We start from the raw sequence: 56,390 nt of genomic DNA on the forward strand, positions 1-56,390 counted from the left end.
TTTTTTCAACTTCTACTGCAACATACTCATAGTCCGTACGGGATTCGAACCCGTGTTACCGCCGTGAAAAGGCGGTGTCTTAACCCCTTGACCAACGGACCTCGAGCTTTTCAACTCTTTCTATTATACCTACTTTTTCTGCCTTGTCAAGAACTTGAGATAAATTTTTCTTATTTTTTGTTTTTTACAAAGAAAAAAAGCCCACTGTTGTAGGCTTTCTGTATCATATGCCTTAAAATTAAAGCATCTTGTTATAGAATTCAACGACAAGGGCTTCGTTGATTTCTGGGTTGATTTCATCACGTTCTGGCAAACGAGTCAATGAACCTTCCAATTTTTCAGCGTCGAATGATACGAATGCTGGACGTCCAAGAGTTGCTTCTACTGCTTCAAGGATTGCTGGAACTTTCAATGATTTCTCACGAACTGAGATCACTTGACCTGGAGTTACGCGGTATGATGGGATATCAACACGTTTTCCGTCAACAAGGATGTGACCGTGGTTTACGAATTGACGAGCTTGACGACGTGTAGTCGCAAGACCAAGACGGTAAACAACGTTATCCAAACGACGTTCCAAAAGAAGCATGAAGTTAAAACCAAGGATTCCTTCCTTGATCTTAGTAGCTTGTACGAACAAGTTACGGAATTGTTTCTCACCTACTCCGTAAGTGAAACGAAGTTTTTGTTTTTCAGCTAATTGCAAACCGTATTCTGACAATTTAGAACGGTTGTTTGGTCCGTGTTGTCCTGGTACGTAGTTACGGCGTGCCAATTCTTTACCTGTACCTGTAAGTGAAAGGCCCAGGCGACGAGCTTGTTTCCAAGATGGTCCTGTATAACGTGACATGTGAATGTCCTCCTGATATAAATAATATTTCGGTGGAAATAGTCACTTAGAAAGCCCTGATTCGTGCAGATGCCCTTCGCCTAAACAGCCAAGGTTACTTATTATAAGACACCTGTTGACGAGCTTCATGCTTTCCCGCTGATATTTCACACAAACTCTATTCTACCATGAATGGCTGGATTTGTAAAGGGAAATTAAGATTTATTTTCACTAGCAGAAAGGTTGAGAAGGAGGGTAAAGGTGCTTCCTAGGCCGTACTGGCTGGTAACTGTGATTTCTCCACCCAATTGATGGGCCAATTCACGCGCAATCGCAAGACCTAAGCCATGACCACCTGTTTTCATATTGCGCGAAGTCTCGACACGATAAAGGCGTTTGAAAATATTCTTTAAATCCTCTGGGGCAATGCCCTGTCCCTCATCGGTCACACTGATTGAAAGCTGGTTACTCTCCAGCTTAGCCACCACTTCCAGTTTGGTTCCTGGTGCTGAGTATTTAAAAGCATTATTGACCAGATTCACCAAGATACGAGAAAGTTTGGCATGATCTCCTTCAATCCGGGCAGACTCTGGGATTACCTGCAAATGGACATCTCGCTCTTCCTGCTCAATCAAGAACTGAAATTCACTCATGCACTCAATCAAGAGCTGGTCCAGAAAAATACTGTCCTTGCTGGTCGTTTCCACCTGATTTCTAGCTGTATTTAGAGTCAAAAAATTCAACTCTTCAACCAGTTTATTGAGTCTTTCCGTCTGACGCCCAATGGTTGCTAGATAATGGTCCTGTTCTCCTTCCTTGATAACCCCATCCAAAATCCCTTCTACCGTTGCTTGGATCGAAGTGATGGGGGTCTTGATATCATGCGAAAGTTGAGCAATCATCAAGCCCTTTTCTCGTTCGCTTTCTTCCAAGGAATCAAAGGTGGCCTGCAAATCATGGGACATTTCATTGAAAGCTTGGCCTAATTGTTGAAATTCTACAGGGCCTTGAACCTTCAGATTTGAAGGAAAATCCTTGTCCGCTACCCGCTTGGCATGTTCCTTGAGTTTACCCAATGAAGTAAAGACCGGCGATAGGAGAAAGAGACTAATCCCAGCACCGATAAAACTAGCCACGAGAGTCATACCCACTAGGAAATAAATTTCTCTTTCTTCAATTAGCATTCGCTGGATGGCCCAAAAAACCACGATAATCGTTAGGAGTGTTGAAATCACATATCCCACTAAAATATAACTTTTTAACTTCATTAACTACCTCGTGCTTTCTCAATTTTGTAGCCCAAACCCCAAACGGTTTTGATGGTTGGTGTTTCTGCACTGGCATGTTTAGCCAACTCCTGTCGAAGAGCATGAATATGAACATTCAAGGTATTAGAGTCATCCACATAGTCTTCCTGCCAGACCTTTTCATAGAGGTCTGTCTTAGAGAAAACCCGCTCTGGATTGCTGGCTAAAAGCCATAGAAGTTCGAAGGATTTGACGGTCAAATCAAGCGCCACATCTCCGACTTGGACCTCATGGCTACCGTGATTCATCCGTAAATCCCCGAGAGTGACGACTTCTGTCTCACCTCCACGATGAAGGCGATGTAAGATATTGTGGACACGTAAAACCAGTTCACGAGGGCTAAAGGGCTTGGCAATAAAATCATCTGCCCCCAGGCTTAGGCCGTAAATCTTATCCTGCTCACTGGTCTTAGCCGTGATAAAGAGAAAAGGCTGATCTGGAGATTGATACTGAACCTCACTAATCAAATCATAACCATCCATCTGGGGCATCATGATATCTGTAATAATCAAATCAATCGCTTTTCGCTTGAAGATTTCCAAGGCCTCTACTCCATCATGAGCCACCAAAACCTGATATCCTGCCTGAACCAGATAACGTTGGTGAATATCTGTGATTTCTACCTCGTCGTCAACGAGTAAAATGGTCTTTCCCATCTGTCTCTCCTTTGAAAAAAACAGTGCTATACCACAATAGTATAACACTATTTTAATCTCTTTACGAACATTCTAAACGATATCTGGATTTTTCATATCCTAGATAGAAAGTCTGTAACTAGACTAGTCACTTCCCTCTTTTTTAGCTTTCAAACCGAGTCCACCTAGAAGTCCGGCCAAAGCTAATCCAAAGAATCCAAGAGTAGCCATTGATGTTTGGGCTTCACCAGTGTATGGAAGCATGTCTTTTTGGTCTTTCATTTGATCAGCCATCATTGGACTTGATACCTTATTATTAGATGCCATCTTGCCTTCATCAGACATTTTGCTTGAGGCTGCTTGATCTTGTTTCATGCCTGGTGTTGCCATAGGCTGGCTAGCATTCATGATTTTGTCCTGCTCTTTGTTAGGCATCATCTTATCCTGACTAGCAGCTGGCATTTTAGATTTCAAATCATCTTGATTGGCACTAGGCATTTGAGCGTTCATCTTAGACTCATCTCGATGACTATTCATCATTGGAGCCGGAATAGCTGAATCATTAGAAGATGGGACGAAACCTGACTGCATCGGAATCAGAGACTGATGTCCATTCAAGTTCACTGTCAAATCCTTAGTCGCTACGAGATTGCTCAAATCCGCCTTGCCGTCTTTCGCACCGTACACTTTAATAGTAGCTTTATAACTTTGAGTACCATTTTGTTTCAAGAGGTCTAGAAGCTCTTTGTCAGATTTTCCTTGTGTATCTGCCAAGTCTACTTCGTAGAAGTAAAGGCCTTTGCCCAATTTTTCTACTGGTGGAAGAGCAGGATTTTTAGCCGAACCATTGTCTGACCATGGAGCCTTGTCGGATGCTTTCAAGATAAGGCGGGTTAACATACCGTCACCGGCGAAGAACTCGTACGGGATAACTTGATTGACACCAGCTGTAAATGGTCCTGGGAAATTAGCTCTATCCAAGTAAGAAGCTGGGACATCTACTGTGTCTTTAGTATTGTCTGCCACACCTTTTTGAACTTCAGCTGGTGTTGTTAAGCCGTTCAAGTTGACATCCAAATCCTTAGTCGCTACGAGGTTGCTCAAATCGGCCTTGCCGTCCTTCGCACCGTACACTTTGATAGTAGCTTTATAGCTTTGAGTGCCGTTTTGTTTTAAAAGGTCAAGTAGCTCTTTGTCAGATTTGCCTTGGGTACCTGCCAAATCCACTTCATAGAAGTAAAGACCTTTGCCCAATTTCTCTACTGGTGAGAGAGCAGGATTTTTAGCTGAGCCGTTGTCTGACCACGGAGCCTTATCAGATGCTTTCAAGATAAGGCGAGTCAACATGCCGTCCCCAGCGAAGAATTCATATGGAATGACTTGATTGACACCGGCTGTGAACGGACCTGGGTAATTGGCCTTGTCCAAGTAAGTAGCTGGGACGTCCACTGTATCTTTAGTATTGTCAGCCACGCCTTTTTGGACTTCAGCTGGAGTAGTCGCTGGTTGCGCTTCACTAGCTTCACGGTCTTGTCCAGAAACTGTAGACTCAGAACCTTCCACAGGTTTAACTGCATCTTCTGTTTGTTTCTTAGAGTCAGGTTGTGCTTGCACATCTTCTTTTGGTGCTACTACTGGCTCTTTATCAGCATCATCTAATTTTTCTGAAGAGCTTGTAGTATCCACACTTGCTTGAGGTGTTGGAATAGACTGTTCTGAAGAAAGATCTACATCTACTGCTTTATTTAGAACCTCTGATGATAGATTGCCCTTTTCACTTACTGAGGCGTCGTTTGACACGACTTGGGCAGGAGTCGGATTGACGACATCAGCACGTGCAGAACTTGGTTGACCGACTAGGACAAAGAAGCCACTAGCCACAACAACTGAAGCAACACCTACACTGAGGCGGCGAATAGACCAACGAGTATATCTCTGATTTGGATTGAATTTCATAGGATTCTCCTTAGAGTTTTCTTTTTTTGATGACTCTAGTATAATCTCCTAAAATTAAAAAGGATTAAGAAAAAGTTAAAATTTTTCTTAAATCCTTCTTATAAAATACTTATATTGACTCAGTAGTCACTAGAAAAAGAATAGTCATTTCTCTTTTAATCATTGAGGTGTGCTAGATTATCCAAATATTGGTTATTGATTACTGCCATCATATAGCCATCAGCTTTCAATTGATCATTCGGCCCAAATTGAACATCCAAAGGAGCATTTTCATAGTCACGAAAACCAAGAATATTGAGATTGTATTGTCCTCGAAGATCAAGTTGACTTAGACTCTTGCCTGACCACGATTGTGGAATTTTCATCTCGACTATCGAGACATTTTTGTCCAACTGAAAAACATCAACACTGTTATTAAATAAAATAGTCTGCGCCAACGAACGACCCATCTCATATTCTGGGGAAATAACTGAATCCGCACCAATTTTTTCAAGGACTTTTTTTGCTGTATGGCTTTTAACCTTAGCAATAACAGTTGGTACTCCTAGACTCTTGCAATGCATGACTGCAAGCACACTAGACTCTAGATTTTCACCTGTTGCGACAACTACGGTATCGCAGGTATCAATCCCTGCTGAGAGCAAGAGTTCTTCATCTGTGATATCTCCAACAACTCCATGTACCAAGACTGGTTCAAATTGATTGATTCGTTCTTCATGGTCGTCAATGGCGATTATATTTATATCATGCTGAGCGAGAGCGGTGAGCACACTACTCCCAAAAATACCCAAACCTAAAATTCCAATTGTTCGATCTGACATAGCATTTCCTTTCTTATCCTATGGTAATATCAGCTTTCATATAATGAATCATGTCTTTCTTATCTGGTTGATATTCAGCCAAACTGACTAATAGTGTGAGTGGTCCGATGCGTCCTATAAACATCAGTAGCATGATAATGCTAAGAGCTAATTTGCCTAATTCTGGTGTCAGATTGGCAGTTACTCCGACCGTAGCAAGAGCTGAAATTGTCTCGAACATGATGTAGATAAAGCGCGGATTCCCTTCTGCTGTTATTCCTACTAAGATTAAGCCCAATAAAAAAGTTATCAAGAAGATGATGAAAACACTGAAAGATTTCTGGACTGTTCGTGGTTCGATCGTTCTTCGAGCTATATTAGCATGTGGCAAGCCTAAAAGCTCACTGCGTGCAAAGACCAATAAGACAAAGAAGGTTGTGATTTTAAGTCCCCCTGCAGTTCCGCCAGGAGCCCCACCGAGAAACATTTGTAAGATATAAATCAGCAAAGTAACAGGCCGAGCCTGGGTGTAATCAATAGAAGCAAAACCTGCTGTTCTCATGCTAACTGTTTGGAAAAAACTGACTAGCAATTTATCAGGAATGCTGAGATTTCCAATCGTTCCCGGATTGTTCCACTCTATCAAGAGGGTTGAAACTGTTCCAGTAAATAAAATTCCAGCTGTCAAGAAGAGAACCAATTTGGTATGGAAGCGAAGCCGACGTTTTTTCTTCTTTCCTAACTGGGTAGCTAGATCAAACCAGACCATGAAACCTAGACCACCTGTGATGATCAAAGCAGCAAGCACTAGATTAATCAAAGGATCAGTTTGAAAAGCTACTATACTTGTACTTCCAAAATTATCAAAACCAGCATTACAGAAAGCTGAAATAGCTACGAAAATAGAGGTGAAAATTCCTCGGCCCCAACCAAATTCCGGAACAAAACGAAAACTTAACAGGAAGGCTCCGAGTCCTTCAACGATAAAAGTCGTCAAGAAAATCGAACGTATGAAAACCATTAAAGACTGAGTTTCTCCATAACTAAAGCTCTCCAGAATTGTTTCACGGCTACGAAGACTTAGCTTTTGCTTACTTTGAATATAAAAGACCCCTATAAAGGTCATGAGACCCAAACCACCAATCTGGATCAAAAACATACAGATTAACTGACCCCAGATGTTATATGTTGCAGCTACTGGTTGAGTAAAGAGTCCTGTCACACAGACCATGGATACTGCTGTAAAGAGATGATCGAAATAGGTAGCTTGGGAGCTTGTTGCTTGCACAAATGGCAGACTCAAAAGGAGAGAGCCTGCGAAAATAACCAAAGCAAAACTTAAAAAAATTCGACGAGCCGGTGATAAACGCCCCAAGGTCGTGTTTGTTTTTTCCGAAAATGATTTGAATAACATAGTTACATTGTACCATAAAACAGTTAAAGCAGTCACATATGACTAACAATTTCAAGACAGAGTTCTAAGGCCTTATCAAAAGCTTCTGCGCCCCAATCGCGACTATCATAATTTTCTAAATCCGCTAGAGAGTCGGCTGTAAATAGAAGTTGTCCCCAAACAATTCCACTAAGCTGGGCAACTGCTGCAAGAGCTGCACACTCCATCTCCACAACTGCACAGCCTTCTTCCTTACGATAGGCAACTTTTTCAGCTGTTTCTCGGTAAAAACCATCTGTCGACCAGGTCATGACTTCCTCATAAGGAATACCTCTTTGTTCCAAAATTTGCTCAATAGCAGAGACAGCCTCAATCTGCATCTCCATATAACGAGAAGGGGGCGCATAATGGTAACTAGTTCCTTCATCACGCAGGGCTCGAACTGGAACCAGAAAGGCATTTTCTTCTATATTCGCTAACACGCCACAAGTGCCAGTAGAGATGATTTTCTCCACACCGTAGCCGATCAACCAATCCATAAACTGGGCGGCCGAGGCAGAACCGACAGGAGCTTGGGCTAGACACACTTTTTCACCTTTGTGGTCCATGACATAAACCGGGTAGGTCTTAGTGGCAGAAACGAACTCACCAACACAGTCCGCCCCTACTTCCTGAGCATAGCGGTCAATCTCCTCCTCCAAAAATGCATAGATGCACTTCTTTGGTAACTGTAAATCCAAGTCTTCGTGATTTGGCATAATGACTGCCTGAGGATTATCATCAAACTCTAAAATAGGAATGGTGTGCTTTTGAATCATGGTATACCTCCTCTAAATTTGTACTATTATAACAAAAGCAAAACGAAAGTCAAGGCGAGAACCTAAGTCAAATCAGAAAAATATATTTTAAATAGAAAACATCAATTAAATGCTTTTTTCGTCATAATAAAATTGCTATATCTTAGGAATTAGTTTATAATAGATTGAATTTGAAAAAGGGAGAAATCTTATGAAATTCTATTCATATGACTATGTGCTCAGTCAGATTAGTCAACAGAATTGGACCATGATGATTGTGTCGACATTCTTAGTGATTGTGACTGGATTCTTTGCATATAAGGCTTTCAAAGATAAGAAAGGAACCAAGTTCCGTGAATTATCGATCATTTCTATTTTGACTTTAATTGCTTTTGTATTGATTAGCATTACGAATTTCCAAACTAGCCAATCCAGTGATAATCAATTTCGTAGTTCCTTACATTTCATCGAAATTGTATCAAAAGAGTTAGGTGTTGATAAAAAAGATGTTTATGTCAATACTTCAGCTACAACTGATGGAGCTATTATTAAGGTTGGCAACAATTTTTATCGTGCGATTAGCGGGACTGATCAAGATAGCTATTTATTAGAAAAAATGGAACTGTATAAATCAGACGTTGAACTCGTGGAGGTTGAAAAATGATAAGCTTTTTTGCTACAATTGCGATTAAATTAGCCTTGGGGCTACTTTCTCTTGTTTTTGTTATTAACGTAACAGGGAAAGGAAATCTAGCACCAAGTTCTGCAGTAGACCAAATACAGAACTTTGTTCTCGGGGGTATTATCGGCGGGATCATCTACAATAGTTCAATCACCATCATCCAATACATTGTTATCCTCATTATTTGGACTATTCTTATCTTACTCCTTAAATGGTTGAATACCAATGTTTCCTTTTTCAAACACTTAATTGACGGGAAACCAACTATTATCATTAAAAATGGTAAGTTAGATCCTGAAGCCTGTCGCTCAAAAGGTCTTGCAGCTGCAGATGTAGCTCTTAAATTGCGCTCTCAAGGAATCTTCCAACTGAAGGATGTCAAGAGAGCTGTGATTGAGCAAAATGGGCAACTGATTGTCGTAAGAATGGGTGACGAAAATCCTAAGTATCCAATCATCACAGATGGTGTTGTCCAAGTTGAAATCTTAGAAACCATTGGCAAATCCGAGGAGTGGCTAACTGAGAAATTGAAAGAAGAAGGTTTCGAAGAAGTCTCTAATATCTTTATCGCTGAATATGATAAAGGTCAATTGAATGTTGTAACCTATTAATTTCACGTTTTCTGCACCAAAAACACCTTACACTTGTAGGGTGTTTTTCATATTCGAGTAAATTTTTATCAATAAAAGAGGCAAACTAGCATGTATAAGAAATAGATGTGGGTTAGATATAAGATAGAGTAGAAACTTTTGTCTCCTCTTCCTTTTTCTATAACATAAAAATCTCCCTTCTCTTTCGAGAAAGGGGATTTTCTTTTATGGTCGTCTACCAGGGGCACTACCGCCAGGTCCACCATTCCCTTGAGGTCCACCTCCACCAGGCATAGAATTGACAATCTCAGTTTGTTTTTCACCATTGAGATAGATGTCTCCGCCTGTATAAGTCGCTGTTCCATCAAAGTCAAAACCAGTTTGACCAGTCATTTTGATGGTTCCTCCATTAACTGTAATGTTCCCGTTTGAGTCAATTGGATCCGTGTCCCCTTGACCAACTTCAACGGTCAAATTCCCACCATTCATAGTAAAGAAGATTTCACTTTGTTGGGCGTTTTTGTTGGCCGCATTGACACCATCATCTGTTGAGTATATGTTGATGTCTCCGCCGTTGATAGTAATTGACTTCCCTTCTAATCCTTCGGTAGATTTCTTAACGGTATAGGTACCACTATCAATAACTAAATCACCTGATGCATGGATACCATCGTCCCCTGCAGTAACAGTGATGGTATTATCAGAGAGATACATGGTTCCTACAGATGTGTCCTCATCATTGTCAACCTTGACTCCGTCTTCCTTGGCATCGATGGTCATGGTTGTGCCAGTAATGTTGAGTTCATCATTGACATTAAAGGCATCTCCAACTGCTGTTATATAGTAGGTTCCACCTGTGATGTGAAGTGTATCGTTGGCCTTAATACCATTGTTTTTCTTGCCATCTACATTGAGAGTTCCCTTACCATTGATGGTCAAGTCCACTTTAGAGAAGAGGGCTGCATCAGCTTTTTCATCACTATTAGAAGCAGAATCTGATAGGCTATTGCTTGTACCATCTGCTAGAGTTAGGTAAACATGACCAGCTGATGTTGCAGAAATAGCTGCATTGGCATTGGTCATTGTTACACCATTTAGAACGATGTGTACGTCATCTGAACTTCCAGCTTCGATCTTGATTTGAACACCTTCGGATTGACCAGAAATCACATAGGTACCTGACTGAGAGATTGTAACGGTAGATCCTGATACGGCCACTCCGTCACCTGATACCGTCGCCGTTGATCCTGACAAAGTTACAGTTGCTGCTGTCTTTTCATCATAGGAAGTATCATAGTCCTTGTCTGTAAAATAGCTAGTTTTCTTAGCATCTGTAGTGGATGTTGTCGTTGTTGTAGTATTGCTAGCTGTTGTATTTGAAATTGACTGGGTACAAGCTGTCACCAGTGCTAGAGTTGCTATACTCGTTAATAAGAATGTCCATTTTTTTGCTTTCATGCTCGTTTCCTCGTCTTTCTTTTTGCTTGCTCTTAGTCTACGGGACTTTCCTAAAAGAAGCCTAAACTTTTTCTGAAACTTTTCTTAAGTTTAGTTTCAATTAAGTTAAATTTAACAATAGTTTTAGATAAACTCTTTAAAATTTTATACAAGCAAGTTCATCCTTGTTTAAAAATAGTATAAGCTAAGATTAGAGGAGAAAGACTTATGAAACCAATCGAAACAACTTTTAAACGGATTGAAACCAAATATATTGTCTCCAAAGAAATATTAGACAAACTGATTCAAGATTTAAAGGAATATTTAGTAGAAGACGACTATCCAATTTCAACAATATCAAATATCTACTTTGATACGGAAGACTTTGATGTTCTCCTAGATGATGATTTTGGAGATAAGCGAAAAGAAAAGGTACGGATGCGGACCTATCTCAGCCAACCTAAAATAGATAGTCAAGTTTTTTTAGAAATCAAAACAAAGGACCAAGAAGGGGTTGGCCGCAAATACCGACTACTCTCAACTCCTATTTCTATCCTTAACTTTATGACCAAAGGGCACTTGGATTCTAGCATTACTGATACAGTCGTCATTAAAAAAGTGAAAAAACTTCGCAGAGATTACAAGCTAGCCATCAAACCTCGAATGTATATCTACTACGATCGTTATTCATTAAAAGAGAAAAAATACATCGAAGGCTACGACTATAACAAAATTCGTATCACAATTGACAAAAATCTAGTCTATAGAGATGAAAATGTCAGTCTCTTCTCAGGAAATCAAGGGACCCCTCTATTGGATGATAAGACTGTAATTATGGAAATTAAAGCTCCAGGAAACAAGCCCCAGTGGTTGCAGGATATCCTAGACAAGTATGGTTTGATGGAGCAAAAATTTTCAAAATACAGTTGTGCTTACCACAAATCTCAAGGGCTTCCTTATGCACCACGTCCCAGTATAGAAAGCGCAGGTACCGCTTATGCTTAATCTATTTAATTCCATTTTCAACAACGCCACCGCCAGTGCAAATCCCTTCCAACTACTGCTGGCTCTACTTGTCAGTCTAACTCTTGGTTTAGCTCTCACTTGGACCTACAAATATCGGACCCTCTACACCAGAGAATTTGCTATCAGCTTGACTCTGCTTCCCTGCCTCATGACCTTAGTTATTTTTCTAGTCAATGGAAGCTTGGGTACTTCAATCGCTGTAGCCGGAACCTTTAGTTTGATTCGTTTCCGTTCTGCAACTAGTGGTTCAAGAGAACTGATTGCGATTTTCCTTGCCATGATTATCGGTTTAGCTTGTGGAACAGGCTATCTCTTCCTAGCAATTTTGTTCACCCTATTTATCTTAGGTGTTTGGTTCCTTTTGGAACATCAACAGATTAAAACTGACAATCAACGTCGTAGACTTTTGACAATCACGGTAGCCAATCAAGAGGAGGTTCAGGAATCTATCCAAACCACTCTTGACCAATTCTGCTCAGAAGTTGATATGATTACAATCAATAGTAGCAATGCAGGTGAAAATTTAAGCATCGTCTACGAAGTTGAGTTAAAAGCAGATGCCGATGACTTCCAAGTTGCTAGCTATCTGACACGGAACATTGGTAAATGCGATGTGGCTCTAACTAAAAAAGCTAAAAAGAGAAAAAATCTCTAGCAAAAAAGAACAGCATGTTGCTGTTCTTTTAATTTTCTTTGACTGGAATTTTTTTGATGATCCGTGCTGGATTTCCTGCTAAGACAACATTGTCTCCAAAGGACTTGGTAATGACTGCCCCCGCTCCTGCAACAACATTATCACCTAGTGTAACACCTGGAAGGACAATAACACCACCACCCGCCCAGAAGTTCTTGCCAATTGCAATTGGTTTCCCAAATTCTAAACCTGAATTTCGTTCATCTGGATCCAGTGGATGAAGGGGTGTTAAAAATTGGCAGTTAGGACCAATCATAGCATTGTCGCCAATGGTAATAGGACAAACATCTAACATGGTCAGATTCCAATTGGAATAGAAATTTTCTCCCAAATGAATATTGACACCATAATCCACCACCAAACGAGTATTGACATAGAGATTTTTACCAGTTGAACCAAACCATCTTTTGATGATTTCCATACCTTTTACTGGGTCGACCTCTTCATTAAAGGAGGCTTGCTTTTGTCGTGCTGTTTGTGCTAGAGCACGAAGTTCTGGATCGAACGGACGATAGGGTTCTCCCGCAATCATTTTTTGGTATTCACTTTTCATATCTTGAAATCCTTGTTTATTTTACAAGATTGTAGCATAGTTCTATCCTTAAAACAAGCAGCAAAGAGATAAAAAAACTAGTGCATCTATCGATGCACTAGTTTTTAATTAGAAAGTTGACTTTTCCACTACTTTACAGAGTTGATTAGTCTTCTTTCTTTTTACGAGCGATAAGTCCAAATCCACTCAAGACACCTACTAAACCAAGAGCTGCAAGGCTAGCATGATCTTCAGTACCAGTATTTGGCAATTGGTCAGTTACCCAAACTACCTCTTCAGCTACTGGAGCTGGTTTTTCTTGAACTGGTGTTGGCACTGGATCTGGCGTTGGCACTGGATCTGGTGTTGGCACTGGATCTGGTGTTGGCACTGGATCTGGTGTTGGCACTGGATCTGGTGTTGGCACTGGATCTGGTGTTGGCACTGGATCTGGCGTTGGCACTGGAGCTGGCGTTGGCACTGGAGCTGGTGTCACCACTTTCTTGTAAATGTGTTGTGTATTACCATTTTCATCAACAATCGTCTTGACAAATTCATAACCTGGAATATCTTTCTTAGGTTGCTCACCATCTTCTGTTGGGTAACCAGGGATTTCTTTTCCTTCCTCATCAACGTGAGTAGTTACTAATTTTTCATAGACGTGTTGGGTATCACCATTAGGCAATTTCTTAGTTTCAACGAAACGGTAACCTGGAATCTCAGATTTAGGTTGTTCTCCATCCACTGTTGGGTATCCTGGAATTTCTTTACCTTCTTTGTCTACAAATGTAGTCACAGGTGTTACTGTTGGTGTATATGTCGCAGAAGCTTTTGTTCCGTTCATATCTTCACGAACAACTGTCACTGATGGAGCCGTTCCAGTAAATTCTGGTTCTGGTTTAAAGGTTACTGTTCCATCTGGTGCTACCGTATAAGTACCAACTCCTTCAATTGTCTTAGTTGTTGAGCCATCTTCGAATGTTGCTGGAACATTGTCATTCATAGGAACACGACTATCGCCTTCCTTGAAGACTGGTTTACCAGATTGCTCTTGACCTTTTGGACCAATTGTTGTTGCTGGTTCACCTGTAGGAGTTACTGGTGTTACTGTTGGGGTGTACTTAGCTGTTACTGGTGTACCATTCTTATCGACACGTTTAACAGTTACGCCAGTTCCTGTTCCGATGAATGATTTTTCTGGAACGAAAGTAACTGTTCCATCTGGAGCTACTGTGTATGTACCTTCACCTGGAATTGTCTTAGTTGTTGAACCATCTTCGAATGTTGCTGGAACATCATCATCCATTGGTACACTTGGGTTACCTTCTGTAAAGTTAGGTTTACCTGTTTGTTCTTGACCTTGGATATCAGTTGATGTTGCTGGTTCAGCTGTTGGTGTTACTGGTGTTACTGTTGGTGTGTATGTCGCAGAAGCTTTTGTTCCGTTCATATCTTCACGCACAACTGTTACAGCAGGTGCTGTACCAACAAATGATTTTTCTGGGATGAAAGTAACTGTTCCATCTGGTGCTACTGTATAGGTACCAACTCCTTCAACTGTCTTAGTTGTTGAACCATCTTCGAATGTTGCTGGAACATTGTCATTCATAGGAACATTTGGATTGCCTTCTGTGAAGTTTGGCTTACCTGTTTGTGTTGCACCTTGAACATCAGTTGATGTTGCTGGTTCAGCTGTTGGTGTTACTGGTGTGACTGTTGGTGTGTACTTAGCTGTTACTGGTGTACCATTCTTATCGACACGTTTAACAGTTACGCCTGTTCCTTTACCTGTGAATGATTTTTCTGGAACGAAAGTAACTGTTCCATCTGGTGCTACTGTGTATGTACCTTCACCTGGAATTGTCTTAGTTGTTGAACCATCTTCGAATGTTGCTGGCGTATCATCATCCATTGGTACACTTGGATTACCTTCTGTAAAGTTAGGTTTACCTGTTTGTGTTTTACCTTGGATATCAGTAGATGTTGTTGGATCAGCTGTTGGAACAACTGGAGTAATCTTAGGTGTGTATGTTGTTTCAGCTGGAGTGCCGTTGGCATCCTTAGCTTGAACTTTAACTGGAACTACATCACCTGAGTATGACTTATCAGTTGGTGTAAAGGTTACAACACCTGTTTCTTTATCAACTGTGAAAGTACCAATAACTTCACCACTTGGAGATTTAGCATCTACAGAAGCAGCCGGTTGACCATTTTCGTCAAGAAGAGTAATCGTATCCTTGTCGATTGGTGCAACTGGGTCACCTTCTGTGAAGGTTACAGTACCAGTTTGAACCACACCTTGAGGTGCAACTGATTCAGCTGGTGTTGCAGTTGGTGTTACTGGAGTTACAGTTGGTGTGTACTTAGCTGTTACTGGTGTACCGTTCTTATCCACACGTTTAACAGTTACGCCTGTTCCTTTACCTGTGAATGATTTTTCTGGGACAAATGTTACTGTTCCATCTGGTGCTACTGTGTATGTACCTTCACCTGGAATTGTCTTAGTTGTTGAACCATCTTCGAATGTTGCTGGAACATCATCATCCATTGGTACGCTTGGGTTACCTTCTGTAAAGTTAGGTTTACCTGTTTGTTCTTGACCTTGTTTGTCAGTTGATGTTGCATCTTCAGCTGTTGGTGTCACTGGCGTTACAGTTGGTGTGTATGTCGCAGAGGCTTTTGTTCCATTCTTATCTTCGCGGACAACTGTTACTGCTGGGGCAGTTCCAACGAATGATTTTTCTGGAACGAATGTTACTGTTCCATCTGGTGCTACTGTGTATGTACCAACTCCTTCTACTGTCTTAGTTGTTGATCCATCGTCAAATGTTGCTGGAACATCTTCGTTGATTGGAACACGGCTATCACCCTCAGTAAATTCAGGTTTACCTGTTTGGGTTGCACCTTGAATATCTTTTGTTTCTGCTGGTGTTGCAGTTGGTTTAACAGGAGTTACTGTTGGTGTGTATGTCGCAGAAGCTTTTGTTCCGTTCTTATCTTCACGGACAACTGTCACTGCTGGGGCAGTTCCAACGAATGATTTTTCTGGAACGAATGTTACTGTTCCATCTGGCGCTACTGTGTATGTACCAACTCCTTCTACTGTCTTAGTTGTTGATCCATCATCAAACGTTGCTGGAACATCTTCGTTGATTGGAACAGTCTTTTCAACACCGTTAACTTCAACTGTACCACCCTTGAATTCAGGCTTACCTGTTTGAGTTGCACCTTGAATATCTGTTGTTTCTGCTGGTGTTGCGGTTGGGGTTACTCCTACAACTGTTGGTGTGTATGTCGCAGAAGCTTTTGTTCCGTTCTTATCTTCGCGGACAACTGTTACCGCTGGGGCAGTTCCTACAAAGTTTGGTTCTGGAACGAATGTTACTGTACCATCTGCTGCAACTGTAAATTTACCAACACCTTCAACAGTCTTAGTTGTTGATCCATCGTCAAATGTTGCTGGAACATCTTCGTTGATTTCAACAGTCTTCTCAACACCGTTAACTTCAACTGTACCACCCTTGAATTCAGGTTTACCTGTTTGAGTAGCACCTTGGATGTCTTTTGTTTCTGCTGGTGTTGCGGTTGGGGTTACTCCTACAACTGTTGGTGTGTATGTCGCAGAAGCTTTTGTTCCGTTCTTATCTTCGCGGACAACTGTTACCGCTGGGGCAGTTCCTACAAAGTTTGGTTCTGGAACGAATGTTACTGTTCCATCTGCTGCAACTGTAAATTTACCAACACCTTCAACAGTCTTAGTTGTTGATCCATCGTCAAATGTTGCTGGAACATCTTCGTTGATTGGAACAGTCTTCTCAACACCGTTAACTTCAACTGTACCACCCTTGAATTCAGGTTTACCTGTTTGAGTAGCACCTTGGATGTCTTTTGTTTCTGCTGGTGTTGCGGTTGGGGTTACTCCTACTACAGTTGGTGTGTATGTCGCAGAAGCTTTTGTTCCGTTCTTATCTTCACGGACAACTGTCACTGCTGGTGCAGTTCCTACAAAGTTTGATTCTGGAACGAATGTTACTGTTCCATCTGCTGCAACTGTAAATTTACCAACACCTTCAACAGTCTTAGTTGTTGATCCATCGTCAAATGTTGCTGGAACATCTTCGTTGATTGGAACAGTCTTCTCAACACCGTTAACTTCAACTGTACCACCCTTGAATTCAGGTTTACCTGTTTGAGTAGCACCTTGGATGTCTTTTGTTTCTGCTGGTGTTGCGGTTGGGGTTACTCCTACAACAGTTGGGGTGTACTTAGCTGTAGCAGTCTTAACGTATTCCTCTTGAATCTTACCATCTTTATTGCGTCCAACTGGCGCTGACAATGTAACTTCCACACCTTTGGCTGTACCAGTAAAGCTTGGTTCTGGAGTGAAGGTTACTTCACCAGTTGTAGGATTAATAGTGTAAGTCCCTTCTCCTGCTACTGTTACAGATGGCTCATCAGTCGTGCGACCTGTAGCTGGATCTACCAACTTAGCCGGGTATTCTGCACTTGGAGTGATTGCAATCTTATCACCATTTAAGTTAGTAGCTGTTGTATTAAAGGTAGGTGTTTCTTTTTGAGTTGCACCTTGAATATCTTTAGAAGTCTTGTCAACTCCTTCAATGTCAATCGGTGTTACAGTTGGAACATATTGACCATCCATGGTATTCAACTGACCATCAATATTTGGTTCTTGGTCTGGGAATTTGGTTGACCAGCCAGTATCATGACCATTATTGTCTGAACGACGGATAGAGATACCATCAGCTGTTCCAAGGAAGTTATCTTCTGGGATAAACTCAACGTCTACATCTTTACCCTTAGCAGTAATCTTGTACTTACCTTGTCCTGGAACGACGTAGTAACCATCTGCATCAAGCGTTGCACGGTTGCCATCTTTGTCAACGATGTATGGTGCTACTGTTTCATCGATGACTGCCTGAGAGTTGCGTTCATACTTGTGTTCACCACGAGCTGTAAAGGTTACTGTTGCTGTTTGTTTAGTAGCTTGAGGACCAGAAGTTTCCTTAAATTCCCCTTTTGGTGGGTGGGTGATTTGAGTCTTGAAGTCTTCTACTTCCCCTGAGAAGGCCATGCCAGTTGGGCTTTCGATCTCGTTCGCTTTCTTAGCAATACGAACACGAGCACCTAACTCTTTAACGCTTGGGTCGACGTAAGTCTTGCTGTTTGCAAAGGTCAACTCAACAGTGCCATCTTTAGTGATTGTAGCGAGATTTGAGCGTTCATCCTCATCGAATTTTCCATTTTGGTTAAAGTCTACCCAACCATAGATATGTGCTTCTGAAGCTCCGTCCGTATGAGCTTGAACTGACATCTTGTAGTTACCTGGGCGTGTACGATCCATCTTGATCATCTCATTGGTTGTCCCTTTGAGTTCATCTGGAAGCAATTGATCAATTCCTTCATCGGCCGTAGTTGCCTTATCATCACCGGACCAGTCAAGAGTCGTGTTCTCATCCATATCTGGGCTAACGCTACCAAGATACGGTTGATTTACTTTAGCTCCAGTAACACCGTCAACAGTTGCAATAGTATGGACTGCTTTACCATATGACTCAGGAGCATCCCCTTCATCAAGTGGGAAGAATCCTAGCATGGCAGACTGTTTACCACCTGTAGCGATATAAAGCCCAACTTCAGATGCTCCACGTGTCATCACGAGTGGAACTGCATTATTTCCTGCTGAAATATTTGGACCAAAGACACCTGTCCCTAATCCACCGGTCACTTGATCTGGATTCCCAAAGTATTTCCAGGCTACTGGCTTCTTATCTGGGCCAACTTCAGTAGAGTTACGAAGTTGATTGAGGTTTGTCGACGAGTATGAAATTCCATTAATATTAGTTGTAGGTGTTTTTCCGAAGAGATTGTTTGTATCCTGTGGAGTATAAGTTATTGTATTTTGTCTGTTTATCTTTTTCCATTCCCCAATATGTTGCCAACCTTGTCCGTTGGTAGTGAACATAACAAATTCACCAGGGTTAGCAGACTCGCCATCAGCCATGACAACAGCTGGCTTAACTGTCTTGCCACGGAAGGTTGCAGAGATTTCAAACTGAACTCCAATATTTCCACCATTCATAGCTGAACTCATGGTAGTCTTCTTGGTTTTCGTATCAACATTTTCAAGTTTAATTTCAGTCCAATTGTTTTGAGCATCAGCGACAACGTCGGCTTCCATGCCATCGTTAAAAGCTTTTTTTGCCCCTCTTGAAGTAACACCACTTACATAGCCATTTTTTGCATTTGGATCATAGGTTGCTTTTTCAGCTTCTGTAGCCCCTTGCTCTTCCATCCGTTTTTTATAGATTTCAGTTGCTTGGAAAGGCTTCAAGGATTTAACTTTTACAGTAACTACATAGCCAGGCATGATTTCCTTGGTATAAGTAGCGCCAACTTGAAGAGCTAATTTTTCTTCTAAATCTTTATCAGGAAATTGGTCATTTTTAGGAACGAGGACTGTTTTTGCTCCCTTCCAGTTAGCAACATCTCCAAAGTCCAACCAGGTAATCTGGCTAGTCATAGATTTGGCATCAATATCTGTTGTAAAGCCAGGTTTTTCAACTTTTGGAGTTGAAGTTGCGTCTTCAACGTCATCCGCAATCAAGTTTGGATCATTAGGATCACCAAGAGCACGACGAGTACGACGTTTCCCAGTTTTTTCTGCTGGAACTGTTGCAGCTTTCTCTTCTTTTGCTGGTGCCTCTACGCCTGCAGCGATAACTTCTTCTTTCTTATCTGCTTGAGCTGGTGCAGGTGCCACAACTGGAGTTTTTTCTTCAACAGGAGCTGTTGTGGTTGGAGCTGTTTCTGTAGGAGTTACAGGAGCTTCCGCTTTATCAGTTGTCGCTGGAGTTGTTTTTTCTGCAGGAACTACAGGAGCTGCATCTGCTTGATAAGTAGTTTCAGGTGCTTTTTCTTCAACAGTTGGAAGATTAGCTGGACTTTCTACCTCTGTAGTCGCAGCAACTCCCTCAACTTTTTTATCCTCTACAGCTTCATCCGCACTAACATTTGCAGCTGTACCGAGCATAACTAAAGTTCCGAGAAGGACCGAGCAAACTCCGACGTTTAGTTTACGAATCGAAAATCGACTGATACGATCGTTAAACAAATCATTTTTCACGATATTACCTCCAATATCCAGTTTAATATTGTATATGTTGTTATATTTTATGCGGTGTTTTTCATGAATACACAAACAACCATTTTACATTTTAGCATTCATATAACTAAAACTCAACGAATTATGCTTACTATTTTTAAAAAGAATATATATACTTCGAATAGTCAAAATATTATTGTTTTTTGCATATTTCACGCAATTTTATGCAATGCTTTTACCCGGAAAAAGAGGGAATCCCCCTCTTTTTCATTTCAAGTAAATATTCTATTCGTTTACTTCAACTTGAGCCTCTACAACAAGATTTGTTTCTTCATCTTCTTGAGACTGTTCAAGGTAAACTTCTTCATTGATAGCTTTTGGTTCAAGGTTACGGTAGCGAGCCATACCAGTACCTGCTGGGATGATCTTACCGATGATGACATTTTCCTTAAGTCCAAGGAGATGATCCTTCTTACCACGGATAGCCGCGTCTGTAAGGACACGAGTTGTTTCCTGGAAGGAAGCAGCTGACAAGAAGCTGTTTGTTTCAAGTGAGGCTTTAGTGATTCCCATAAGAACTGGGCGACCAGTCGCTGGAACTCCACCTGAGATAAGGACATCCTTATTGGCATCAGTAAAGTCGTTAATATCCATAAGAGTACCCATGAGAAGATCTGTATCACCTGGATCCATGACACGAACTTTACGGATCATTTGACGAACCATTACCTCGATGTGTTTGTCACCGATTTCTACCCCTTGGCTACGGTAAACTTTTTGAACTTCACCGAGCAGGTAGGTTTCAACTGACAAGACATCCCGAACAGCAAGGAGTCTTTTTGGTTGGATAGAACCTTCTGTTAGAGCTGCACCACGAGATACTTGATCACCAACTTCTACACGCATACGTGCTGTAAATGGTACCACATACTCACCTTCGCCAGTTTCGCCCTTGACAAAGACTTTCTTAGTACGAGTCGAAGCATCTTCTTCGATAGCGGTAACTTGTCCTTTAACCTCTGTGATAACCGCTTCCCCTTTTGGATTGCGGGCTTCAAAGATTTCTTGGACACGAGGAAGACCTTGCGTGATATCGGTATTTGAGGCAACCCCACCCGTGTGGAAGGTACGCATTGTAAGCTGTGTACCAGGTTCCCCGATAGATTGGGCAGCAATCGTTCCGACTGCTTCACCGACTTCAACCGCATCACCAGTCGCCAAGTTGATACCGTAACAGTGACGGCAGACACCATGACGAGTATTACATGTAAAGGCTGAACGAATGGTTACTTCTTCAACACCAGCGTTAACGATTTCGCGCGCCTTGTCTTCTGTAATCAATTCATTTGGACCAATGATAACTGCACCAGTTTCTGGGTGTTTAACAGTTTTCTTAGTGTAACGACCATTGAGACGTTCTTCGAGAGACTCAATCATCTCTTTACCTTCAGTGATAGAGCAGATTAAGAGACCACGGTCAGTTCCACAGTCATCCTCACGGATGATAACGTCTTGGGCAACGTCAACCAAACGACGAGTCAAGTAACCTGAGTCGGCTGTCTTAAGGGCCGTATCGGTCATACCTTTACGGGCACCGTGAGTTGAGAAGAACATTTCGAGTACTGACAAACCTTCACGGAAGTTTGAAAGGATTGGCAATTCCATGATACGTCCATTCGGAGCAGCCATCAGACCACGCATACCGGCAAGCTGTGAAAAGTTTGAGATGTTACCACGGGCTCCAGAATCCATCATCATAACGATTGGGTTCTTAGGATCTTGGTTGGCAACCAAACGTTTCTCCAATTTTTCACGGGCAGCACGCCATTCAGCTGTAACGGCATTGTAGCGCTCGTCATCTGTGATCATACCACGACGGAATTGTTTTGTGATTTGTTCTACACGTTTGTGTGATTCTTCGATGATTTCTGCCTTGTCTTCAACGACTGGAATATCGGCAATACCCACTGTCAAACCTGCAAGAGTTGAATGGTGGTAACCGAGGTTCTTCATACGGTCAAGTAGGGCAGATGTTTCTGTCGTACGGAAACGTTTGAAGATTTCAGCGATGATATTTCCAAGGTTTTTCTTCTTGAATGGCGGGTTGAGTTCAAGGCCATTGATAGCTTCCTTGATATTTCCACCTAATGGCAAGAAGTACTTAGCCGGAACACCTTCTGTTAAGTTAGCATTTGTTGGCTCTTGCAAGTATGGTAAACCTTCAGGCATGATATCGTTGAAGAGGATTTTACCTACAGTTGTAAGCAAGATTTTGTGTTTTTGGTCTTCTGTCCATGGTTTGTTAAGGCTGTCTGTTGCGATACCAACACGTGAGTGGAGGTGAACATAGCCATTGCGGTATGCCATAACAGCTTCGTCACGGTCTTTGAAGACCATTCCTTCACCTTCACGGCCAGCTTCTTCCATGGTTAAGTAGTAGTTCCCCAAAACCATGTCCTGAGATGGAGTAACAACTGGTTTCCCATCTTTTGGATTCAAGATATGCTCAGCAGCCAGCATCAGGATACGAGCTTCTGCTTGGGCTTCTTCTGAAAGTGGTACGTGAATGGCCATTTGGTCCCCGTCAAAGTCAGCATTGTAGGCTTCACAGACAAGCGGGTGCAAGCGAAGGGCCTTACCATCAATCAAGACTGGCTCGAAGGCTTGGATACCCAAACGGTGAAGGGTTGGTGCGCGGTTCAAAAGCACTGGGTGTTCTTTAATCACTTCTTCGAGGATATCCCAGATACGTTCATCCCCACGTTCCACCAAGCGTTTAGCTGCTTTCACGTTTTGCACGATATCACGAGCAACAATTTCACGCATGACGAATGGTTTAAAGAGCTCGATAGCCATTTCACGTGGCACACCACATTGGTACATCTTAAGAGTTGGACCAACGGCGATAACCGAACGTCCTGAGAAGTCAACACGTTTACCGAGCAAGTTTTGACGGAAGCGTCCTTGTTTACCTTTAAGCATGTGGCTCAATGATTTAAGTGGACGGCTACCTGGTCCTGTGATCGGACGACCACGACGACCATTGTCAATCAAAGCGTCAACCGCTTCTTGAAGCATACGCTTCTCATTTTGAACGATGATACCTGGTGCGTTCAACTCAAGCAAACGAGCCAAACGGTTGTTACGGTTAATCACACGACGGTAAAGGTCGTTCAAGTCAGATGAGGCAAAACGGCCACCATCCAACTGCAACATTGGACGAAGATCTGGTGGAATAACTGGAAGGATGTTGAGAACCATCCATTCAGGTTTGTTTCCAGACTTGTGGAAAGCATCCAAAACATCCAAGCGACGGATAGCTTTCACACGTTTTTGTCCAGTAGCTGTTTTCAACTCTTCTTTGAGTTCAGCAATTTCTTTTTCAAGATCTACTTGTTTCAAAAGGTCTTGGATAGCTTCGGCACCCATTTTGGCAACGAATGAACCATGACCATATTCACGCAAGCGTTCACGGTATTCACGCTCTGTCATGATAGATTTGTGCTCAAGTGGTGTATCTTTTGGATCAATCACCACGTAAGCTGCAAAGTAGATAACTTCCTCGAGGGCACGAGGACTCATGTCAAGGGTCAAGCCCATACGGCTTGGGATACCCTTGAAATACCAGATGTGAGATACAGGAGCCTTCAATTCGATATGTCCCATACGTTCACGACGAACTTTAGTACGCGTTACTTCAACCCCACAGCGGTCACAAACAATTCCTCTGTATCGAATACGTTTGTACTTGCCACAAGCACATTCCCAGTCTTTTGTAGGACCAAAGATGACTTCGTCAAATAGTCCTTCACGTTCTGGTTTCAACGTACGGTAATTGATTGTTTCAGGTTTTTTGACTTCTCCATAAGACCATGAACGGACTTTACTTGGAGAAGCTAGCGTGATTTGCATACTTTTAAAACGATTTACATCAACCACTATTTCTTCCCTTTCTATTATAAGTGAACTACTTATTCTTGTTCAGTAGCTTCCGCTTTTGCTTCTTCTTCTGCTTCAAAGGCTGCTTTCGCCTCTTGAGCTGCTTTTTCGCGGGCTTTTTCAAGGTCATCTACGTGGATGACATCTTCGTCCATTCCTTCATCAAGGTCACGAAGTTCCACTTCTTGATCGTCTTCGTCAAGGACACGCATGTCAAGACCAAGAGATTGCAATTCTTTTACAAGAACTCGGAATGATTCTGGAACACCTGGTTTTGGAATTGGTTTTCCTTTAGTAATAGCTTCATATGCTTTCAAACGTCCGTTGATATCGTCAGACTTGTAAGTCAAGATTTCTTGAAGGACATTTGACGCACCGTAGGCTTCAAGCGCCCAAACCTCCATCTCACCGAAACGTTGTCCACCGAACTGAGCTTTACCTCCGAGTGGTTGTTGCGTAACAGTTGAGTATGGTCCGACTGAACGTGCGTGCAATTTATCATCAACCATGTGGTGGAGTTTGATCATGTACATGACACCAACTGACACACGGTTATCAAACGGCTCACCAGTACGACCATCGTATAGAATCGTCTTAGCATCGCTATCCATACCTGCTTCTTTGACAGTGTCCCAAAGATCTTCAGAACTTGCTCCGTCAAAGACTGGTGTTGCGATGTGGATGCCAAGAGTACGAGCTGCCATACCAAGGTGAAGTTCCATAACCTGACCGATATTCATACGTGATGGTACCCCAAGTGGGTTCAACATGATATCGACTGGAGTTCCATCTGGAAGGTAAGGCATATCTTCTACAGGAACGATACGAGAGACAACCCCTTTGTTCCCGTGACGTCCGGCCATTTTATCACCGACCTTGATCTTACGTTTTTGAGCGATGTATACACGAACCAGCATGTTCACACCAGATTGCAATTCATCACCGTTTGCACGTGTAAAGATTTTGACATCACGAACGACACCGTCGGCACCATGTGGTACACGAAGAGAAGTGTCACGCACTTCACGAGATTTGTCTCCGAAGATAGCGTGCAAGAGACGTTCTTCAGCAGAAAGGTCTTTTTCACCCTTAGGTGTTACTTTACCGACAAGGATATCCCCTTCTTTAACCTCAGCACCAATACGGATAATACCCATTTCGTCAAGGTCTTTAAGGGCATCTTCACCAACGTTTGGAATTTCACGAGTGATTTCTTCAGGCCCAAGCTTTGTATCGCGTGTTTCTGATTCGTATTCTTCGAGGTGGACAGATGTGTAAACATCGTCTTTGACCAAACGTTCGCTCATGATAACGGCATCCTCGAAGTTGTAACCTTCCCATGTCATATAGGCAACGATTGGATTTTGTCCAAGCGCCATTTCACCTTTCTCCATAGAAGGTCCATCAGCGATAAAATCACCTTTTTCGATGACATCGCCAACTCGAACAAGGGTACGTTGGTTATAAGCAGTACCTGAGTTTGAACGACGGAATTTTTGGATGTGGTAAACATCAAGAGAACCATCTTCACGGCGAACTTCTACTTTGTCCGCATCTGCATAGGTAACCTTACCACCATGTTGTGCAATAACTGCAGCTCCTGAATCATGGGCTGCTTGATATTCCATACCAGTACCAACAAAAGGTGCTTTAGGGTCAATCAACGGAACAGCCTGACGTTGCATGTTGGCACCCATGAGGGCACGGTTGGAGTCATCATTTTCCAAGAAAGGAATACATGCTGTCGCAACGGCAACTACCTGTTTAGGAGAAACATCCATATAGTCAACGCTTGATGCTGGATATTCTTGGTTAACCCCTTGGTGACGTCCCATGACAACTTTTTCAGCAAAAGTTCCATCTGCGTTCAATTTAGAGTTAGCCTGAGCTACTGTGTATTCATCTTCTTCATCGGCAGTCAACCAAACGATTTCGTTAGTTACTTTACCAGTTGCGCGGTCAACCTTGCGGTATGGTGTTTGAATGAAACCATACTTGTTAAGGTGTCCATATGAAGACAAGTTATTGATTAAACCGATGTTTGGTCCTTCAGGGGTCTCAATCGGACACATACGACCATAGTGAGTGTAGTGCACGTCACGTACTTCGTATCCTGCACGGTCACGTGTCAAACCACCAGGTCCTAAGGCAGATAAACGACGTTTGTGTGATAATTCTGATAGTGGGTTGTGTTGATCCATGAACTGTGACAACTGTGATGAACCAAAGAACTCTTTGACTGCAGCTGTTACAGGACGAATGTTGATGATTTGTTGTGGTGTCAACACTTCATTGTCTTGAACCGACATACGCTCACGAACATTACGCTCCATACGAGAAAGTCCTAGACGAACTTGGTTAGCAAGCAATTCACCAACAGCGCGGATACGACGGTTTCCAAGGTGGTCAATATCATCAACGCGACCAATTCCTTCAGCCAAGTTAAGGAAGTAACTCATCTCAGCAAGAATATCTGCAGGAGTCACTACGCGAACCTTGTCATCTGGATTTGCATTACCAATGATAGTTACAACACGGTCTGGATCAGTCGGCGCAACTACCTTGAATTTTTGAAGAACTACTGGCTCTGTCAATACAGCAGAATCATTTGGTGTATAGACAATCTTATTCAAGTCGCCATCCAAGTGACTTTCGATGCTCTCGATAACATCACGAGTCATGACAGTCCCTTTTTCTACCAAGATTTCACCAGTTTCAGGATCTACCAATGGCTCTGCAATCGTAAGGTTAAGCAAGCGAGTCTTAATATTGAGTTTCTTGTTAATCTTGTAACGTCCAACTGCAGCCAAGTCGTAACGACGTGGATCAAAGAAACGAGCTACAAGCAAGGTACGTGAACTCTCAGCAGTTTTTGGCTCACCTGGACGAAGGCGTTCGTAGATTTCTTTTAAGGCTTCGTCAGTACGAGAGTCCATTGGGTTTTTATGGATATCTTTTTCAACAGTGTTGCGAACCAATTCGCTGTCCCCAAAGATATCAAAGATTTCATCATCGCCTGAGAAACCAAGTGCACGAACCAAAGTCGTAAATGGGATTTTACGAGTACGGTCAATACGAGTATAGGCGATGTCTTTTGAGTCACTTTCAAGTTCCAACCAAGCTCCACGGTTAGGGATAACAGTCGAACCGTAGCCCACTTTACCGTTTTTGTCTACTTTATCATTAAAGTAAACACCTGGTGAACGCACCAACTGTGATACGATAATACGCTCACCACCGTTGATGATGAAGGTACCCATCTCAGTCATGATTGGGAAATCCCCAAAGAAAACTTCTTGAGTTTTGATTTCACCAGTCTCTTTGTTAATCAAGCGGAAAGTTACAAAGATTGGTGCTGAATAACTAGCATCATGGATACGAGCTTCTTCAAGCGTATATTTAGGTTCTTTGATTTCGTAGCCAACAAATTCCAACTCCATTGTGTCTGTGAAGTTTGAAATTGGCAATACATCTTCAAACACTTCCTTCAGACCATGGTCTAGGAAATCTTTAAATGAATCTGTTTGAATTTCAATCAAATTTGGTAAGTCAAGAACTTCTTTGATTCTTGAAAAACTACGACGGGTACGATGTTTCCCGTATTGAACGTCATGTCCTGCCAAGATGATTCTCCTTTTAGTTAAAATTCCAAGCCTAATTATCTAGACCTTTGATTATCGTTAGATGGTTAACAAACCCCTATCACCTTATCCTTCTAGGTAATTTTCAGAATCTTTAAATCTCTGTTACAGATGGCAAAAATACTGAAAAAAAGCACAAAAAGAGCAGCTAAATCTGACTTTTGTAAGAAGATTTAACTGCTGTGAGCCTTGTCTGGACAATATTTCAGACAAAACCTACGACAAATGATTACTCATATTATACTTGATTTGCTCTGATTTTTCAAGAGCTTTGCTTGTTTTTTCTTACTTTAGTATAGATGGTCTTCGTTTTCTGAAAAGGTAATTTTCTAGACAAGTAGTTGTTAAATAAATAAGACAGGTTCTATTCATTAACCTATCAACCAACTCTTTAGTTTGTAAGTTGGTATCTTGTATACTGAAAAAGAAATAATACTAATCAATTCAACTTACTTGACAAAAGCGTTGCTTAGTGGTTTAATATACCCCGTAAGGGTATATTGGAGGTGCCTATGTTTCACTTATTTACAAAAATTGATAGTATTTCTACCAGCGAATTAGAAGCTAAACTCAAGGAACCAATTCAGCTACTGGATGTGCGGACGCCTACGGAATTCCGTAGAGGCCATATCAAAAACGCCAAGAATGTTCCTCTAACCGAAATCGGAGCTTACACACCTGCGACAAATGAAACACTTTATGTCATTTGTCATTCTGGTGTTCGAAGCAAGATGGCTGCTAAAAAGCTCAAGAAAAAAGGCTATGATGTTATCAACGTCCGAGGTGGTATGAGCGCGTGGACAGGCAAGATCATATAGAACAAAAAGGGAGAAAATTAATGAAAATTATCATTATTGGAGGAGTTGCAGGCGGTATGTCTGCAGCAACCCGGCTCAGACGTCTCATAGAAGACGCTGAAATCACTATTTTTGAGAAAGGTCCCTTTGTTTCCTTTGCAAACTGCGGACTTCCTTACTATGTTTCAGGAGAAATTACAAATCGTGACAGCTTATTAGTCCAAACTCCTGAAAGTCTCAAGGCAAGATTTAATCTGGATGTGCGTCCATTTCACGAGGTTATCAGCATTTCCCCAGCAGATCATACAGTGACTGTACGCCATAATGGACAGGAATTCACAGAAAGCTACGACAAGCTCGTCCTCTCTCCAGGAGCCAAACCATTTGTTCCTGCCATTGAAGGCTTGGCAGAAGCTAAAAATGTATTCACGCTCCGCAATGTTCCTGATCTCGATGAAATTATGGCAGCCTTGGACAAGCATCCAAAAGAAGCTGTCGTCATCGGTGCAGGTTTTATCGGGCTTGAAATGGCTGAAAACCTGGCAAAACGTGGCTTGCATGTCACTATCGTCGAAAAAGCTCCTCATGTCTTGCCACCATTAGATCAAGAAATGGCAGCCTTTGTCCAAGCAGAATTGGTTAAAAACAGCGTTCGTGTTATCACTTCCCAATCTGCGACTCGATTTGAAGAACAAGGAAAAATCATCGTTCTCGAAAATGGTCAAACGATTACTTCTGACCTCACCATCCTTTCTGTCGGTGTTGAACCTGAAAACGTCCTGGCCAAAGCTGCAGGTATTGAACTGGGACTTCGTGGTGGGATCCTGGTTGATGAACATTACGAAACCAGTCAAAAAGATATTTTTGCGGTTGGGGATGCTATCGTCGTTAAACAAGAAATCACAGGGCAAGATGTCCTCATTTCTCTAGCTTCTCCTGCCAACCGGCAAGGACGTCAAGTGGCAGATGTAATTGCTGGAATGAAGCGCAAAAACAAGGGAAACATCGGTACTGCTATCGTTCGCGCCTTTGGTATATCCGCTGCTTCGACAGGTCTTAGCGAGCGTACTCTTCGTGCCAATCAACTCCCGTACAAGGCAATTCATGTCAGCGGGAAAGACCACGCTGGTTATTATCCAGGTGCTACTGACATGACCTTGAAACTCCTTTTCGACTCAAGTAGTGGTAAGATTTATGGTGCCCAAGGTGTCGGAGCTAAAGGAGTTGACAAGCGAATCGATATCCTAGCAACTGCTATCAAGGCAAATCTCACCGTCTTTGACTTGCCAGAGTTAGAGTTCACCTATGCACCACCATTTGGTTCTGCCAAAGATCCAGTAAATATGCTGGGATACGCAGCTTTGAACCTTATCGAAGGTCTGAGCGACAATATACAGTGGTACCAGCTAGAAGATGAAATAGCTACTGGCAAGAAATTCCTGGATGTACGGACCAGTAGCGAATTCCAAAGTGGTCGACTTAAGGTTGACACCATCCACATCCCCCTAAACGAACTACGGGAACGCTTGGATGAACTAGACAAGAACCAAGCCTACATCGTTAGCTGCCACAGTGGTTTGCGCAGCTATATCGCAGAGCGTATCCTCAAGCAAGCAGGATTTACCGTCCAAAACCTTGACGGCGCTTATTCACTATACAAAATGGCTAATCCAAAAGGAGTAGAATATGCTAACTAATATCAGCATGGCTGATTTTTATGAAAAATATCAAAATGAACATCTAGATCTTATCGATGTCCGTGAAGTACATGAATTCCAAGCAGGACACGCACCAGGTGCCAAAAATCTTCCGTTAAGTACCTTGGAGCAAGGCTACAAAGAACTCAAACCTGACCATGAATACCATGTCATCTGTCAAGGTGGAGTTCGTTCTGCCTCTGCCTGTCAATTTCTCAGCGCTCAAGGTCTCACCGTTACCAATGTAGAAGGTGGCATGAATGCCTGGCCCGGTGATGTAGAATAAATCAAATACAAAAAGAGCAATTGGTTTACTCTAAAGAAAACCAACTGCTCTTTTAATCATTTGTTCACTATTTAAGAGAAACGTCTATTTTTTATTACTTGCGTTTAATCAAGTATTTAACTGCCTTTTCCAATCTTTCCTTCTGCGCTTGAGGGTCGCCTAAAGGTTCATTAATACAAGCTGTTAAATTCTCCGTTATCATCAGTTCAATAATACGATCAACACTGGATCGCACTGCTGTTAATTGAGTAATGATATCGACACAATCCCGCTCTTCCTCCATCATTTTTTGAATACCTCGCAATTGACCCTCTGAGCGTTTGAGGCGTGTAATGTACTTTGATTTTGTCATATCTTTATCCTTAAACGATTTTTTTACATTATATCTCTAATACAGACCTTTGTCAAAAGGAGCACTTATCTTAAAGATAAAACCTCCTAGTTCTCCACTCTGACTCTCGTAATAATACCATCTTTATCTGTAACAGAGAATTCAGAAGAGGAAATCCATCGAAGTTGCTCTTGCCAATCCTGTGCTTGCGTAAACAAATTGACCAAAAACTCTTTATTCTCAACTTCAACCACATAGTAGGCTAGCCCCACCATTCCATTCTTACGTCGAACTAAGTTTTTGCCACCCCATTCATTGACAGCTAGATGATGGTGATAAGCCCCTGATGCGATCCAACTGGCATGTGGAATCGTGAATTTATCCTCAAGACCAAGGGACTCTTGGTAGAACACACTCGCTTCTTGGCTATTCTTAACAGATAGGTGAACATGCCCCATGCGAGTCCCACTTGCAATTGCAAAAGGCTCGATTTCTTTTCCTAGTTGGTAGATATCTTGAGCAGAGAGTTCTTCTGTCACACCAATAATACGGCCATCCTCACGAATATCCCAGACTGTCACAGGCTTATCTCTATAGAGTTCTATGCCATTACCCTCTAGGTCTTCTAGATAGATAGCCTCACTATAGCCATGATCAGCTCCACCAACTAATGGAATCTTTAAGTCTAATAAGTGTTTAAAAACATTAGCCAAATCTTCACGAGTCGGCAAAAGAAGTGCCATATGATAAAGACCATAACTTTGCTTAGGATTACTAATGTCATCTGTCTTAATTAGCCGAACTAGCGGTTTCCCACCGGCACCTAAAAGAACTTCTTTTTCCGATTGATTCAAAATCTCCAACCCAAGCAACAGATGATAAAATGCTGTCTGACTTTCTAAGTCCTTAACATTTAAAGCTACTTCAGCCAAATAAATCTGACTATTATATTCGTAAACCATAGAAAATCTCTCTTTGTTGTAGCTATTTTTATTACATCTATTGCACTCCCTTCTCAGCCAATGTCAATCTAGATGCTCAACGCTGATAAAACAAGAACAATCCTCCCCATGTAGGAAGGATTGTTTCGCTTTAATGAGCCAACATTTCTTGAGCAATCTCTTGGCCTGATAAGTCATCTGGATAGTAGGTTGGCCAGTTGTCCATCTCTTCAAAGAGAGCTTCTTGGCTAGTACCTCCAAAGAAGATATGGAAATGCTCTGCCTTGACCGGAGCGATATTGTGGTCGCTAAACTGAACATACTTGAATTGTCCAGCATCCGCATCTGTTGCTTCAAAGAGATAACGGACTCCACGATTTCCTTTCTTATAAGTCAAGATTTTCTTGCCGACATACTTGTAAGTATATTTCTTACTTTGGTCTCCTTGGATGAATTCCATCGTATTATCTGTAATGTTAATCTTGCTTACATCTGTTTGGTAACCTTTTTGATAGTAGGCCTTGTACTCATCCTTGGTCATCTTGCCAGTCAATTTAGCCTTGTAGTCAAATACTTGGTCAAGAGTCCCATTTTCAAGGAAAGGATAGACTGACTGCCAGTTGCCAGCATAATCACTCAGGGTACGATCCTTAACATCAGCATCCTCAAAGTAACCATTTTGAACTGTTTTAGTTTCCTCTGCTTTTTCTGGTTCAATTTCTGCTCCTGACTGATCCGTTGTCTGCTTGAGTGCCTTGAGGTTTTTCTCCATGACAGAGATATAGTTCTCGCCGGCTTTCATGTCTTCTTCTGTCAAGCTTTCAAGAGGATTTAGTACATCTAGCTTCACACCTGTTTCTTTTGAGAGGGTATTGGCTAGGGCTTGTGAGGCATTTTCTTCAAAGTAGATATAAGAAATCTTATTTTTCTTGATGTATTCGGTCAATTCTGCCAAACGGCTTGCTGACGGCTCAGCATCTGGTGAAAGTCCAGAGATAGAGACTTGATTGAGTCCGTAATCCAAGGCAAGATAACGGAAAGCCGCGTGTTGAGTCACAAAACTCTTTTGCTTAGCACTAGAAAGTCCTTCAGTATAGGCCTTATCCAAAGCTTGTAGCTTTTCGATATAGGCTGCTGCATTTTGCTCAAAAGTCACCTTCTTATCTGGATAGTCAGCCGAAAGACTATCACGGATGTGTTCTACCAGCTTAATGGCACGCGCAGGAGACAACCATACATGGGGGTCATACTCGTGATGATGACCTTCTTCACCTTGGTCATGGTCTTCCTCTTCTTCACTTCCTGGAAGAAGTAGCATATCTCCAGTAGCTTTAATCGTTTTTACTTTTTTCGCATCTAGAGATTCTAAAAGCTTCGGAACCCAAGTCTCCATGTTCTCATTTTCATAAACAAAAGCATCAGCATCTTGGATTTTAGCGACTGCCTTAGGTGATGGTTCATAATCATGTGGCTCTGTCCCAGCCCCGATTAAGAGTTCGACATTGGCTGTATCTCCCGCTACTTGCTTGGTAAATTCGTAGACAGGGTAGAAAGTTGTGATGATATTTAACTTTCCGTCTGCTTGTTTTTGATTGGAACAAGCGACTAAGAATAAGGTCACAAGACTTGCCAAAAGTAGGCCTAGTTTTTTCATGTACTTCTCCTATTTGATAAAACGTTTGAGTAAGCTGACTACTAAAAAGACAACTACAAAGATAATGGTGATACTTGCACTCGGTGGTGTCTCTGCATAATAGGAAATATAGAGTCCCGCAACCATACCCAGAAAACCAATGGCGCTAGCAAGTATCATCACAGAACTAAAGTTTTTACCTAGACGCAAAGCAATACTTGCTGGTAAGACCATGATGGTCGATACTAAAAGCGCACCCGCTGCTGGTATCATGAGGGCAATAGCCACACCAGTTACCATGTTAAAGAGGATAGACATAGAACGTACTGGAAGACCATCTACAAAAGCTGTATCCTCGTCAAACGTTAGAATATACATAGGTCTTAAAAAGAGGAAGGTCAAGATTAACACTACCGCTGCAATGACAAAGAGCCCAATGACCTGTTCTTGACTAATGGTTACGATAGAACCAAAAAGGTACTGATCCAGACTCATAGAACTAGAGCTCTTCCCCTTACTCATGACAATAAGTGAAACTGCAAGTCCTGTAGACATGAGAATGGCTGTCCCAATCTCCATAAAGCTTTTATAAACCGTACGTAGGTATTCAAGGAAGACCGCTGCAATCAAGACAATCACAATGGTTGAGATGGTCGGAGAAATCCCCAAAACCAAGCCAAAGGCAACCCCTGAAAGCGAGACGTGACTCAGAGTATCACTCATAAGACTCTGACGACGCAAGATGAGGAAGGTCCCCAAAACTGGTGAAAAGAGACTCATGGCAATAACTGCCAAAAAGGCTCGCTGCATAAAATCATAAGACAATAGATTAAGCATACTCCACCTCCTGGTCACTTTCATGGACATTGAAGCAACGCCATGGCGAATCTTGGTCTCGGACCAGGTGAATATTGCGATCTGCGTAATCCTTAACTTCTTCAGGATCGTGAGTAATCATCAAAACAGCCTTGCCATGATGGTGGGCACTGTGGTGCATGAGTTCATAAAACTCATCCTTGGTTCCCGCATCCATCCCTGTCGTCGGCTCATCCAAGATAAAGATATCAGGATCTGAAGCAAACATACGTGCGATAACAGCCCTCTGCTTTTGCCCGCCAGAAAGGGAACCAATCCTTTTGTCTCGATGTTCCCACATGCCAACAGAGTTTAAACTAGCCTTGATATGTTCCTCATCGTGAGCATTTAGACGACGGAACCAACCTTTTCTTGGATAACGACCTGATTTGACAAATTCATAAACGGTACTTGGAAAACCTGCATTAAAACTTGCAATCTGCTGTGGAAGGTAGGCAATTCTTAGTTTCGTCCCACGAGTGTTGGTCTTTGAAATAGTCACTTTACCAAATCTTGGCTGCAAAATACCCAGACTAGCCTTGATCAGAGTCGTCTTGGCAGCTCCGTTTTCTCCAGTGAGTGTGACAAACTCCCCACTATCAACACTGTAATTGATATGCTCAAGCACAGGTTCCTTGTCATAATAGAAGGACAAATCCTCTACTGTGATGTATCTCATTACTTGATTTCTCCTACTAAAGCAGTTAAAAACCGCTGGATAATTTTTTGCTCTTCAGCTGAGAATTGACTGGCAACTTGTTCATACGTCGATAGGGTGTGCTCATGATGATGATGGTGCTCCTCAGCAATCGGTCTAGCGAGGTCTGTCAATTGATAAAAAATCACTCGAGCATCCTTAGGATCTTTAGAGGTCTCCAACATCCCCTCTTTAATCAATGATTTTATAGCCTTGGTAACGGCTGCTTGACTGACATTGAGACGGCGAGCCAGCTCAGAGTTAGTCAAGGACTCCTCTGATAAAAGCATAAGAATATGCTCCTGGGTATTAGTCAACGCCACGTTACTCGTGCAATGTCCGATTAGGATTTCATGCTGATTTTCAGCTTTTAGGATAATCTCATTTAAAAAATGATCAATGTCTTTTGCTAATTGTCTCATGAACTTCTCCTTTCCTGAACTGTATTTCTATAAATACAAAAGTCTTTCGTCGTTTCTTTACTAGTTAAGTATATCACATCCAAGAATGGAGTCAAGAAAAAAGATGAAAACACCTGAGATGTTTTCATCCTTTAGAATTATTTTTCTTGTTTACGGCTAGTCCATAGAGCAGCTACCCCTAGGAACATTCCAAGAACTGTCATGAAAATAGACTGCTCGCTTCCTGTATTTGGTAAGAGCTTCTCTGAAACTTGCGTCTTATCATCAGAATTAAGAGTAGGATTGACTGCCCCAGCAGGTTTGTCGATAGGCTTATCTGCATTCAAAGGTTTTACAACATTCTCTTCTGTCTTCAGAGGCTTGTCCGTAAACTGACTTGCCACCTGGTAGGTGAGTTTCCCAGTATTCACTTGAGGTTGCAAGGTTTTTTCTTCCTTAGGAGTAACCTTTCCGATTTCTCCTACAGGAGTTTCCTTTTGTTTCTCTTCTTCTAGTTTGAAGGTTTTTGAATCTACAGAAATAGTTCGAGAATTTGGATTGATCTTTTCATATGCATTTAAATCTGCAGTCTTTAGGTAGTCCTCAAAAGCAGCATCCATTGAAGGTCCTTCTTCTCTCGCACCACCAAGCATGGTGTAACCATCACCACCAGCGGCCAAGAAGTCGTTTGTTGTTAGATAGTAGATTTTTGCTAAGTCTAATCTATCATAAAGACCAGTCATACGATTCTTAACCTGAACAGCTAAAATACGTTTCCCAGAAGGTAGATTTGTGTCATAGTATACTTTGACACCAGAGACTTGTAAAAATCCACCGCTTGGTTCTAGCAACGGTTGCCCATTTTCGTCTAAGACAGTTTTTCCTGCTTTATCCACCTGCAAAATAGATCCGAGTGATTTTTCAAACATATCTAGAACTTGCTGACCAGTTACTTGAATTTGAGAGATGGTGTTTCCAAATGGCAAGACTGCAATGACATTTCCTTTTGTAATTGGTTTGTCTTTAGCAATTGTCTCACGCAATCCCCCACCATTTGTCACAGCGATATCTGTTGGATGACTAAATCCTGTTTGACCATACTGGTAGAGAGAATCTGCGACGACATTTCCAAGGTTTGTCTCGCGGACACGGACATTTTCACGGTCACCGTTTAATTCAACAGGACTGTTAGACACAACCTCAACTGCATTTTCTGCATCATACTTTGCCTTAATATCTTTAACTAAACTAGCAACTTTTGGATTTGCTTCTAATTTTTTGGCTTCAGCAGCAGTAATTTGAGTTGGATTGCCCAAAAGCTGACGAGATTTATAAGTAATTTTACCAACGTTATGGAGATAACTTCCAGTTTGGTTGTAAGTCACATTATCTCCGTAAGTAGTTGATTCTACTGTATGAGAGTGACCATCAATGACTGTTACACGTTTCCCCTTCAAAAGAGGGTTCTTAGACAGGGCTTCTGCTAGTGTTGAGCCACGCCAAGCTACTGGCGTTGTTGTGTCAACACCCAAGTGGGCTAAGACTACATAATGCTTATAATCCTTACCTTCCGCCTTAGCCTTGGCTTGAACTTCTTCAACGACCTTATTAACCTCTTCGATTGGCTCAGTAAAGGTTACTCCTTTAACATTTTTAGGGTGAGTTTTCGTTGCCGTCTCCGGCGTTGTCACACCTATCACTACAAACTCATCGCCTTCAACATCCTTATTCTTGTCAACAATAGTCGAAGCTTGGAAGAGACGAGCTCCATCTACATAAGTATTTGAGCTTAACAAGGGGAATTTCAAAATTTCTTTGTATTTTTTAGCTTCATCAAGTCCGAAATCAAACTCGTGATTTCCTACAGACATGGCATCATACTGCATCTGATTGAGAATTTCAGCACGTGCTTCACCCTTCGTAGAGTTGGAAATCGGTAAACCTTGGAAGGCATCTCCCGCATCAACAACTAGAGTATTTTGATTTGATTTCGCGCGTTCCTGCTCAATGACAGTCGCTAACTTAGCATCACCAATTACTCCCTTCTCCTCTACAATACGACCATGGACATCATTGGTGTGTAAGATAACAGTGTCCTTTTCTTCGCTTTTAGGAGATTCAGCAGGAGCTGACGGAGCTTCTGCAGGTGCAATCGCTTCTGAAGTTACCGAAGTTTCCGGTACCGCAGGGCTCTCAACAGGAGCTAGAGTCGCCAACGGAGCTGGAGTTGCTGCGACAGCTGAACTTTCTGCAGGAGTTGTTGCTTCTTCAGCGTATACTTGTCCAGCTAAAAAGGCTGGAGCTAACAGGGCTGTCGACAAGACAGGTAACAAAGAACGTTTGTTCATTTTAAAATCTCTTTCTTTTCTTTTTATCTTTTATATTATACGCTATTTCTAAAAATTTTGAAACTTTTGACCTATTTACATCTTAAATATTCGCCATTTAAACAAAAAAGCTTGGATTAAAATCCCAAACTTTTAGCTCATTTTATTGAAAATCTTTGATGTTACCATCGTAATCCGCCCAATCTTGGCTAAAGAAGCGGTCATTCATTTGGTAACTAGGTGCTGTTGTTGGATTACTTAAAAAAGGATTTACAACCTTATCAAACGCCAGCCAGCCTAACCAACCAATATGAATCGTATCCTTAACAAAGTAAGGATCTCCTCCATTTTTTGAGAAATCAGCAATATTGGTGAATCCTTGACTTTCCAGCTGGTAACGAATTTTTTCGACAGAATGTTGATACATTTCCTCACTCAGTCCAGTATAATCCATCCATTTTTTATTGACAGGTTGAAAGACAAAGAGCACATTCACCTTGGACTTGGCAAATTGATCGAGCACTAGCTGCAAATCATTGTACTCAGAAGACTTGAGAAAGTTGTAATTCTTTTGATACCCTTCCCACTTTTTCAAATCTTTCTTTATCTGAGTATTGTAAAAATGGTTCTCCATTCCCAAATCATTATTGGTTGTATTTTCTTCACCCTCTTTTCGAGCGATATTTTCCAATTCTTCATAAGAAAATTGATCTGGGAGACTGCTCAAAAATTTTTCAATATGATCTTTATACTCTAATCGACCTCGAATCAAGAATTGCCCAAAAAGAGCAGCTTGTTTTTCATTGAACTCTGCAGAAGCTGTAATAATTGAATGATTAAAGTCCGACAATTGCTCGTTCTTAGCTAACTTCTCAACAATCCCCTTCATCGGTACGCTTGGATTCTGCTTCAAGAGTCTATTAGCTGCATACTGAGCGGCCAAATCCCCAGATTGATTTTCCAAGAAGGCAGTCAACTGATCATTGTTAAAATAAGTTTGAAAAATAGTCGGGTCATGATCCTCTTTTGTAAACCACTGTGGAGAGATTACAAATACCGCTTGTTTGTTTTCAAGTTCAGACGTAATCTGTTGCATCCCAAAATACTGACTGAGTGAAGCGGCCCCTGCCTGCCCCATAAAATAAGGTCGGTAGGAGCGATTGTACTTTTCAGCTAATACTCCTGGATGCATGTTGTCGAAACGAATCCATTCACTTGATCCAAAGAAAGGAACAAAACGCATGTCAGGGTCTGTAAGAGCTCTTACTTTTTGACTTCTCTCCTTAAAGCTCTCTGCACTTACAGAAGCCGCAGAGTATTTCTCCTCCGTCAGATTATGGCTTTTTGTACTTGGATAAAAAAAGATTAGTAGAAGAACCAACATTCCCGCTACAAATATAGGCCCAAAGATTAACCACAGGCGTTTAAGCATTCTTTAACTCCGTAATCCCTGCTACGATTTTATTAGCTGTATTCCAGTCATCACGACCAAATTCTGTAACCGGGACACGAATATCAAAGCGATTTTCGATTTCCACGATTAATTCAACTGTTCCCATGCTATCCAAGACACCAGCATCAAAAAGATCCTCATCCATCATGTCAGAAACATCTTCCATAAACAATTCATCAATAATTTCAATAACTTCTGATTTGATATCCATTTTTAATTCCTTTTATTTTTTAAACCATAAATCATTCAAAAATCCAGAGAAGATTAAGAATGAGACCATCACGACATGGAAGGTGACTACCATGCCAAGCAACTGAACCCAACGATTCTCAGGCAAGGGAGCTTGCCCTGCTTTCTTTCGTTCCTTATTGAGTGTTTTTTTCTTACGAACCCAAGCATCATTAATCACTAAACCTAACCCATGAAAGAGTCCGTAGGCGATGTAAAACCATGTTATTCCATGCCAGAATCCCATAAGGAGCATGTTCAGGATATAGGCGACACTTGAGGTCACATTTCGATTATTAAACAATTTCTTTCTCGTCATCACCATGACCATACGCATAAAGACAAAGTCACGAAACCAGAAAGATAAACTCATGTGCCAGCGATTCCAAAACTCTTTCAAATCCCTTGATAAGAAGGGTTTGTTGAAGTTGATCGGACTACGGATCCCCATCAGATTTGAAATAGCTATAGCAAACATGGAATAACCCGCAAAGTCAAAAAAGAGTTCCAAACCAAATGTGTACATGATAGCCACTAAATAATAGTTAAAGACGCCACCTGTTTGTAAAGCTAAATTCTTTAGCGGTGGTAATAAAATCTCGCCTAAAATATGAGCTAGGATAAATTTATACAGAAATCCCCACATGATATACCGAACGGACTCGGCTAGCATATCTAGCAACTCATCGCGCTCTGGTATCGTCCTATAATTTTCATTAAAACGTTTGAAGCGATCAATTGGACCACTTGAAAATGTCGGCATAAAGAGGAGAAAACGCAAGTATTCCCTCATCTTCAATTCCTTAATGACTCCATCTCTGAGTTCGATAATAACTCCTACCGAACGGAAAGTCAGATAAGAAATTCCGATAAAACCTAACAAGGACTGTGTGCCATTAATAGCTGGCTGTACCTTGACAAAGATGATAGAAAGCAAAGATAACAGACTAACGAGATAGAAAGTCCATTTCCCGTCTTTAGTTTTTCGATACTGCTTGTAAAAAAGAACCAGTACAATTTGCCATATTAGATAAATCCCTAAGGCGACTAATTGATTGGTCTTGCCCCCCGTTAACATGGTGACAATAAAGAAGAGACTAACCAATATTTCATACCAGGCAAAACGTTTTTTGAAAAAAAGACCGATAAAGATTGGCAAGGTGGCAGTAATCACATACAAAAAGTACTGCAGATTCCCATACGGCTCAATATGAGGGAGCTGTTTCAAAAACTCGATCATCGGTTGTTAACCTCACTAATCAACCCTTTGATGTCGATTTTCCCGTTTGGAGTTAGCGGTAAACTATCACGGTAAAGGAATTTTGAAGGCATCATATAAGACATCATAATATCCTCCAGGTCTTCCTTGATAGCTTTGGTAATATCGATGTCGCGCTCAAATTGTTCTTTGACGCCATCTTTTAAGATAACATAGGCCAAAAGATTTTGAACCTTGTGATCTTTATTGTATCGCGGTACTGCAACAGCCGAGTCGATGTACTGAGATTTGTTCAAATTTTGAGAAACATCTTCTAGCTCAATACGGTAGCCGTTAAACTTGATCTGGAAGTCCATACGACCACCATAGAGAAGAAGACCTTCGTCTGTCATGGTTCCAACATCTCCCGTATGGTAGGCTGGAAGCCCTTCAAATTCGAAAAAGGCTTCTGCTGTTTTCTCTGGATTATTCATATAACCTTTTGAAACAGCCGGTCCAGACACGATGATCTCTCCTTGCTCTCCATTTGGCAATTTGTTTCCTTCTTCATCAATGATAAAGGTTGGAGAATCTTCTTTGGTATAACCAATTGGCAAGCGTTTAAGAGTCGCTAGCATCTCATCTGTAATAGCGACTGCTGACAAAGCAACCGTTGCTTCCGTTGGACCGTAAGCATTGATAATGCGCGCATTCGGGAAACGTTCGCGCAGTTTTTGAGCCGTTTTAACGGTCAACTCTTCCCCATCAAAGTAGAAATGGGTAATTCCTGGCATCTTTTCAGCATTGAAATCTTCAGACAGCATGGCCATATCTGCAAAAGATGGCGTTGAAGTCCAGATCGCAATCGGAAGAGAAAAGATGGTCGCAAAGAGTTGTTTAAAGTCTTGAGTGATGGCAGATGGAAGAGCAAAAAGCGTTCCTCCAAGAGCCAAAGTTGGTGCCCAGTACATAACAGATAAGTCAAAGGAATAGGGCGGTTGCGCCAACATTTGCGGACGCTCTGGCGTCGCAAATTCCTTGTCTGTAACCATCCAGTTGGTGAAGCTGAGCAAGTTATCATGCGAAATTTGTACCCCTTTTGGTTTCCCAGTTGTCCCTGAAGTAAAGATGATGTAGTAGTTATCATCCCCTTTGACCGGATGTTGCAAATCATAGGCATGCTGAGCCGCATAAGCTTCACGCACTTGCTCCAAGGACATGATTGGAGTAGCTGGGTTTTCAATTGGAAACTCATTGATGGCGATGATTAAGCTTGGCTCTGCTACTTCAACAATCGCAGACACGCGCTCCAAGGCAGAGTGGCTATCAATTGGGATATAGGCATGGCCAGATTTGGTCAAGGCCACAAAGGTTGCTAACATTTCATATTCTTGGCCACCAAAGACCACAACAGGTGACTTTTCAGGAAGTCCCATTTGGTCAAGATGGGCTGCTAAGCTATCTGAATCAGCCTTCAATTGGCCATAGGTATACTCTTCTCCAAGGACATTGTAGACAGGATAGTCTGGTTGCAGTTGGGCGTAACGCTCAATCGCCTCAAGCATATCAGTAATTGGTTGGTTTGACACGTAGGGATCTCCTTTAGAATTCATTGTAAATAAAGCCGCCTTGACCTTGACCAAGGTAACTAAAGAAGTAAAGCAAACCCAGTAAAATAATAAAATACAGGACAGTTTGTCCAAAAAAAACATAGTATGTCTTCTTTTTATTCATATTAGATTCTTTTTTGTACATTTTCATTGTATTTTCGCAAACTTACAATTCTATTTTATCTTGCTCCCATTTTACCACTTTACTTTTTCTTTTTTCAACTATTTTCTGTTTTTTAGAAGTTGATTTTAGAATATTTTAAGGAAAGCTAAGATATCGATAAAAATATTCTAAAAAAACCAGTTTCTTTGCCATCCTAAGATTGACAATTATAAATGGGACAATTTGAAAGACTTGCAAACACCCCACTCCCCCTTTAAGCATTTTTATGCTAAAATAGTAACTATGGATAAAATTATTAAAACAATATCAGAAAGTGGATCTTTTCGTGCTTATGTACTAGACAGCACGGAAACGGTCCGTACTGCTCAAGAAAAGCATCAAACCCAAGCTAGTTCAACTGTAGCGCTTGGTCGTACTTTAATTGCCAGTCAAATTCTCGCTGCCAATGAAAAAGGAAATACCAAGCTAACTGTCAAGGTTCTTGGAACGAGCTCCCTCGGTGCCATTATCACCGTCGCCGATACCAAGGGGAACGTCAAAGGCTACGTTCAAAATCCTGGCGTTGACATCAAAAAGACTGCAACTGGCGAAGTTCTAGTAGGTCCTTTTGTCGGCAATGGTCAATTTCTAGTGATTACAGACTATGGTACTGGAAATCCCTATAATTCCATGACGCCTCTCATCTCTGGAGAAATCGGTGAAGACCTGGCTTTCTACCTAACAGAAAGCCAGCAAACCCCTTCAGCTGTCGGCCTTAATGTACTTTTAGATGAAGAAGACAAGGTCAAGGTCGCAGGTGGTTTCCTGCTCCAAGTTTTACCAGGAGCCAAGGAAGAAGAAATTGCTCGCTTCGAAAAACGCATCCAAGAAATGCCAGCTATTTCTACACTTCTTGAAAGTGAGGATCACATCGAAGCTCTTCTAAAAGCTATCTACGGAGATGAATCCTACAAACGTCTGTCCGAAGAAGAAATTCGTTTCCAATGCGACTGCAGTAAAGAACGCTTTATGAACGCTCTAGCTAGCCTGCCAAGCTCTGACCTGCAAGAAATAAAGGATGAAGATCACGGAGCTGAAATTATCTGCCAATTCTGCCAAACAACTTATAACTTTGACGAGAACGACCTGGAGGAACTCATCCGTGACAAATCTTAATACGCCTTTTATGATTGGCAATGTTGAGATTCCCAATCGTACCGTTTTAGCGCCCATGGCAGGAGTAACCAACTCTGCCTTTCGTACTATCGCAAAAGAACTTGGCGCAGGTCTCGTTGTTATGGAAATGGTCTCTGACAAGGGTATCCAATACAACAACGAAAAAACTCTTCATATGCTTCATATTGATGAAGGCGAAAATCCAGTTTCTATCCAGCTCTTTGGTAGTGACGAAGATAGCCTCGCACGCGCAGCAGAATTTATCCAAGAAAATACCAAGACCGATATCGTCGATATCAACATGGGCTGCCCAGTCAATAAAATCGTGAAAAACGAGGCGGGTGCTATGTGGCTCAAAGACCCTGATAAGATATACTCTATCATCAACAAAGTCCAATCCGTCCTTGATATCCCTCTCACTGTTAAAATGCGGACAGGTTGGTCTGACCCATCCCTAGCAGTGGAGAATGCCCTCGCAGCTGAAGCTGCAGGTGTCTCTGCCCTCGCTATGCACGGACGGACCCGGGAACAAATGTATACGGGGCATGCTGATCTTGAAACCCTTCACAAGGTTGCGCAAGCTCTGAAAAAGATTCCATTCATCGCTAACGGTGACATCCGCACTGTCCAAGAAGCTAAACAGCGTATCGAAGAAGTCGGTGCTGACGCCGTTATGATTGGACGCGCAGCTATGGGAAATCCTTACCTCTTTAATCAGATCAATCACTACTTTGAAACTGGAGAAATCCTCCCTGATTTAACCTTTGAAGACAAGATGAAAATCGCCTACGAGCACTTGAAACGCTTGATTGACCTTAAAGGTGAGAATATTGCCGTTCGTGAATTCCGTGGACTGGCTCCTCACTACCTTCGAGGCACATCTGGCGCTGCTAAACTCCGTGGAGCCATTTCACAAGCTAGCACTCTGGCAGAGATTGAAGCCCTCTTGCAGTTAGACAAAGCTTAGTAAACATAATATAAAAACCCGTAACTAAAATAAATTACGGGTTTTCTTGTTGTAAGAAGAGATATTAAAACACTAAAATCTATGGTTGAACCAAAGCGACGTTAGAAACAGTTCCATCCGCTCCTGTTGTAATTTGGATGACCTTTCCTCCACCTACTTTAGCATTATATTTACCATCATCAAGAGTGTAAGAATATCCTTGAACAGAGTAGTTCTCTTTCTTTCCATCAGCAGTTTCTACTGTAAATTGGCCTCCAGATGAAACAGTGATAGTTTCTCCGTTGCCCCCTTTCCAATTACCAGCTGCTGCAGAAAAATCTCCATCAACCATTGTTAGGACGCCTTTATAACGTTTGTTGTGTTCAGCTTGCTTGTCATGAAGTTTACGATCAGTTGTTGGGTCATAGTTTGATTGAGCAGTTTGACTAGACTGACTCGCTTGTGCTTGTTGATTTGAAGTAGCTTGAGAATTATTCCCTTGGGTCGGTTGTTTGTCTTGACTTTGCTTACTGTTATCCGTTTTTTTAGTTTCTTGTCCTTGAGTGCCTGAGTTTGAACTTTGCACAGAAGCACTTGTGTTTTGTTCTGTAGTTGATGTAGTAGTTGTTGTTTTTGGTTTACTTTCTTTAGCTGAGGAACTTGCCTTACTACTAGAAGTAGCTTGAGTAGTCGTGCTCGATTTATCACTGCTAGTATTTTCTTTCTTATTTCCGCAAGCTCCCAAAAGTAGAGTTGAAGCCAATACAGTTGCTGCCATCAATTTAATAGAAGTTTTATTTTTCATATCTTACTCCTTCTGTAATATATTTGAAATATTACGAAATATTTTTGTAATGTTATTGTAGTCCTTATTTTTAAATCTGTCAATCATTTATAGCAGATTTTTAAATTTATTTTTTAGTATGTCTTTCTATACTTATTATCTCCTTTGCCCTCCTATTTTTATTATTCGCAAAAGACTTTAAAAAATAGGAAAATTTTTTCTACTGGAATCCTATATTTTATGGTGTAATCGCTTGCATTTTTTTCTTGAAGGGCTATAATAAAATTGAAATAGGATATTGGAGGTGTAGGTTTATGTCAAAGAAATATTACAAATATCTTCCTTGGTTGATTATTGGTGCTTTCTCTTCTTATGGGGTTGCTACTCATTACGCTCAAACAACATTTGATTTGTTCTACTTAACCACTATTTTTATGATTGTTTATATGTCTCTAATGTACTTACACGAACATTATTTAAAATATAAATACAAAGATTTATTCATTCGAATCATGAGCAATTCTAATAAAGATAAACATCCTTAAACAAAAAGAGGTCGGGATTTTGTCCCGACCTCGCTTTTTTATGACTAATAAGTCTTTGGCACGATGGCTGAATTGACTTTTGACACAAACTTTATTTTCTCTATTCTCAAGCTCAACCAGTCATCGGACTTGTTGAAACTTCTCAGGACTGAAACTAGGAAACCAAGATTTGGGCTATCGATGTCTGCTTCCAAGCTTTTTATTTCAATCGATAGGTTTTTCTTGGTTTCTTTTTAGGCACTCGTTTGAGCCCAACTTCTTCTATATACTCACCGTATTTTACGAGGAAGTTATTGCTGACGATTGGTCGTCCTGGGTTGATGAGATTGACTAATTCGGTTCCTTCATAGACAGTGAATTCCTCCTCTAGCAGATAGAGAAAGGTCGGATTCCAGTCAAGACGCCCTTGGATTCGTTTAATAGACTCTTGGATAATGGCATAATGGTCAAAGGCGAAGGCTTGCTCCCCCAGCTCTAGTCCCTCTAGGAAGCACTTCCCCGTCTGAAAATCAACATCGACAAAAACCACATCCTTGGCATCATCACCAGCTTGAACGAGATCAAGTGCGCGGCTAGGTAGATACACCAAGTGGGCGATAGTAACCGTCCAGCCCCGCGGATCACGACCTGGAGTAGATACTGTCATCAACTGTTCGATTTTTTCCAAAGGAAGGTCAAGGTTAACCTCCTCTCTCACTTCACGCTGACAAGCATACCTTGCATCTTCGTTCTTATCTATAAAACCACCGACCAAAGCCAAACAGTTTTGATAAGGATGGCCCTTGCGACGAATTAGCAAGAGTTTGATTTTCCCTTCCAAAAAGCAATAAGCTACCATATCCACCGTCACGCTCGGTTTTTCATACTGAGGAAGATCCTGTTTGCAGTACCAGTCTAGAAATTCCTTCTCAGTCGCATGAATCTCAAAATATTCTCTCTCTGTCATTCCAGCCGGGATTATCGTTTCAGTCAACTTATCCCTCCTTGACAGCCTTAGTCCATTGGTACCAACCGACTAGACTATTGAGGGTGTAGACCCAGTACATTCCTTGGATATGGATGTTTTCACCCCACCAGAGGTAGATACTAAAGAGATTGGTTGCAATCCAGAAAATCCACTGCTCACGGTAAAGACGTGTCATCAAGAGCTGACCAACACCATTGGTCGCATCGGTAATACTGTCACGGAAAGGACGAGCACTGCTGATACTTTGGTAGGCTAATCCCATGCCAATCCAGATGATAGCAGTCAAGGCCAAGTACTTGAGCCAATCAATCAGACCGAGTTTCTTAGCTTCAAAGTGAGAATCCTCTGGTCTTCCTTGCTCATTGATCCGATTAGACAACCAAGTATAGAGACCAATAGGCTGCATGACAAAGAAATAAACTGTTGTCAAAACTTCACCGTAGAAAGTCGCATTCATAGCTAGGACCAAATAGATTGCAGAGTTAATAGCTCCAAAAAGGTAGTTACTAGCTCGACCTTCAGCTACTAAGATAACGCAGACAATTCCTGTCCAAGAGGCCAAGAGACCAATCCAGTCATGACTTTCTGTGTTTTGTGTAAACTCCAGAATAAGAGGAACACTTGATAAAGCAATCAAATAGATCCACTGGAAAAGACTACGGCCCACAAAGAGGTCTTTCCAAATCAAACGCATAATTCCTGCAAAACCAATTTTACGAGCTTCTGCGTGAACATTTTTAAAGTTTTCAATAAATCGTGTGATTTTTTCAGTTATTTTTTTCATTTTCTTCTCCTAATCTGCTTGGTAAATGGCATCAATAGCTATTTTTGCTACTTCATAATTTCCTAAATAGTCATCAGCTAGATAAACATGAGGGATATTGGCTAGATATTGCTCCCTCATCCTATCCAAATGCTGAGAAAAACTGTGACGGATATGGTCTTCTGCCATGGTCATGTCGCGAAAACCATCATTGACATAAGAGCCAATAGGTTGCACAAAGAGGATTAAATCCCACTTTTCCTTGGCTAAGATGGAAACAAAGAGATTATCAAAGGTCTCTACGGACAAGTCCTCCTGCTCTTCGCTTTCCATGTAGTAATCGTAGTAGCCCTTGGTTACTAGTGAGTTAGTATCTGCAATGACTAGGCCTCGATTGGCATTGCTATCGATTAACTTGGAAGTTTGATCATATTGGCCCAAAAGAAGGTAATAATAATCTTTGGGGATAAGCTCATCATCTCGGACATTATTTTTTATCTGATACTCACGAGCATACTCCAGACTGACTGGCGCATCATAAAAGCGAGCTAAATCCTTGGCTAGAGTTGTTTTACCATTACTCGCACTTCCCATAATCAACACTTTTTTCGTAAACTGACGGCGGAAAGGTTGAGCGATATATTTCCAATATTTGCTTGGATTTTCTCGAATCATGGTAGCCGAAATTCCAAATTTTCTTTCCTGTAGAACAGTCTCGAAACCACGTTCTGACAATTCTTGTTGGTATTCGGACTCTCCTACAAAAAAGATTAGTTCCTCACCAGTCTGGTCATAGGAAATGGCCTGCAACATCTGTTCCAACCACTCCTGCCAGCCCATTGGATAGCGTGGAATATTGGTTTCGTCAAGTTTACAAACAGAGGTCAACTCATCATCTCGAAATGCTTCACGAATATAGCGAAACCTCTTTTGTAGTGTAAGTCCAACCTCTTCACCACGATCTCCCTCATAACCTGAAACCACCACCCATACAGCATCGCATTGTCGTTTTGCTCTTTGGATTAAATCAATATGCCCCTGATGCAAGGGAGCAAAGGTTCCAAAAACCACTGCTATCTTTTTTTTCAAGTCTTTTCAACCTTTTTATAAATTTTTATATTTTATATCATACTACTCCTTCTATTGTTCGTCAACACTTTTTTATTATTTTTTATAAAAATATTTTCTACATGATAGGATTTTTTTCTTGATATACAAAACTTGATCAGTAGAAATTCGTTTTTAAATTCCTTAAACTAAATGCAACATCCAAATGCTTATTTAAGTAACAACATTCCAAAAAAAAAAAGAGGCTGAAACAATCTGTTCCAACCTCACATTTTTATACAATCTCAAATTTTAACTGACCAGCTTTAACCCCAATCTTCAGAGTCTTGCCAGCTTCCAATTCACCTTTAAGAAGGAGTTCTGCAAGTTTGTCCTCCACTTCAGTTTGTAGAGTTCTACGTAGTGGACGAGCTCCCATCTCTGGATCATAACCATGTTGGGCTAAAAGTTTTAGAGCAGATGCTTGAAGTTTTAAGTCTACCCCTTTTTCTGCCAAGCTTGCAATCAAAGGTTTGACCATAATCTTAACCACTTCCTGCATATCTTGATTTGACAAGCTGTGGAAGACCACCTTTTCGTCAATACGGTTGATAAACTCTGGACGATAAGCTTTTTTCAACTCTTCAAACATACGTTTTTCCATATTTTCCTGGTCAAAACGAATATCTCGAGCTCCAAAACCGACTGTCTTATCATCACGAAGGGAAGTCGCACCAAGGTTTGATGTCATAATAATGATGGTATTTGAGAAGTCAACTTTGCGTCCCTTGCTATCTGTTAGAACCCCATCGTCCAAGACTTGTAAGAGGACATTAAAGATGTCTGGATGGGCCTTCTCTACTTCATCAAAGAGCAGAACAGAGTATGGCTTATTACGGACTTTTTCAGTCAACTCTCCGCCTTCTTCGTAGCCTACATAACCTGGAGGAGCACCATTGAGACGGCTAGCCGCAAATTTCTCCATGTATTCACTCATGTCAAAGCGGATAAGGGCAGATTCATCATCAAAGAGGACCTCTGCCAAGGCCTTAGCTAACTCTGTCTTACCGACACCAGTTGGTCCTAAGAACATAAAGGAACCAATCGGACGTTTGTTATTGCGAATACCAGATTGATTACGACGAATAGCTCGGCTAATACTTGAGACCGCCTGTTCTTGTCCAATAACACGCTTGTGGAGTTCAGCCTCCAAATTAAGGTACTTCTTAGCATCGGTTTGAGTTAATTTTTGAACTGGGATTCCTGACAAACGACTGAGTGTTGTCAAGATATCAGACTCGGTTACAGAGTCTTTGTAGACAGGTAATTCCTGTTCTTTTGCAATGAGTTGAGCTGCCTGCTTCCATTTACCATCCATCAGAGCCTTATCAGCCGCAGACAAGCCCGACTCATCATTTTTCCCATATTTCGACTTGTTCTGAACAGTGGCAGCCGCTTCGTCCAAAAGATCAATAGCAGAGTCTGGTAAATGACGGCTGGTTAGGTAACGATGAGCCATTTTGACAGCTGTATCGACTGCATCATCTGTAATTTGAACATGATGGTGTTTTTCATAAGTTGATTTCAAACCTTGTAAGATTTCAATACTATCTGCTAGATTTGGCTCCTCAATAGTTACTTTGGCAAATCGACGAGAAAGGGCTGCGTCTTTTTCAATATGTTTTTGATATTCTTCCTGGGTTGTAGCTCCGACAGTTCTCAGAGTCCCACGCGCCAAGGCAGGTTTTAAGATGTTAGCTGCATCCAAGGTCGAATCAATACCGCTACCCGATCCCATGATGGTATGGAGCTCATCGATAAAGAGAATAACCTGACCATCTTCCTCAATGTCTTTAATGATGTTGTTCATGCGCTCTTCAAAATCACCACGGAAACGTGTCCCTGCAACCACATTCATCAAATCGAGTTCTAAGACTCGCATCTTAGCCATTTCAACCGGTACATCCCCACTAGCAATTCGCTGAGCTAGTCCAAGTGCCAGAGCTGTTTTACCAACACCTGCGTCACCAACTAGTACAGGATTATTCTTTGTCTTCCGACTCAAGATTTGAATCATGCGAGAAATTTCTTGATCACGACCGATGACTGGTTCCAATTTGCCAGAACGAGCTTGTTCCGTAAGGTCATGAGTATAATCCTCCAAGCCACCACTCGGATTTTGAGGCATTCCCATCATATTAGCCATAGAATTTTGCTTATCTGCTACTGAACGATGACGTTGACGAAGAGCCTTCAAATCTTCTCTAGTCCATCCAGCACGCGCTTCAAGTTTGCGACGAAGTCCAGCAATCTTAACCTGGTCCTTCTTGTCTTCGTAAGAAAATCCAGATTGCTCTAGGATACGAGTAGCTAAGGCATTCCCATCATGCAAAATAGCATAGAGAACATGTTCAGTTCCCAAAACTTTTGCATGCACTACAGAAGCAATATGTTCAGCCTCTAGAAACAAAACTTTCAAACGGTGTGAAAAAGAAAACTCCTGATACTCTTCTTTATCGCCGTGCTTTGCCTCTGTCAGTTCTGCCGCAACTTCCTCCAAACGATCAATTTCATATGGAAATTCATTTAAGGTCGCCCCAGCTACACTGTAATTATGATTTGCCATTGCAATCAAAAGGTGCCAAGACTCTAAGTATTCTGCCTCATAATGACTTGCTACTAGAAAGGCACTGTCTATACATTCTTTTAATGCTTTTGAATATTTCATGTGGTCTTATTTTCCTTTTCTATCTACCTCTTGTAGTAACTGCTTAAGCATATTAGCACGGATTTGATTTGCTTCCTCACCTAAAATACGGTCTGGAGCCATAGCTACTAATAAATTCATCTCTTGGCGGGTCAAGAGTTCTTGTTCGACTAAGAGCCTTAAGACATCTTCAAAGATGACTTGGTTAACCTCATCATCCACTGAATACAACAAATCACGAAGCATATCATGATGGTTAGAGAATTCAATTCGACCAATGCGAATATAGCCCCCGCCACCACGTTTGCTCTCAACTAAATAGCCTCTACTCTCTGTAAAACGAGTCTTAATCACATAGTTAATCTGGCTAGGTACGACTTGAAAGGTATCCGCTAATTGGCTTCGTTGTAATTCAACCATACCCGACTGCTCCAGAATAGCCTTGATATAAGCTTCTATATGGTCTGATGTATTTTTAAATTTCATAGCACTCTACCTCTTTCTTTAAACCTTGACTATCTTTGACTATTATACCGAATTTTTCGATTTTTTTAAAGAAAAAAGAGAGCAAGTAAAGAATAAACTTCACCCACTCTCTATATTTCTAATTATTTAAGCCTAATTCCGCTAATATCTGGCGTTTATAGGCAATTTTTTGAACTTCCTTGTCTTCGCCTTCAGACCAGTCGAGTTTGATTTCAGAAACAATCTGACCAGGGCGATTTTTCAAGATATAGATGCGATCACTGAGATTAAGTGCCTCTTCGATACTATGCGTGATGATGAGCGTCGTCAGGCCTAGCTGTTTATGAATATCCAGATACCAGGCATGAAGTTCCATCTTAGTCATCTCATCCAAAGCGCTAAAGGCTTCGTCTAGAAGAAAGAGCTTATGCCCGAAAAGGTAGGTACGGAGTAAAGCAACACGCTGGCGCATCCCACCACTGAGTTCATGAGGGTACTTGTCCCTTACAGCCGTCAACTGAAAGGTAGCAAGAATTTCATCTGCTTTGGCAATGGCTTCTGCCTTGTCCACCTTTTGGATCAAGAGGGGCAAAATGATATTGCCAAGAACTGTCTTATGTTCTAGGAGTAAATCCTTTTGGAGCATGTAGCTCACGCGCCCCTTGGGATTTTCCTCACCTTCAAGAATGATTCGTCCAGACTGGACTTCTAAAATTCCTGCAATCAGATTAAAGAGAGTGGTCTTTCCGACACCACTGGGGCCTAGGATAGAGACCACTTCACCTGAAGTCACCCGCAGGTTAATATCCTCTAAAATCTTTTCATTATCGTAGGCATAGCTTACGTGTTCTAGTCTAATTTCTGTCATTATTTTACAAATTCGTTAGTAAATCCTTTATCAGTCAAGTCTTCCTTGAGGATACCATTTTCTTTATCCCATTTGTAGAAGGCATTCCAGCGATCAGCGTCAAATTGTCCCCATTTTTCCTTGTCACTAGCATATTCTTTTGACAAGTATTTTTGAGATTCGATGACAAAGTCACGTTTATCTTTGAGTTCCGGGGCATTCTTGATCAAGATATCAGCCGCTTCTTCTGGGTGATCCATAGCGTATTGATAACCTTTTTTGATGGCTTGGATAACTTTACGAGCTTCTTCTTTGTTGTCTTTTAGATAGTCGTTGTTTGCGATGATCACTGGTGAGTAGTAGTCAAACTCTTTTACATAGTCTTTCAAATACATGAAGTTGGCATCAACACCTTGCGATTTAGCAAGAATACCATCCCAACCGTAGTAAATCCATGCAGCGTCAAAAACGCCATTGGCAATCGGTGTGATCGAGTTTGAATCGTTGTTTGGTACTTTTTCAATCTTCTCAAAGTCACCACCTTGAGATTCTACCAAGGTTTTCAGCATCGCAAGCTCAGTTGGGTCATTCCAGGTTCCGTATTTCTTACCAACCAAGTCTTTTGGACTGTTGATGTTGTCAGACTTACGAGAGATGATCCCTGATGTATTGTGCTCAACGATCGCTGCAACGGCAGTGATAGCTGCTCCTTTTTCCAATTTTTTAGCCATGTAATCTTGAAAATAGATAGCAAATGGCGCCTTACCATTGATAACCAAGTCAGATGAACTTTCTTCTGGTGGCAATTTCAAATCAACATCCACTCCAGCTTCTTTGAAATAACCCTTTTCTTTGGCTACATAAAGCCCTGTATGGTTGGTATTGGGTGTCCAGTCTAGGATAAAGTCAATTTTTTTGAGTTCTGCTTCTTTGTTATCCTTAGAAGCTGTTCCTTGGCCACAAGCCACAAGCACGACAGCTAGAAGAGCTGTTACAACCGTTAAAAACACTTTCCATGTTTTCTTCATTTTTATTTCCTCTTTTCTTTTTACAAAACGCTCTATTTTAAGTACGTTTCCATTTAATCACATATTTTTCACTGATATCGACTAGCTTCATACCCAGAAGACTGATCAGTGATACCAGAATAATAATAGCGAACATGGTATCATACTGAAACAGTTTTTTGGACTGAATCATATAGACACCAAGTCCTTCAAAGCCTCCCAACCACTCAGATACAACTGTTGTAATGAAAGCATAGGAGACACTGACCCTCAGACCTGCATAAAAATAGGGCAGGCTGACAGGGATTTTAAAATGCCACAGGATTTGCCAAGGATTCGCTCGCATCAAACTAAACAAGGTCAGCATGTCCTTATCACAATGCCTAAATCCATCTAGAATACTGACGATAATAGGGAAGGTTGTCGTCAAGATAATCAAGACAATCTTGGGTAAGATTCCATAACCCAACCATAAAACTAGGATAGGAGCTATGGCAATTGTCGGTATGGTCTGGACAACCACCATCATGGGGTAAATCAAGTCATTGAGCCAACTCAGACTATCCATAAGGACGGCCATAATACAGGCAATCAAGACACCCAGAACCAAACCTAGTAAGGCTACTCTTAAGGTTGCCCAACTATGGTACCAAAGAAATTCTCTGTCACGAACAAAAGACTGGAGAATCTCAAGTGGTGTCGGCAGGATAAACTTTGGTAAGAGTTTTAAGAATCCCGCCACCTGCCAAAGAGATAAGACACCCAAAAATCCTAGCAGACTAATATGCCGTCTCATTATACTTTTCAAGTTTCTCATCGATGCTTAAAATCTCTCCTATATTTATTTTCACATTGGCAAAAACATTGTCTGCCCCTTGACCAGCTACCTCCAACGCTTCTTTAAGAATACACATGAGTTCATCAAACTCTCCCTCTAAAACTGTTTCAAAGGGTGTCACCACCATGGTTACTCCTTGAGCTTGCAGATAGGCAATGACTTGATCGATAAGAGCTATGCGGTCAATCCCTTGTGATAGGGGCAAGACTTGTAAAGCAATGCTTGCTTTCATTAAAACCTCCTTCTAAGTTACAGTTTTTCTTTGTAAAAAAAGAAAAACCTCTTTCATATATGAAAAAGGTGCAGAATTCGGCTAAGTATCGTTCCCTACGCTGGCATTACCCAGATCAGGTGCGGTCGAAGTTTAACACTTCCTCTCAGACTGTACACAGACTCCCATATATTATATGGATATATGATAGCCTAATAATGGCCTAATGTCAAGGTTTCTGCTCATATAAAAAGAGGCGTTCATTCGCCTCTTACTCTAATCTTATTTGCAATTTCGGTCATTTTATTTACAGCATAGGCGCAAATAACTGTGTCACTTCTTTTATCAACATTTGATACCAAGTAGGATTTATGGTGTCAGAGAAGATTTCTTGAGATTGTTCAAAAATATTTTCAAAATCCTTGTGAATATCTGCTATTGACTCTGTCTTGTACAGTAATACTGCATTTTCATAGTGGTGAACCAAACTACGATAATCTAAGTTAATCGTACCTACAGCTGCAAACCGACCATCAACAATGATTTGTTTACTATGAATAAATCCAGGAGTATATTCGTAAATACGTACCCCAGCTGATAAAAGATCTGGATAAGCACCTCTTGTTACAAGCTGAATGAGCTTCTTATCTGGTATATAGGGGGTAACTATTCGTACATCTACACCACGCATAGCTGCATTTTTAATATCCTCCGTCAAATCATAATCAATGATTAAGTAGGGAGTAGTGATATATACGAAATCTGTTGCTTGATTAATCAAGTTTTGATAAACTATTTTCCCTACCTTAGATTTATAGATTGGCTTTGGTCCGCTTCCATAAGGAATGCACAAACCAGGAGCCGGAACAGCTTGATGCTCTATACGATATTGATCAAAATTACTAATATCTCCACCGTTAATATACCAGTTCATAAGAAATAGTCTTGTAAAAGCTTGAACAGCCGGACCATCTATCCTAATGCCGCTATCTTTCCAATAACCAAAGCGTTCAATATGATTGATGTATTCATCAGCTAGATTGATTCCCCCAGTATAAGCAATCTGTCCATCAATCACCAAGATTTTACGGTGATCTCGGTTATTATAAGTTACTGTCATTCGAGGAATTACTTTGTTAAACTTATGAGTCTCAATCCCTTTAGATCTCAAACGTACTGTATAATCTCCTGGCAAAGTAACCATACAGCCAATATCATCGTAGAGCATCTTGATTTCAACACCTTGAGCAGCCTTTTCTTCGAGAATCTCACGTATGCTGTCCCACATCACCCCTTCGTCAACTATGTAGTACTCAAGAAAAATGAAGTTTTCTGCACTTCTTAAGTCCTCTAACATTTGCTGCCACATATCTTCACCAGAAGAAAAAAACTTAGAAGCAGTTTGGTCATAGACCTCTGAGTTACTATCCATACTCAGCAAAGATTTTATAATACCATAAGCGGACTTATCCCGATCTTCTAACTGGTGATGGAGGTTGTTACCAGTATCCTCATGAAATGCGATAACATTTAACTCCTGAAGCTGTTTCAATTCCTTTTTTGATAATCTTCTCTCACCAAACATGATATAAAGCAGTGGACCAAATACCGGAAAAAAAGCAACTAAAAGCCAGGTAACCTTGCTCTCTGGTGACATATTCCGATTGACAATCGATAAGATTGTCGCCACACTTATCAAAACAACAAGAATAATCCAAACATATGGTACTATCTGACTTAAGAATAAAAACAAACCAAAAATCAGAATTAATTCTATCAGTATGATTGTAATGCTAAAACCATACTTTGACATCAATAATCGAAATTTCCTAAAACCCATAACTTACACTCATTTACAACATAATCTGTCATTTACAATTTTTAAAAACAACTATTAATTACTAGTATACCTTAGTTAAGGTAAAGATAGCAACTATTTTTAAGAAATTAAGAATTTAAAAAAAGAAAGTATAATGAAAATAAAAAAGACCTTCTTGGTCTACTTAATAAGCAATATCAATCGGGAAGACAGGATTCGAACCTGCGACACCTTGGTCCCAAACCAAGTACTCTACCAAGCTGAGCTACTTCCCGAAGTAAATAAAAAAATGCACCCTAGAGGAGTCGAACCTCTAACCGCCTGATTCGT

Annotated in this window: 45 protein-coding genes and 2 tRNA genes; 10 read left to right on the forward strand and 37 right to left on the reverse strand. The window is 41.3% G+C overall.

Annotated features, from left to right (window positions below):
* Positions 1-29: 29 nt before the first annotated feature.
* The 8 genes from FN031_RS08375 to FN031_RS08410 form a co-directional block, all read right to left on the reverse strand.
* Positions 30-101: transfer RNA gene (locus FN031_RS08375), tRNA-Glu, on the reverse strand.
* Between the two features lie 137 nt (positions 102-238).
* Positions 239-850: a 30S ribosomal protein S4 gene (rpsD, locus tag FN031_RS08380; RefSeq protein ID WP_008810013.1), complete on the reverse strand. Its 612-nt coding sequence runs from the start codon at positions 848-850 to the stop codon at positions 239-241.
* 194 nt (positions 851-1,044) lie between these two features.
* Positions 1,045-2,097, reverse strand: a complete 1,053-nt coding sequence (locus FN031_RS08385; RefSeq protein WP_142559296.1) for a sensor histidine kinase — start codon at positions 2,095-2,097, stop codon at positions 1,045-1,047.
* Complete coding sequence (locus tag FN031_RS08390; RefSeq protein WP_142559299.1) at positions 2,097-2,792, reverse strand: response regulator transcription factor; 696 nt, start codon at positions 2,790-2,792, stop codon at positions 2,097-2,099. The genes FN031_RS08385 and FN031_RS08390 overlap by 1 nt, the downstream gene beginning before the upstream one ends.
* A 123-nt stretch (positions 2,793-2,915) precedes the next feature.
* Positions 2,916-4,727, reverse strand: coding sequence for an SSURE domain-containing protein (locus FN031_RS08395; RefSeq protein WP_142559301.1), 1,812 nt, complete (start codon positions 4,725-4,727; stop codon positions 2,916-2,918).
* Between the two features lie 155 nt (positions 4,728-4,882).
* Positions 4,883-5,548 (reverse strand): potassium channel family protein, encoded by a 666-nt coding sequence (locus FN031_RS08400; protein WP_142559303.1) that lies wholly within the window; start codon positions 5,546-5,548, stop codon positions 4,883-4,885.
* A gap of 13 nt (positions 5,549-5,561) precedes the next feature.
* Entirely contained in the window at positions 5,562-6,941 is a 1,380-nt protein-coding gene (locus tag FN031_RS08405) for a TrkH family potassium uptake protein (protein WP_142559305.1), read from the reverse strand.
* 32 nt (positions 6,942-6,973) lie between these two features.
* Positions 6,974-7,738 (reverse strand): nucleoside phosphorylase, encoded by a 765-nt coding sequence (locus FN031_RS08410; RefSeq protein ID WP_142559307.1) that lies wholly within the window; start codon positions 7,736-7,738, stop codon positions 6,974-6,976.
* A 190-nt stretch (positions 7,739-7,928) separates the two neighbouring features.
* Between FN031_RS08410 and FN031_RS08415 the strand changes: the two genes are divergently transcribed.
* Together FN031_RS08415 and FN031_RS08420 are read left to right on the forward strand one after the other, a co-directional pair.
* Positions 7,929-8,381 carry a DUF3290 family protein gene (locus tag FN031_RS08415; protein WP_142559309.1) on the forward strand — a complete coding sequence of 151 codons (453 nt, stop codon included), beginning with the start codon at positions 7,929-7,931 and terminating at the stop codon, positions 8,379-8,381.
* Positions 8,378-9,010 (forward strand): DUF421 domain-containing protein, encoded by a 633-nt coding sequence (locus FN031_RS08420; protein ID WP_142559311.1) that lies wholly within the window; start codon positions 8,378-8,380, stop codon positions 9,008-9,010. The genes FN031_RS08415 and FN031_RS08420 overlap by 4 nt, the downstream gene beginning before the upstream one ends.
* 204 nt (positions 9,011-9,214) lie before the next feature.
* Here FN031_RS08420 and FN031_RS08430 read toward each other — a convergent pair whose 3' ends face one another.
* Entirely contained in the window at positions 9,215-10,447 is a 1,233-nt protein-coding gene (locus tag FN031_RS08430; protein WP_142559316.1) for a carbohydrate-binding domain-containing protein, read from the reverse strand.
* A gap of 207 nt (positions 10,448-10,654) precedes the next feature.
* On the opposite strand from FN031_RS08430, the gene FN031_RS08435 reads away from it, so the two are divergent.
* Positions 10,655-11,431 (forward strand): polyphosphate polymerase domain-containing protein, encoded by a 777-nt coding sequence (locus FN031_RS08435; protein ID WP_142559318.1) that lies wholly within the window; start codon positions 10,655-10,657, stop codon positions 11,429-11,431.
* A complete protein-coding gene (locus FN031_RS08440; protein WP_142559320.1) occupies positions 11,424-12,107 on the forward strand; it encodes a DUF4956 domain-containing protein in 684 nt (227 codons plus the stop codon). Before FN031_RS08435 ends, FN031_RS08440 begins: the two co-directional genes overlap by 8 nt.
* A 28-nt stretch (positions 12,108-12,135) precedes the next feature.
* Here the strand turns inward: FN031_RS08440 and FN031_RS08445 are convergent, their stop codons facing one another.
* The 4 genes from FN031_RS08445 to rpoB all read right to left on the reverse strand — a co-directional run bounded on the left by FN031_RS08445 (position 12,136) and on the right by rpoB (position 27,363).
* Positions 12,136-12,699, reverse strand: a complete 564-nt coding sequence (locus tag FN031_RS08445) for a sugar O-acetyltransferase (RefSeq protein ID WP_142559322.1) — start codon at positions 12,697-12,699, stop codon at positions 12,136-12,138.
* 145 nt (positions 12,700-12,844) lie between these two features.
* The gene (locus FN031_RS08450; RefSeq protein ID WP_142559324.1) at positions 12,845-19,822 is read right to left on the reverse strand and encodes a CshA/CshB family fibrillar adhesin-related protein; all 6,978 of its coding nucleotides are present in this window, start codon (positions 19,820-19,822) and stop codon (positions 12,845-12,847) included.
* 264 nt (positions 19,823-20,086) lie between these two features.
* Positions 20,087-23,740, reverse strand: coding sequence for a DNA-directed RNA polymerase subunit beta' (gene rpoC, locus FN031_RS08455; RefSeq protein ID WP_185928466.1), 3,654 nt, complete (start codon positions 23,738-23,740; stop codon positions 20,087-20,089).
* 32 nt (positions 23,741-23,772) lie between these two features.
* Positions 23,773-27,363: a DNA-directed RNA polymerase subunit beta gene (gene rpoB / locus FN031_RS08460; protein WP_185928467.1), complete on the reverse strand. Its 3,591-nt coding sequence runs from the start codon at positions 27,361-27,363 to the stop codon at positions 23,773-23,775.
* 530 nt (positions 27,364-27,893) lie between these two features.
* On the opposite strand from rpoB, the gene FN031_RS08465 reads away from it, so the two are divergent.
* From FN031_RS08465 to FN031_RS08475, 3 genes are read left to right on the forward strand one after another with little or no spacing between them, the layout of a single operon-like run.
* Positions 27,894-28,199: a rhodanese-like domain-containing protein gene (locus FN031_RS08465; RefSeq protein ID WP_006150962.1), complete on the forward strand. Its 306-nt coding sequence runs from the start codon at positions 27,894-27,896 to the stop codon at positions 28,197-28,199.
* Between the two features lie 20 nt (positions 28,200-28,219).
* Complete coding sequence (locus tag FN031_RS08470; RefSeq protein ID WP_142559327.1) at positions 28,220-29,875, forward strand: FAD-dependent oxidoreductase; 1,656 nt, start codon at positions 28,220-28,222, stop codon at positions 29,873-29,875.
* On the forward strand, positions 29,865-30,161 hold the full coding sequence (locus tag FN031_RS08475; RefSeq protein ID WP_142559329.1) for a rhodanese-like domain-containing protein: 297 nt from the start codon (positions 29,865-29,867) through the stop codon (positions 30,159-30,161). The genes FN031_RS08470 and FN031_RS08475 overlap by 11 nt, the downstream gene beginning before the upstream one ends.
* A 94-nt stretch (positions 30,162-30,255) precedes the next feature.
* On the opposite strand, the gene FN031_RS08480 is transcribed toward FN031_RS08475, so the two are convergent.
* The 12 genes from FN031_RS08480 to FN031_RS08535 all read right to left on the reverse strand — a co-directional run bounded on the left by FN031_RS08480 (position 30,256) and on the right by FN031_RS08535 (position 41,959).
* Entirely contained in the window at positions 30,256-30,513 is a 258-nt protein-coding gene (locus FN031_RS08480; protein WP_003002739.1) for a metal-sensitive transcriptional regulator, read from the reverse strand.
* Positions 30,514-30,599: 86 nt separating this feature from the next.
* Positions 30,600-31,454, reverse strand: a complete 855-nt coding sequence (locus tag FN031_RS08485) for a VOC family protein (protein ID WP_142559331.1) — start codon at positions 31,452-31,454, stop codon at positions 30,600-30,602.
* 130 nt (positions 31,455-31,584) lie between these two features.
* Positions 31,585-33,087, reverse strand: coding sequence for a zinc ABC transporter substrate-binding protein AdcA (locus tag FN031_RS08490; protein WP_142559333.1), 1,503 nt, complete (start codon positions 33,085-33,087; stop codon positions 31,585-31,587).
* A 9-nt stretch (positions 33,088-33,096) separates the two neighbouring features.
* Positions 33,097-33,903: a metal ABC transporter permease gene (locus tag FN031_RS08495; RefSeq protein WP_142559335.1), complete on the reverse strand. Its 807-nt coding sequence runs from the start codon at positions 33,901-33,903 to the stop codon at positions 33,097-33,099.
* Positions 33,896-34,600 (reverse strand): metal ABC transporter ATP-binding protein, encoded by a 705-nt coding sequence (locus tag FN031_RS08500; RefSeq protein ID WP_142559337.1) that lies wholly within the window; start codon positions 34,598-34,600, stop codon positions 33,896-33,898. The genes FN031_RS08495 and FN031_RS08500 overlap by 8 nt, the downstream gene beginning before the upstream one ends.
* Positions 34,600-35,040 carry a zinc-dependent transcriptional regulator AdcR gene (gene adcR / locus FN031_RS08505; protein WP_142559339.1) on the reverse strand — a complete coding sequence of 147 codons (441 nt, stop codon included), beginning with the start codon at positions 35,038-35,040 and terminating at the stop codon, positions 34,600-34,602. The genes FN031_RS08500 and adcR overlap by 1 nt, the downstream gene beginning before the upstream one ends.
* 137 nt (positions 35,041-35,177) lie before the next feature.
* Positions 35,178-37,367 (reverse strand): cell surface ecto-5'-nucleotidase Nt5e, encoded by a 2,190-nt coding sequence (gene nt5e / locus FN031_RS08510; protein ID WP_142559340.1) that lies wholly within the window; start codon positions 37,365-37,367, stop codon positions 35,178-35,180.
* Positions 37,368-37,509: 142 nt separating this feature from the next.
* Entirely contained in the window at positions 37,510-38,778 is a 1,269-nt protein-coding gene (gene dltD / locus FN031_RS08515; protein WP_142559342.1) for a D-alanyl-lipoteichoic acid biosynthesis protein DltD, read from the reverse strand.
* A complete protein-coding gene (gene dltC, locus FN031_RS08520; RefSeq protein ID WP_000351968.1) occupies positions 38,771-39,010 on the reverse strand; it encodes a D-alanine--poly(phosphoribitol) ligase subunit DltC in 240 nt (79 codons plus the stop codon). Before dltC ends, dltD begins: the two co-directional genes overlap by 8 nt.
* A 12-nt stretch (positions 39,011-39,022) precedes the next feature.
* On the reverse strand, positions 39,023-40,267 hold the full coding sequence (dltB, locus tag FN031_RS08525; protein WP_142559344.1) for a D-alanyl-lipoteichoic acid biosynthesis protein DltB: 1,245 nt from the start codon (positions 40,265-40,267) through the stop codon (positions 39,023-39,025).
* Complete coding sequence (gene dltA / locus FN031_RS08530) at positions 40,264-41,814, reverse strand: D-alanine--poly(phosphoribitol) ligase subunit DltA (RefSeq protein WP_142559346.1); 1,551 nt, start codon at positions 41,812-41,814, stop codon at positions 40,264-40,266. The genes dltB and dltA overlap by 4 nt, the downstream gene beginning before the upstream one ends.
* A 13-nt stretch (positions 41,815-41,827) precedes the next feature.
* The gene (locus tag FN031_RS08535; RefSeq protein ID WP_142559348.1) at positions 41,828-41,959 is read right to left on the reverse strand and encodes a teichoic acid D-Ala incorporation-associated protein DltX; all 132 of its coding nucleotides are present in this window, start codon (positions 41,957-41,959) and stop codon (positions 41,828-41,830) included.
* Positions 41,960-42,241: 282 nt separating this feature from the next.
* On the opposite strand from FN031_RS08535, the gene hslO reads away from it, so the two are divergent.
* Positions 42,242-43,114: an Hsp33 family molecular chaperone HslO gene (gene hslO, locus FN031_RS08540; RefSeq protein WP_142559350.1), complete on the forward strand. Its 873-nt coding sequence runs from the start codon at positions 42,242-42,244 to the stop codon at positions 43,112-43,114.
* Complete coding sequence (gene dusB / locus FN031_RS08545) at positions 43,101-44,081, forward strand: tRNA dihydrouridine synthase DusB (protein WP_185928468.1); 981 nt, start codon at positions 43,101-43,103, stop codon at positions 44,079-44,081. Before hslO ends, dusB begins: the two co-directional genes overlap by 14 nt.
* A gap of 79 nt (positions 44,082-44,160) precedes the next feature.
* Here the strand turns inward: dusB and FN031_RS08550 are convergent, their stop codons facing one another.
* Positions 44,161-44,865 (reverse strand): hypothetical protein, encoded by a 705-nt coding sequence (locus FN031_RS08550; RefSeq protein ID WP_142559352.1) that lies wholly within the window; start codon positions 44,863-44,865, stop codon positions 44,161-44,163.
* A 293-nt stretch (positions 44,866-45,158) separates the two neighbouring features.
* Between FN031_RS08550 and FN031_RS08555 the strand changes: the two genes are divergently transcribed.
* Positions 45,159-45,389 carry a hypothetical protein gene (locus tag FN031_RS08555; RefSeq protein ID WP_142559354.1) on the forward strand — a complete coding sequence of 77 codons (231 nt, stop codon included), beginning with the start codon at positions 45,159-45,161 and terminating at the stop codon, positions 45,387-45,389.
* A 199-nt stretch (positions 45,390-45,588) separates the two neighbouring features.
* Here the strand turns inward: FN031_RS08555 and FN031_RS08560 are convergent, their stop codons facing one another.
* From FN031_RS08560 to FN031_RS08610, 11 genes are all read right to left on the reverse strand, one after another.
* Positions 45,589-46,362: an NUDIX domain-containing protein gene (locus FN031_RS08560; protein WP_142324030.1), complete on the reverse strand. Its 774-nt coding sequence runs from the start codon at positions 46,360-46,362 to the stop codon at positions 45,589-45,591.
* Between the two features lies 1 nt (position 46,363).
* The gene (pnuC, locus tag FN031_RS08565; protein ID WP_142559356.1) at positions 46,364-47,140 is read right to left on the reverse strand and encodes a nicotinamide riboside transporter PnuC; all 777 of its coding nucleotides are present in this window, start codon (positions 47,138-47,140) and stop codon (positions 46,364-46,366) included.
* A gap of 9 nt (positions 47,141-47,149) precedes the next feature.
* Complete coding sequence (locus tag FN031_RS08570; RefSeq protein WP_142559358.1) at positions 47,150-48,208, reverse strand: AAA family ATPase; 1,059 nt, start codon at positions 48,206-48,208, stop codon at positions 47,150-47,152.
* A 253-nt stretch (positions 48,209-48,461) separates the two neighbouring features.
* Entirely contained in the window at positions 48,462-50,894 is a 2,433-nt protein-coding gene (locus FN031_RS08575) for an ATP-dependent Clp protease ATP-binding subunit (RefSeq protein ID WP_142559360.1), read from the reverse strand.
* A 6-nt stretch (positions 50,895-50,900) separates the two neighbouring features.
* Positions 50,901-51,359 (reverse strand): CtsR family transcriptional regulator, encoded by a 459-nt coding sequence (locus tag FN031_RS08580; protein ID WP_142559362.1) that lies wholly within the window; start codon positions 51,357-51,359, stop codon positions 50,901-50,903.
* Between the two features lie 118 nt (positions 51,360-51,477).
* Positions 51,478-52,206 carry an ABC transporter ATP-binding protein gene (locus FN031_RS08585; RefSeq protein WP_142559364.1) on the reverse strand — a complete coding sequence of 243 codons (729 nt, stop codon included), beginning with the start codon at positions 52,204-52,206 and terminating at the stop codon, positions 51,478-51,480.
* Complete coding sequence (locus FN031_RS08590; protein ID WP_142559366.1) at positions 52,206-53,213, reverse strand: ABC transporter substrate-binding protein; 1,008 nt, start codon at positions 53,211-53,213, stop codon at positions 52,206-52,208. The genes FN031_RS08585 and FN031_RS08590 overlap by 1 nt, the downstream gene beginning before the upstream one ends.
* A gap of 37 nt (positions 53,214-53,250) precedes the next feature.
* A complete protein-coding gene (locus FN031_RS08595) occupies positions 53,251-54,009 on the reverse strand; it encodes an ABC transporter permease (RefSeq protein ID WP_075230334.1) in 759 nt (252 codons plus the stop codon).
* Positions 53,972-54,262: a thiamine-binding protein gene (locus FN031_RS08600; protein WP_142559368.1), complete on the reverse strand. Its 291-nt coding sequence runs from the start codon at positions 54,260-54,262 to the stop codon at positions 53,972-53,974. Before FN031_RS08600 ends, FN031_RS08595 begins: the two co-directional genes overlap by 38 nt.
* A gap of 286 nt (positions 54,263-54,548) precedes the next feature.
* Positions 54,549-56,081 carry a cardiolipin synthase gene (gene cls, locus FN031_RS08605; protein WP_142559370.1) on the reverse strand — a complete coding sequence of 511 codons (1,533 nt, stop codon included), beginning with the start codon at positions 56,079-56,081 and terminating at the stop codon, positions 54,549-54,551.
* 180 nt (positions 56,082-56,261) lie between these two features.
* Positions 56,262-56,335, reverse strand: a tRNA-Pro gene (locus FN031_RS08610).
* Positions 56,336-56,390: the final 55 nt, after the last annotated feature.

This window comes from Streptococcus mitis (assembly GCF_902159415.1).
Taxonomy (GTDB): domain Bacteria; phylum Bacillota; class Bacilli; order Lactobacillales; family Streptococcaceae; genus Streptococcus; species Streptococcus mitis_BG.

Excerpts from the sequence above, each read along its gene's own strand:
- rpsD (WP_008810013.1), bottom strand. The coding sequence starts at position 850 with ATGTCACGTTATACAGGACCATCTTGGAAACAAGCTCGTCGCCTGGGC.
- FN031_RS08385 (WP_142559296.1), bottom strand. The coding sequence starts at position 2,097 with ATGAAGTTAAAAAGTTATATTTTAGTGGGATATGTGATTTCAACACTC.
- FN031_RS08390 (WP_142559299.1), bottom strand. The coding sequence starts at position 2,792 with ATGGGAAAGACCATTTTACTCGTTGACGACGAGGTAGAAATCACAGAT.
- FN031_RS08395 (WP_142559301.1), bottom strand. The coding sequence starts at position 4,727 with ATGAAATTCAATCCAAATCAGAGATATACTCGTTGGTCTATTCGCCGC.
- FN031_RS08400 (WP_142559303.1), bottom strand. The coding sequence starts at position 5,548 with ATGTCAGATCGAACAATTGGAATTTTAGGTTTGGGTATTTTTGGGAGT.
- FN031_RS08405 (WP_142559305.1), bottom strand. The coding sequence starts at position 6,941 with ATGTTATTCAAATCATTTTCGGAAAAAACAAACACGACCTTGGGGCGT.
- FN031_RS08410 (WP_142559307.1), bottom strand. The coding sequence starts at position 7,738 with ATGATTCAAAAGCACACCATTCCTATTTTAGAGTTTGATGATAATCCT.
- FN031_RS08415 (WP_142559309.1), top strand. The coding sequence starts at position 7,929 with ATGAAATTCTATTCATATGACTATGTGCTCAGTCAGATTAGTCAACAG.
- FN031_RS08420 (WP_142559311.1), top strand. The coding sequence starts at position 8,378 with ATGATAAGCTTTTTTGCTACAATTGCGATTAAATTAGCCTTGGGGCTA.
- FN031_RS08430 (WP_142559316.1), bottom strand. The coding sequence starts at position 10,447 with ATGAAAGCAAAAAAATGGACATTCTTATTAACGAGTATAGCAACTCTA.
- FN031_RS08435 (WP_142559318.1), top strand. The coding sequence starts at position 10,655 with ATGAAACCAATCGAAACAACTTTTAAACGGATTGAAACCAAATATATT.
- FN031_RS08440 (WP_142559320.1), top strand. The coding sequence starts at position 11,424 with ATGCTTAATCTATTTAATTCCATTTTCAACAACGCCACCGCCAGTGCA.
- FN031_RS08445 (WP_142559322.1), bottom strand. The coding sequence starts at position 12,699 with ATGAAAAGTGAATACCAAAAAATGATTGCGGGAGAACCCTATCGTCCG.
- FN031_RS08465 (WP_006150962.1), top strand. The coding sequence starts at position 27,894 with ATGTTTCACTTATTTACAAAAATTGATAGTATTTCTACCAGCGAATTA.
- FN031_RS08470 (WP_142559327.1), top strand. The coding sequence starts at position 28,220 with ATGAAAATTATCATTATTGGAGGAGTTGCAGGCGGTATGTCTGCAGCA.
- FN031_RS08475 (WP_142559329.1), top strand. The coding sequence starts at position 29,865 with ATGCTAACTAATATCAGCATGGCTGATTTTTATGAAAAATATCAAAAT.
- FN031_RS08480 (WP_003002739.1), bottom strand. The coding sequence starts at position 30,513 with ATGACAAAATCAAAGTACATTACACGCCTCAAACGCTCAGAGGGTCAA.
- FN031_RS08485 (WP_142559331.1), bottom strand. The coding sequence starts at position 31,454 with ATGGTTTACGAATATAATAGTCAGATTTATTTGGCTGAAGTAGCTTTA.
- FN031_RS08490 (WP_142559333.1), bottom strand. The coding sequence starts at position 33,087 with ATGAAAAAACTAGGCCTACTTTTGGCAAGTCTTGTGACCTTATTCTTA.
- FN031_RS08495 (WP_142559335.1), bottom strand. The coding sequence starts at position 33,903 with ATGCTTAATCTATTGTCTTATGATTTTATGCAGCGAGCCTTTTTGGCA.
- FN031_RS08500 (WP_142559337.1), bottom strand. The coding sequence starts at position 34,600 with ATGAGATACATCACAGTAGAGGATTTGTCCTTCTATTATGACAAGGAA.
- adcR (WP_142559339.1), bottom strand. The coding sequence starts at position 35,040 with ATGAGACAATTAGCAAAAGACATTGATCATTTTTTAAATGAGATTATC.
- nt5e (WP_142559340.1), bottom strand. The coding sequence starts at position 37,367 with ATGAACAAACGTTCTTTGTTACCTGTCTTGTCGACAGCCCTGTTAGCT.
- dltD (WP_142559342.1), bottom strand. The coding sequence starts at position 38,778 with ATGCTTAAACGCCTGTGGTTAATCTTTGGGCCTATATTTGTAGCGGGA.
- dltC (WP_000351968.1), bottom strand. The coding sequence starts at position 39,010 with ATGGATATCAAATCAGAAGTTATTGAAATTATTGATGAATTGTTTATG.
- dltB (WP_142559344.1), bottom strand. The coding sequence starts at position 40,267 with ATGATCGAGTTTTTGAAACAGCTCCCTCATATTGAGCCGTATGGGAAT.
- FN031_RS08535 (WP_142559348.1), bottom strand. The coding sequence starts at position 41,959 with ATGAATAAAAAGAAGACATACTATGTTTTTTTTGGACAAACTGTCCTG.
- hslO (WP_142559350.1), top strand. The coding sequence starts at position 42,242 with ATGGATAAAATTATTAAAACAATATCAGAAAGTGGATCTTTTCGTGCT.
- FN031_RS08550 (WP_142559352.1), bottom strand. The coding sequence starts at position 44,865 with ATGAAAAATAAAACTTCTATTAAATTGATGGCAGCAACTGTATTGGCT.
- FN031_RS08555 (WP_142559354.1), top strand. The coding sequence starts at position 45,159 with ATGTCAAAGAAATATTACAAATATCTTCCTTGGTTGATTATTGGTGCT.
- pnuC (WP_142559356.1), bottom strand. The coding sequence starts at position 47,140 with ATGAAAAAAATAACTGAAAAAATCACACGATTTATTGAAAACTTTAAA.
- FN031_RS08575 (WP_142559360.1), bottom strand. The coding sequence starts at position 50,894 with ATGAAATATTCAAAAGCATTAAAAGAATGTATAGACAGTGCCTTTCTA.
- FN031_RS08580 (WP_142559362.1), bottom strand. The coding sequence starts at position 51,359 with ATGAAATTTAAAAATACATCAGACCATATAGAAGCTTATATCAAGGCT.
- FN031_RS08585 (WP_142559364.1), bottom strand. The coding sequence starts at position 52,206 with ATGACAGAAATTAGACTAGAACACGTAAGCTATGCCTACGATAATGAA.
- FN031_RS08590 (WP_142559366.1), bottom strand. The coding sequence starts at position 53,213 with ATGAAGAAAACATGGAAAGTGTTTTTAACGGTTGTAACAGCTCTTCTA.
- FN031_RS08595 (WP_075230334.1), bottom strand. The coding sequence starts at position 54,009 with ATGAGAAACTTGAAAAGTATAATGAGACGGCATATTAGTCTGCTAGGA.
- FN031_RS08600 (WP_142559368.1), bottom strand. The coding sequence starts at position 54,262 with ATGAAAGCAAGCATTGCTTTACAAGTCTTGCCCCTATCACAAGGGATT.
- cls (WP_142559370.1), bottom strand. The coding sequence starts at position 56,081 with ATGGGTTTTAGGAAATTTCGATTATTGATGTCAAAGTATGGTTTTAGC.